This window comes from Kitasatospora sp. NPDC041917, assembly GCF_055589745.1.
Genome location: NZ_JBVJBI010000003.1, coordinates 113,274 through 169,134, shown reverse-complemented (window position 1 = coordinate 169,134; position 55,861 = coordinate 113,274). Strand labels below are relative to the sequence as shown.

Annotated in this window: 53 protein-coding genes and 2 pseudogenes (2 of these 55 only partly in view); 24 read left to right on the top strand and 31 right to left on the bottom strand. The window is 74.4% G+C overall.

All coding sequences use genetic code 11. From position 1 onward, the window contains the following. The 8 genes and pseudogenes from ACZ6EM_RS04555 to ACZ6EM_RS04520 all read right to left on the bottom strand — a co-directional run. A protein-coding gene (locus ACZ6EM_RS04555; RefSeq protein WP_465771783.1) for an AMP-binding protein crosses the window boundary here: on the bottom strand, nt 1-654 show its 5' portion. The gene continues 177 nt to the left of window position 1, outside the view; 654 of the gene's 831 nt are visible here — the first part of the coding sequence; its start codon is at nt 652-654; its stop codon lies off the left edge, out of view. Between the two features lie 14 nt (nt 655-668). Further along, nucleotides 669-902 (bottom strand): phosphopantetheine-binding protein, encoded by a 234-nt coding sequence (locus ACZ6EM_RS04550; protein ID WP_380348422.1) that lies wholly within the window; start codon nt 900-902, stop codon nt 669-671. 122 nt (nt 903-1,024) lie between these two features. Further along, nucleotides 1,025-1,642, bottom strand: a pseudogene (locus tag ACZ6EM_RS04545) (isochorismatase family protein); the annotation flags it as partial. A 105-nt stretch (nt 1,643-1,747) separates the two neighbouring features. Continuing rightward, complete coding sequence (locus ACZ6EM_RS04540; protein WP_465771659.1) at nt 1,748-3,427, bottom strand: (2,3-dihydroxybenzoyl)adenylate synthase; 1,680 nt, start codon at nt 3,425-3,427, stop codon at nt 1,748-1,750. Further along, complete coding sequence (dhbC, locus tag ACZ6EM_RS04535) at nt 3,424-4,635, bottom strand: isochorismate synthase DhbC (RefSeq protein ID WP_465771782.1); 1,212 nt, start codon at nt 4,633-4,635, stop codon at nt 3,424-3,426. The genes ACZ6EM_RS04540 and dhbC overlap by 4 nt, the downstream gene beginning before the upstream one ends. A 157-nt stretch (nt 4,636-4,792) precedes the next feature. Next, nucleotides 4,793-5,539 (bottom strand): 2,3-dihydro-2,3-dihydroxybenzoate dehydrogenase, encoded by a 747-nt coding sequence (locus tag ACZ6EM_RS04530; RefSeq protein ID WP_401050943.1) that lies wholly within the window; start codon nt 5,537-5,539, stop codon nt 4,793-4,795. Nucleotides 5,540-5,858: 319 nt separating this feature from the next. Continuing rightward, nucleotides 5,859-6,341 carry a GNAT family N-acetyltransferase gene (locus ACZ6EM_RS04525; RefSeq protein ID WP_401050940.1) on the bottom strand — a complete coding sequence of 161 codons (483 nt, stop codon included), beginning with the start codon at nt 6,339-6,341 and terminating at the stop codon, nt 5,859-5,861. A gap of 48 nt (nt 6,342-6,389) precedes the next feature. Beyond that, nucleotides 6,390-7,640, bottom strand: coding sequence for a CapA family protein (locus tag ACZ6EM_RS04520; protein WP_465771658.1), 1,251 nt, complete (start codon nt 7,638-7,640; stop codon nt 6,390-6,392). A gap of 343 nt (nt 7,641-7,983) precedes the next feature. Here ACZ6EM_RS04520 and ACZ6EM_RS04515 point away from each other — a divergent pair, with 343 nt between their 5' ends. The 4 genes from ACZ6EM_RS04515 (at nt 7,984) to ACZ6EM_RS04500 (ending at nt 12,224) form a co-directional block, all read left to right on the top strand. Further along, on the top strand, nt 7,984-8,766 hold the full coding sequence (locus tag ACZ6EM_RS04515; RefSeq protein ID WP_465771657.1) for a universal stress protein: 783 nt from the start codon (nt 7,984-7,986) through the stop codon (nt 8,764-8,766). A 146-nt stretch (nt 8,767-8,912) separates the two neighbouring features. Beyond that, nucleotides 8,913-10,232, top strand: a complete 1,320-nt coding sequence (locus ACZ6EM_RS04510) for a M48 family metalloprotease (protein WP_465771656.1) — start codon at nt 8,913-8,915, stop codon at nt 10,230-10,232. Between the two features lie 87 nt (nt 10,233-10,319). After that, nucleotides 10,320-10,742 carry a MarR family winged helix-turn-helix transcriptional regulator gene (locus tag ACZ6EM_RS04505; protein ID WP_359904334.1) on the top strand — a complete coding sequence of 141 codons (423 nt, stop codon included), beginning with the start codon at nt 10,320-10,322 and terminating at the stop codon, nt 10,740-10,742. Nucleotides 10,743-11,069: 327 nt separating this feature from the next. Then, a complete protein-coding gene (locus ACZ6EM_RS04500) occupies nt 11,070-12,224 on the top strand; it encodes a PP2C family protein-serine/threonine phosphatase (RefSeq protein WP_452177731.1) in 1,155 nt (384 codons plus the stop codon). 418 nt (nt 12,225-12,642) lie between these two features. On the opposite strand, the gene ACZ6EM_RS04495 is transcribed toward ACZ6EM_RS04500, so the two are convergent. Further along, nucleotides 12,643-13,020, bottom strand: coding sequence for a hypothetical protein (locus tag ACZ6EM_RS04495; RefSeq protein WP_465771655.1), 378 nt, complete (start codon nt 13,018-13,020; stop codon nt 12,643-12,645). Between the two features lie 523 nt (nt 13,021-13,543). Here ACZ6EM_RS04495 and ACZ6EM_RS04490 point away from each other — a divergent pair. Genes ACZ6EM_RS04490 through ACZ6EM_RS04480 form a run of 3 tightly spaced genes read left to right on the top strand, consistent with a single transcriptional unit; the run spans nt 13,544 to nt 15,589 of the window. After that, the gene (locus ACZ6EM_RS04490; RefSeq protein ID WP_465771654.1) at nt 13,544-13,876 is read left to right on the top strand and encodes a type VII secretion target; all 333 of its coding nucleotides are present in this window, start codon (nt 13,544-13,546) and stop codon (nt 13,874-13,876) included. A gap of 2 nt (nt 13,877-13,878) precedes the next feature. Then, nucleotides 13,879-15,138 carry an amidase domain-containing protein gene (locus tag ACZ6EM_RS04485; RefSeq protein WP_465771781.1) on the top strand — a complete coding sequence of 420 codons (1,260 nt, stop codon included), beginning with the start codon at nt 13,879-13,881 and terminating at the stop codon, nt 15,136-15,138. A gap of 4 nt (nt 15,139-15,142) precedes the next feature. Then, nucleotides 15,143-15,589: a hypothetical protein gene (locus ACZ6EM_RS04480; protein WP_465771653.1), complete on the top strand. Its 447-nt coding sequence runs from the start codon at nt 15,143-15,145 to the stop codon at nt 15,587-15,589. A 326-nt stretch (nt 15,590-15,915) separates the two neighbouring features. Here the strand turns inward: ACZ6EM_RS04480 and ACZ6EM_RS04475 are convergent, their stop codons facing one another. Next, the gene (locus tag ACZ6EM_RS04475; RefSeq protein ID WP_465771652.1) at nt 15,916-16,689 is read right to left on the bottom strand and encodes a GNAT family N-acetyltransferase; all 774 of its coding nucleotides are present in this window, start codon (nt 16,687-16,689) and stop codon (nt 15,916-15,918) included. Nucleotides 16,690-16,960: 271 nt separating this feature from the next. Continuing rightward, a pseudogene (locus tag ACZ6EM_RS04470) lies at nt 16,961-17,335 on the bottom strand (MerR family transcriptional regulator); the annotation flags it as partial. Nucleotides 17,336-17,439: 104 nt separating this feature from the next. Here ACZ6EM_RS04470 and ACZ6EM_RS04465 point away from each other — a divergent pair. After that, nucleotides 17,440-18,402, top strand: coding sequence for an imine reductase family protein (locus tag ACZ6EM_RS04465; protein ID WP_452177727.1), 963 nt, complete (start codon nt 17,440-17,442; stop codon nt 18,400-18,402). Here the strand turns inward: ACZ6EM_RS04465 and ACZ6EM_RS04460 are convergent. The 3 genes from ACZ6EM_RS04460 to ACZ6EM_RS04450 all read right to left on the bottom strand — a co-directional run bounded on the left by ACZ6EM_RS04460 (nt 18,356) and on the right by ACZ6EM_RS04450 (nt 21,341). Beyond that, nucleotides 18,356-19,144 (bottom strand): SDR family NAD(P)-dependent oxidoreductase, encoded by a 789-nt coding sequence (locus tag ACZ6EM_RS04460; protein ID WP_380348448.1) that lies wholly within the window; start codon nt 19,142-19,144, stop codon nt 18,356-18,358. The genes ACZ6EM_RS04465 and ACZ6EM_RS04460 overlap by 47 nt on opposite strands. A gap of 304 nt (nt 19,145-19,448) precedes the next feature. Further along, nucleotides 19,449-20,180: an MIP family channel protein gene (locus ACZ6EM_RS04455; protein ID WP_380537783.1), complete on the bottom strand. Its 732-nt coding sequence runs from the start codon at nt 20,178-20,180 to the stop codon at nt 19,449-19,451. A gap of 228 nt (nt 20,181-20,408) precedes the next feature. Further along, entirely contained in the window at nt 20,409-21,341 is a 933-nt protein-coding gene (locus tag ACZ6EM_RS04450; RefSeq protein ID WP_401045376.1) for an NADP-dependent oxidoreductase, read from the bottom strand. Nucleotides 21,342-21,655: 314 nt separating this feature from the next. Between ACZ6EM_RS04450 and ACZ6EM_RS04445 the strand changes: the two genes are divergently transcribed. From ACZ6EM_RS04445 to ACZ6EM_RS04435, 3 genes are read left to right on the top strand one after another with little or no spacing between them, the layout of a single operon-like run. After that, nucleotides 21,656-23,026 (top strand): helix-turn-helix transcriptional regulator, encoded by a 1,371-nt coding sequence (locus tag ACZ6EM_RS04445; RefSeq protein WP_452180453.1) that lies wholly within the window; start codon nt 21,656-21,658, stop codon nt 23,024-23,026. Nucleotides 23,027-23,053: 27 nt separating this feature from the next. Then, nucleotides 23,054-23,491: a protein-tyrosine phosphatase family protein gene (locus tag ACZ6EM_RS04440; RefSeq protein WP_465771650.1), complete on the top strand. Its 438-nt coding sequence runs from the start codon at nt 23,054-23,056 to the stop codon at nt 23,489-23,491. 10 nt (nt 23,492-23,501) lie between these two features. Next, the gene (locus ACZ6EM_RS04435) at nt 23,502-26,657 is read left to right on the top strand and encodes a HEAT repeat domain-containing protein (RefSeq protein ID WP_465771648.1); all 3,156 of its coding nucleotides are present in this window, start codon (nt 23,502-23,504) and stop codon (nt 26,655-26,657) included. Between the two features lie 6 nt (nt 26,658-26,663). On the opposite strand, the gene ACZ6EM_RS04430 is transcribed toward ACZ6EM_RS04435, so the two are convergent. Continuing rightward, a complete protein-coding gene (locus tag ACZ6EM_RS04430) occupies nt 26,664-27,542 on the bottom strand; it encodes an NmrA family NAD(P)-binding protein (protein WP_465771647.1) in 879 nt (292 codons plus the stop codon). A 74-nt stretch (nt 27,543-27,616) separates the two neighbouring features. Between ACZ6EM_RS04430 and ACZ6EM_RS04425 the strand changes: the two genes are divergently transcribed. Beyond that, complete coding sequence (locus tag ACZ6EM_RS04425) at nt 27,617-28,099, top strand: MarR family winged helix-turn-helix transcriptional regulator (protein ID WP_401045387.1); 483 nt, start codon at nt 27,617-27,619, stop codon at nt 28,097-28,099. 177 nt (nt 28,100-28,276) lie between these two features. Here ACZ6EM_RS04425 and ACZ6EM_RS04420 read toward each other — a convergent pair whose 3' ends face one another. From ACZ6EM_RS04420 to ACZ6EM_RS04375, 10 genes are all read right to left on the bottom strand, one after another. Continuing rightward, a complete protein-coding gene (locus ACZ6EM_RS04420; RefSeq protein WP_465771646.1) occupies nt 28,277-29,314 on the bottom strand; it encodes an urease accessory protein UreD in 1,038 nt (345 codons plus the stop codon). Beyond that, entirely contained in the window at nt 29,311-29,931 is a 621-nt protein-coding gene (ureG, locus tag ACZ6EM_RS04415; RefSeq protein ID WP_387689683.1) for an urease accessory protein UreG, read from the bottom strand. The genes ACZ6EM_RS04420 and ureG overlap by 4 nt, the downstream gene beginning before the upstream one ends. A 50-nt stretch (nt 29,932-29,981) precedes the next feature. After that, nucleotides 29,982-30,737 carry an urease accessory protein UreF gene (locus ACZ6EM_RS04410; RefSeq protein WP_465771645.1) on the bottom strand — a complete coding sequence of 252 codons (756 nt, stop codon included), beginning with the start codon at nt 30,735-30,737 and terminating at the stop codon, nt 29,982-29,984. Further along, on the bottom strand, nt 30,734-32,458 hold the full coding sequence (ureC, locus tag ACZ6EM_RS04405; protein ID WP_359904396.1) for an urease subunit alpha: 1,725 nt from the start codon (nt 32,456-32,458) through the stop codon (nt 30,734-30,736). The genes ACZ6EM_RS04410 and ureC overlap by 4 nt, the downstream gene beginning before the upstream one ends. Then, complete coding sequence (locus tag ACZ6EM_RS04400) at nt 32,458-32,895, bottom strand: urease subunit beta (protein WP_359904398.1); 438 nt, start codon at nt 32,893-32,895, stop codon at nt 32,458-32,460. Before ACZ6EM_RS04400 ends, ureC begins: the two co-directional genes overlap by 1 nt. After that, nucleotides 32,885-33,865: a sirohydrochlorin chelatase gene (locus tag ACZ6EM_RS04395; RefSeq protein WP_465771644.1), complete on the bottom strand. Its 981-nt coding sequence runs from the start codon at nt 33,863-33,865 to the stop codon at nt 32,885-32,887. The genes ACZ6EM_RS04400 and ACZ6EM_RS04395 overlap by 11 nt, the downstream gene beginning before the upstream one ends. 3 nt (nt 33,866-33,868) lie before the next feature. Continuing rightward, nucleotides 33,869-34,174 carry an urease subunit gamma gene (locus tag ACZ6EM_RS04390; RefSeq protein ID WP_188298983.1) on the bottom strand — a complete coding sequence of 102 codons (306 nt, stop codon included), beginning with the start codon at nt 34,172-34,174 and terminating at the stop codon, nt 33,869-33,871. Between the two features lie 168 nt (nt 34,175-34,342). Beyond that, entirely contained in the window at nt 34,343-35,281 is a 939-nt protein-coding gene (locus ACZ6EM_RS04385) for an urea transporter (protein ID WP_465771643.1), read from the bottom strand. A gap of 282 nt (nt 35,282-35,563) precedes the next feature. After that, nucleotides 35,564-36,271 (bottom strand): dienelactone hydrolase family protein, encoded by a 708-nt coding sequence (locus ACZ6EM_RS04380; protein ID WP_401047963.1) that lies wholly within the window; start codon nt 36,269-36,271, stop codon nt 35,564-35,566. 261 nt (nt 36,272-36,532) lie between these two features. Further along, nucleotides 36,533-37,294, bottom strand: a complete 762-nt coding sequence (locus ACZ6EM_RS04375) for an alpha/beta fold hydrolase (protein ID WP_465771642.1) — start codon at nt 37,292-37,294, stop codon at nt 36,533-36,535. Between the two features lie 123 nt (nt 37,295-37,417). Here ACZ6EM_RS04375 and ACZ6EM_RS04370 point away from each other — a divergent pair, with 123 nt between their 5' ends. Further along, on the top strand, nt 37,418-37,951 hold the full coding sequence (locus ACZ6EM_RS04370; protein ID WP_401047985.1) for a SigE family RNA polymerase sigma factor: 534 nt from the start codon (nt 37,418-37,420) through the stop codon (nt 37,949-37,951). After that, on the top strand, nt 37,948-38,910 hold the full coding sequence (locus ACZ6EM_RS04365) for a hypothetical protein (protein ID WP_465771641.1): 963 nt from the start codon (nt 37,948-37,950) through the stop codon (nt 38,908-38,910). The genes ACZ6EM_RS04370 and ACZ6EM_RS04365 overlap by 4 nt, the downstream gene beginning before the upstream one ends. A 57-nt stretch (nt 38,911-38,967) precedes the next feature. Here the strand turns inward: ACZ6EM_RS04365 and ACZ6EM_RS04360 are convergent, their stop codons facing one another. Then, entirely contained in the window at nt 38,968-40,194 is a 1,227-nt protein-coding gene (locus tag ACZ6EM_RS04360; protein ID WP_465771640.1) for a glycosyltransferase, read from the bottom strand. A gap of 245 nt (nt 40,195-40,439) precedes the next feature. Here ACZ6EM_RS04360 and ACZ6EM_RS04355 point away from each other — a divergent pair, with 245 nt between their 5' ends. Then, nucleotides 40,440-41,243 (top strand): nucleotidyltransferase domain-containing protein, encoded by an 804-nt coding sequence (locus ACZ6EM_RS04355; protein WP_452191431.1) that lies wholly within the window; start codon nt 40,440-40,442, stop codon nt 41,241-41,243. A gap of 60 nt (nt 41,244-41,303) precedes the next feature. On the opposite strand, the gene ACZ6EM_RS04350 is transcribed toward ACZ6EM_RS04355, so the two are convergent. Continuing rightward, nucleotides 41,304-41,810 carry a hypothetical protein gene (locus ACZ6EM_RS04350; RefSeq protein WP_452178070.1) on the bottom strand — a complete coding sequence of 169 codons (507 nt, stop codon included), beginning with the start codon at nt 41,808-41,810 and terminating at the stop codon, nt 41,304-41,306. 190 nt (nt 41,811-42,000) lie between these two features. Here ACZ6EM_RS04350 and ACZ6EM_RS04345 point away from each other — a divergent pair, with 190 nt between their 5' ends. From ACZ6EM_RS04345 to ACZ6EM_RS04335, 3 genes are all read left to right on the top strand, one after another. Further along, nucleotides 42,001-42,672: a DedA family protein gene (locus tag ACZ6EM_RS04345; RefSeq protein ID WP_465771639.1), complete on the top strand. Its 672-nt coding sequence runs from the start codon at nt 42,001-42,003 to the stop codon at nt 42,670-42,672. A gap of 131 nt (nt 42,673-42,803) precedes the next feature. Continuing rightward, nucleotides 42,804-43,967: a sensor histidine kinase gene (locus ACZ6EM_RS04340; RefSeq protein ID WP_452178068.1), complete on the top strand. Its 1,164-nt coding sequence runs from the start codon at nt 42,804-42,806 to the stop codon at nt 43,965-43,967. Next, a complete protein-coding gene (locus tag ACZ6EM_RS04335) occupies nt 43,958-44,602 on the top strand; it encodes a response regulator transcription factor (RefSeq protein ID WP_465771638.1) in 645 nt (214 codons plus the stop codon). Before ACZ6EM_RS04340 ends, ACZ6EM_RS04335 begins: the two co-directional genes overlap by 10 nt. Here the strand turns inward: ACZ6EM_RS04335 and ACZ6EM_RS04330 are convergent. From ACZ6EM_RS04330 to ACZ6EM_RS04315, 4 genes are all read right to left on the bottom strand, one after another. Further along, entirely contained in the window at nt 44,587-45,078 is a 492-nt protein-coding gene (locus tag ACZ6EM_RS04330) for a hypothetical protein (protein ID WP_465771637.1), read from the bottom strand. The genes ACZ6EM_RS04335 and ACZ6EM_RS04330 overlap by 16 nt on opposite strands. A gap of 70 nt (nt 45,079-45,148) precedes the next feature. Next, nucleotides 45,149-47,050: an ABC transporter ATP-binding protein gene (locus ACZ6EM_RS04325; protein WP_465771636.1), complete on the bottom strand. Its 1,902-nt coding sequence runs from the start codon at nt 47,048-47,050 to the stop codon at nt 45,149-45,151. Between the two features lie 547 nt (nt 47,051-47,597). Next, the gene (locus ACZ6EM_RS04320; protein WP_452178064.1) at nt 47,598-48,119 is read right to left on the bottom strand and encodes a YbaK/EbsC family protein; all 522 of its coding nucleotides are present in this window, start codon (nt 48,117-48,119) and stop codon (nt 47,598-47,600) included. Between the two features lie 7 nt (nt 48,120-48,126). Beyond that, nucleotides 48,127-49,848, bottom strand: a complete 1,722-nt coding sequence (locus ACZ6EM_RS04315; protein ID WP_465771635.1) for a 2-isopropylmalate synthase — start codon at nt 49,846-49,848, stop codon at nt 48,127-48,129. 186 nt (nt 49,849-50,034) lie between these two features. Here ACZ6EM_RS04315 and ACZ6EM_RS04310 point away from each other — a divergent pair, with 186 nt between their 5' ends. The 6 genes from ACZ6EM_RS04310 to ACZ6EM_RS04285 all read left to right on the top strand — a co-directional run. Then, nucleotides 50,035-50,718, top strand: coding sequence for a FadR/GntR family transcriptional regulator (locus tag ACZ6EM_RS04310; protein ID WP_452178062.1), 684 nt, complete (start codon nt 50,035-50,037; stop codon nt 50,716-50,718). A 418-nt stretch (nt 50,719-51,136) separates the two neighbouring features. After that, a complete protein-coding gene (locus ACZ6EM_RS04305; protein ID WP_465771634.1) occupies nt 51,137-54,073 on the top strand; it encodes a nitrate- and nitrite sensing domain-containing protein in 2,937 nt (978 codons plus the stop codon). Next, a complete protein-coding gene (locus ACZ6EM_RS04300) occupies nt 54,070-54,525 on the top strand; it encodes a roadblock/LC7 domain-containing protein (protein ID WP_401054652.1) in 456 nt (151 codons plus the stop codon). Before ACZ6EM_RS04305 ends, ACZ6EM_RS04300 begins: the two co-directional genes overlap by 4 nt. A 5-nt stretch (nt 54,526-54,530) precedes the next feature. Beyond that, nucleotides 54,531-55,049: a DUF742 domain-containing protein gene (locus ACZ6EM_RS04295; RefSeq protein ID WP_401054650.1), complete on the top strand. Its 519-nt coding sequence runs from the start codon at nt 54,531-54,533 to the stop codon at nt 55,047-55,049. Between the two features lie 2 nt (nt 55,050-55,051). Further along, complete coding sequence (locus ACZ6EM_RS04290; RefSeq protein ID WP_401054648.1) at nt 55,052-55,642, top strand: GTP-binding protein; 591 nt, start codon at nt 55,052-55,054, stop codon at nt 55,640-55,642. Between the two features lie 139 nt (nt 55,643-55,781). Beyond that, a protein-coding gene (locus ACZ6EM_RS04285; RefSeq protein WP_465771632.1) for an FAD-dependent monooxygenase crosses the window boundary here: on the top strand, nt 55,782-55,861 show its 5' end (the start). Its footprint extends 1,054 nt past the window's final position; 80 of the gene's 1,134 nt are visible here — the first part of the coding sequence; it begins with the start codon at nt 55,782-55,784; its stop codon lies off the right edge, out of view.

Sequence of the window (55,861 nt, the reverse complement as noted above, 5' to 3'; positions counted from 1 at the left end):
CCCGAGCGGGTGCTCCACCTGGAGCTCGCGCACCCGGCGGTCCGCCTCGGCATGGGTGAGCCGCACGGCGGTCGGGCGCCCGCCCGGGCCGTACCCGACGCAGAGCAGGTGGTGCGGGGTCAGCGCCCTGGGCGGGTCGGTCGGCAGCTCGCCGTCCGTCTCCAGCCCGGCCAACGCCCCCGGCACCCCCTCCCCCAGCACGCAGACCGGCGCGTTCTCCGCCAGCAGCCGCTCCCACCGCCCGGGCGTGTCCGCCGGGTCCAGCGGGAGGTACGCCGCGCCCGACTTCGCCACCGCCAGCAGCGCCGTCAGCAACTCCGCCGGACGCGGGAGGCCCGCCAGACCGACCACCGCGCCCGGGCGGGCCCCGCGGGCGCCCAGGGCGCGCGCCAGCCGGTTGGCCGCGGCGTTCAACTCCCGGTAGCTGACTGTCTCCCCGTCCGCGAGCACCAGCGCCGGCGCGTCCGGCGTCCGGGCCGCCTGCGCCTCGACCGGACCCACCGCGGTGGTCGCCGGGTACCGCACCGTACGCCGGGGCAGTGCGGGCAGCTCGGGCGCCGCCGACAGCACCGCCTCGCGGACCGCACCCGGAGCCGCGCCGCGGACCGCCTCGCGCACCCCCGCCGCCACCCCCGCTGCCGCCCCCGGCGCCATCACCTCCGGCACCATCACGCCGCGCCCAGCAGCTCGGCCCAGGCCTCGATCGCCGGGCGCTCCGCGAGCTGGACGAACGCCACCTCGGCGCCCGCCTCCTGCCAGCGCCCGGCCAGGGTCATCAGCCGGATGGAGTCCAGCCCCCAGTCGACCAGGTTCTCGTCCAGCGGGATCTCCGCCGGGTCCTCGCCGAGCAGATCGGCGACCTCGGCCCGGATCCGCTCCACCGTGAAGCCCACGCCCGTCACTTCCCGCTCACCCCTTCGAGTTCCGCGACAACCGCGACACCAGCGACGCCCGCGACGCCCGCGACACCCGCGACACCCTGGACATCCGAAACGCCCGGGGCGGCCGGAGCCAGCGCCCCGAGCACGGCCTTCGCCGTGGTGACCGTCCCGCAGCGCCCGGCCACCCAGGCCAGCGCGTCGCGGTGCTCCGCCGGGCCGAAGTCGGCGACCGCGTCGGCCACCACGAAGGCCTGCACGTCCCGCATCCAGGCGTCGCACGCGGTGGCCTGCACGCCGATGTGCGCGTACACGCCGGTGATCACCAGCTGGTCCCGCCCCTGCTCGCGCAGCAGCTGCTCCAACTCGGTGCGCACGAAGGCGCTGTACTTCCACTTGGTGAGCACCGTGTCCACCGGCTCCGGGGCCACGGCCTCGGCGATCGCGGTGGCCCGCGGGTCGTCCGGGATGCCCGGGCCCCAGAAGTCCTGCTGCAGCCCGCGCTCGGCCGGGCTCTGCCCGCCGAGCTGCGCCGAGTACACGACGGGGACGCCGGCGGCGCGCGCCTCCCCGGCCAACGCCGAGACGTTGTGCAGAAGTTCGGGCACCGGCGCGGCCTCGGCGTCGAAGGCGTCCAGGAAGTGGTTCTGCAGGTCGTGCACCAGCAGCACGGCGCGCGCCGGGTCCACCGTCCAGGAGACCCGGTTGGCGGGCAGCTCCTCGGCGGCGGGCATGGAATAGCGGGGAATGCGGGGCAGGCCCACGGTGGTGTTCCTTAGCTAGACGTAGCGGAGTGGGGAGAGTCAACGGGCGGTCGGCGGGCGGTCGGCAGCCGATCCGCGGGCGCTCAGCGGCCGGTCGACGGGCGCTCAGCGGCCGGTCAGCGAAGCCGCGATCGCGGCGCGCAGGTCCTTCTTGCTGACCTTCCCGATCCCGGTGGCCGGGAAGGCGGCGACGAACTCGACCCGGTCCGGCACCTTGTACTCGGCGAGCCCGCGTTGCCGCACGAACCTCTTCAACTCGACGCTCTTCGGCGGGCTTTCGCGGTGCCCGGCACGCAGCACCACGTAGGCGCAGGTGCGCTCGCCCAGGTACGGGTCGGGCATCGACACCACCGCCGCGTCGTGCACCGCGGGGTGCGCGAGCAGGTGGTTCTCGATCTCCTCGGCGGCGACCTTCTCGCCGCCCCGGTTGATCTGGTCCTTGGCCCGGCCCTCGACCACCAGGTGGCCGGTCGGGGTGCGCCGGACCAGGTCCCCGGTGCGGTAGAACCCGTCCGCGGTGAAGGAGTCGGCGTTGTGCTCGGGCGCGTTCCAGTAGCCGCGGATGGTGTACGGCCCGCGGGTGAGCAGGTGGCCGGTGGCGCCGTCGGGCAGGTCCCGGTCCTGGTCGTCCACCACCCGGACCTCGTCGTCCGGCGAGATCGGCCGGCCCTGGGTGGTGGTGATCAGCTCCTCCGGGTCGTCCAGCCGGGTGTAGTTGACCAGTCCCTCGGCCATCCCGAACACCTGCTGGAGCGTGCAGCCCAGCACCGGCCGCACCCTCCGGGCCGCCTCCTCGCTGAACTTGGCGCCGCCGACCAGCAGCACCTCCAGGCTCTCGTACCCGCGGGCGCCGCGCTCGGCGGCGTCCAGCCAGAGCAGTGCGAGCGGCGGCACCAGCCCGGTGATGGTCACGCCCTCGCGCTCGATCAGCGGGAAGGCCGTCTCCGGGGCGGGCTGCGGGCAGAGCACCACCCGGCCGCCGGCGTACAGCGTGCCGAGCGAACCCGGCGAGCTGAGCGGGAAGTTGTGTGCGGCGGGCAGCACGCACAGGTACACGCTGTCCCGGTCCTGCCCGCAGAGCTCGACCGAGCCGCGCAGCGAGTAGATGTAGTCGTCGTGGGTGCGCGGGATCAGCTTCGGCACGCCGGTGCTGCCGCCGGAGAGCTGGAGGAAGGCGACGTCCCCGGGCCCGGGCTCCCCGCCGAAGGCCTCCGGTCCTGGACGGTCGCAGGGCACGTCCGTGAGCCGGACGTGCTCGCCCGGGTCCTCGCCGGCCACCAGCACCAGCCGCAGCGCGGGGTTCTCCGCCTGTACCCGGGTGGCGAGTTCGCGGTAGTCGTGACCGCCTTCGACGGCCGGCACCACATAGGCGACCGCCCCGGTGAAGGAGCAGAAGTACCCGATCTCGGCGTACCGGTGGGCAGGCAGCGCGAAGACCGGCAGCGCGCCGATCCGGAACAGCGCGAAGACGACCTCGAAGAACTCGGCGGCGTTGGGCAGTTGGACCACCACCCGGTCCCCGGCCCGGATGCCTCGGGCGAGCAGCCCGGCGGCCATCCGGTCGGCCCGGAGGTCGAGTTCGGCGTACGTCCAGCGCCGCTCGGCGGCCGCCACCGAGTGACCGCCCGGGTCGACGACGGCGATGCGCCCGCCGTGCGCGGCGGCGCGTTCGCGCAGCATCCGCCCGAAGGTCTCGCCGCGCCAGTACCCGGCGTCCCGGTAGCGCTCGGCGAACTCGGCGGGGTACGGGGTGAAGCCCGCCCGAGCGGTCTCCAGCGGCGTCACCGGGCCACCCCCGCGGCGTCCAGGAAGGTGCGGAACTTGGCGCTGGTCTCGGCGAGTTCGGCCTCCGGCCGGGACTGCTCGACCACGCCCGCGCCGGCGTACACCCGCAGCGTCCGCTCCTGCGCCTCGGCGCAGCGGATGGTGACCACCCACTCGCCGTCGCCGGTCGCGTCCTCCCAGCCGACCATGCCGGTATAGAGGCCGCGGTCGAAGGGCTCGACCTCGCCGATCACCCGGCGTGCGACGTCGGTCGGCGTGCCGCAGACCGCCGGGGTGGGGTGCAGTGCGCAGGCCAGTTCCAGGGCGGAGACCGCGGGGTCGGCCAGCTCGCCGCGGATCGTGGTGGCCAGGTGCCACATCGCGGCCGTCCGTACCAGAGTGGGACGTTCGGGCACTTCGAGAGTGCGGCAGTACGGAGCCAGCGCCTCGCGGATGGCGTCCACCACGACGGCGTGCTCGTGCAGGTCCTTGGGCGACTCCAGCAGCGCGGCGGCGCGCCTGACGTCCTCGCCGAGGTCCTCGCTGCGCGGGACCGAGCCGGCCAGCGGGTTGGCCAGCACGGTCGTTCCCCGCCGGGAGAGCAGGAGTTCGGGGCTGGCGCCGATCAGGGTGCGGCCGCCGCCGGACGGGACGGCGAAGGTGTAACCGCCCGGGTCGCGCCGGGCCAGCCGCTGCAGGATGGCGGGCAGGTCGAGCGGCTCGGCGGCGCTCAGCTCCAGCGTCCGGGCCAGTACCACCTTGCTCAACTCCCCGCCGCGCAGCCGCTCGACGGCCGCCGCGACGCCGGCGCCGTACGCCTCCGGCGCGGGCACCGGGGCGATCCGCCAGTCGATCCGCTCGGCCGCCGGCGCGGGCAGCGCGATCAGCGGGTCGTCGCGCAGCGCCCCGGCGGTGCGGATCCGGGCGGGCACGGCGAGTTCGACCCGGCTGTCCCGGTCGAACGCCACCGCACCGACCACCAGCGGCCGTTCGACCCCGTCCCGGCCCGCCTCGGCCAGCGTCTCGGCGACCCGCACCGGCAGCGGCCGCCCGTCCTGGGGCACCCGGGCGTGCACGCCGGAGCCGAGCAGGGTGCGGGTCGGCGAGGCGAAGAACGCCTCGTCGGAGCCGGCCCGGTACTGGCCGAGCAGTCCGCTGGCCGCGCCGATGACGGCGTGGTCCGGGCCCTCGGCGAGGGCGGTCGCCGGGGCGTCGGGCCCGGCGGGTATCGGCCCGGCAGGGGCGTGGTGCACCGTGGTCACGGCGGTCTCTCCAGTCTGGGACGGTTCTACGGGGGACGAGGAGGAACGGGAGGGCGGCGAGGAGCAGGAGCGCGGGCGAGGAGGAGGGACGGGCGGGGCGCCGATCGGCACCGCCCTGCCCCGCTCAGGCGCGCAGGGTCGCGCCGCCGTCGACGTACAGGTCGTGCATGGTGATGTGCCGCGCCCGGTCGGAGGCCAGGAACACCACCGCCTCCGCGATGTCGGCGGGCGCGGCGATCCGCCCGAGCGGGATGCCGACCCGCCAGGCGCCCGGGTCGCCCTCGATCACCCGGCGTTCGGCCGCCTCGGCGTCCTCGCCCCACAGGGCGCGCTGCATCTCGGTGTCGGTCGAGCCTGGCGACACCACGTTGCACCGCACCCCGGACCGGGCGAGTTCCAGCCCCAGGCAGCGGGTGAACATGGTGGCCGCCGCCTTGGACGCCGCGTAGGCGGCCATCCCGGCCCGCGGCACCCCGGCGGCGTTGGACCCGACGGTCACGATCGCCCCGCGCCCGCGGTCCGCCATTCGACGGCCGACGGCCCGGCCGGTGTGGAAGACCCCGGTGGTGTTGACGGCGAAGGTGTCCGCCCAGTCCCCGTCGGAGAGTTCGACGACCGGTGCGGTGCGCAGGATTCCCGCGACGTTCACCAGCGTCCCGATCGGCCCGAGTTGGCGTTCGATCAACTCCACGGCGCCGTCCACGGCCTGGGCGTCGGACACGTCCAGCACGTACGGACGCACCGTCGGCAGCTCGGCCACCAGGGCGTCGAGCCCGCCACGGTTGCGGTCCACCGCCGCGACGACGGCTCCCTCGGCCACCAGCGCCCGCACCACGGCCGCGCCGATGCCCTGCCCGGCCCCGGTGACCATCGCGACGGCACCGGCGAATTCGGACTGTTGCTGCACAGGACATCCCCTCCGATCAGCAAGATTAGGCAAGCCTAACCTAACACAGCTGTTCGCCTGCATCGAGAGCCTGTACGAACGTCAACTCGCTCCCGCTGGTACCGCGGCGACCGCTCCGCACCGCGAACGCGTCCCCGAACACGAGAAAGCCGCCCGCCCCCGGGCTGGGGGCGGGCGGCCTCTGCGCCTGCGGCCTCGATGTCCCGCGGCCTCGGCGTCTGCGACAGTGGCGCCGGTCGTGCCTGTGGTGCTGGTGGCCGTGGTCGCAGAATCCGGCGGGTCCCTACGGCAGACGGCTCGCGAAGATCAGGTCGAAGCCGCGACAGCCCTCACCGTCGAGGTGTTCCGCGCGACGCAGGCCGGCGCGCAGGGCGACGCGCCGGGAGGCGAGGTTCTCCGGGCGGACACGGGCGATCAGGGGAAGGTCGGGGGCATGGGAGGACGCCCAGGCAGCGACGGTGGTGGCGGCCTCGGTCGCCACGCCACGACCCCAGGCGGCGGGAGCGAGGCGGTAGAAGAGGTTGAGGATCGGCAGACCCGCCAACGTCATCGGCTTGATGCCGCAGAAGCCCGGTACGGCCGGGGAGTCGTGCTCGCGGACCGTCCAGTAGCCGAAGCCGTGGCGCTCCCGGACCGCGTTCCAGCGGCCGTACAGCTCTTCGGCCTCGGTACGGGTCCCGAGGGCGTCCGAGGGGTTGTGGACGCAGGTGGCCGGGTCCCGGTGGACGGCGAGGACGGCGTCGATGTCGCCCTCGGCGGGGCGCAGCAGGGAAAGCCGTTCGGTCGTCGGGGCCTCGTGCCCGACCAGCGCGGGCTAACGCGGGACGGCGGGGGTGGTGGCTGCCTTCGCGGGACCCGAAGGGGCCTTCGCGGGAGCGGTGGGGGTCGTCGCCGGAGGGGTGGGGGTCGTCGCCGGAGCGGTGGGGGTCGACGGCGCCGCGCCGGGGCCGGCCGGGGCCGGGGAGAGGCCGGTGCAGCCGCGCAGGCCGTCGCGGCGCTTGAGGGCTGCCTCGGCGGTGGCGCCGCTGACCGGCTCCGGGATGCCCTTGTCGTCGATGGTGGCCGGGGTGAAGGCCTCGCCGGTCACCTTGCCGTCGGCGGTGAGGGTGAGGGTGGTGACACCGGTCTCGTTGGAGTTGGGGTAGTTGGAGGTGCCGTACCAGAGGAAGTTGCCGAAGCCGTAGCCGACGTAGGTGTTGCCGAGCATGCCCGAGCCGACCATGGTGTGCGCGTGGGTGCCGACCACCGCTGTGGCGCCCGCGCCGGCGAGCTTCTTGGCGATGGTGGTCTGCGGACCGGTCGGACAGGCCTTGCCCTCGTCGCCCCAGTGCAGGTAGACGAGCACCACCGGAGCCTGCTGCTTGGCCGCCTCCACCGCCTTGACCAGCGCCGGCACGTCCAGGGCCGAGGCGATGCCCGGCTTGTCGGCGCCGGCCCGCCACTTCTGGTTGGTGAGGTCCTCGACCTGGCTGGCGGCGACCACCGCGACCTTCACCCCGCGCACGGTGGTGACGTACGGGGCGTACGCCTCCTTGGCGTTGCGTCCGAAGCCGACCACCGGGATCGGCGAGGAGTCCTTGGCGGTGAGGGTGTCGGTGAGGCCGTCGGCGCCGAAGTCCACGGCGTGGTTGTTGGCCATCGAGACGACGTCGACGCCCGAGTCCTTGAGCACCGACAGCGCCTTGGGCGAGGTGCGGAAGGTGTACGTCTTCGGCTCCGGGGCACCGCGCCCGGTGATCGCGGTCTCCAGGTTGAGGACGGACAGGTCGGCGTCGGCGAGGGTGCGGGAGATCGGGCCGAGCGCGGGCTCGGGCTGCTGGACGGCCAGCCGGGCCTCGGTACGGCCCTCGAAGTGGACGTCCCCGGCGAAGGCGACGGTGATGGTGCCGTCGGGCCGGGGCGGGGCACTCTTGCCCGGGGCCGTGCCGGAGGGCGTGCCGTCCGGCGCCGAGGACGGCGGGACGGGGGCGGCGGAGGCCGGGGCCGGCTCGGGGTCGTCCGGCCCGCAGGCGGCGACGGCGGTCATTCCGACGAGCAGCGCGACGGCGGCCGCGACACGGCGCATGAGTGGATCCCCCCGAGGATGATGCAAGAGCGGTCAGCCTACGCCACCGAATCACCACCACCCGGACCCGAGCCAGCAACATTCCGGCCACAAAGGACACCCCCCCGGGCCGGGGTGGGCATCGACGGTCGGACATCGACCGGCGGACATCGCCGCCCGCGCATCGACGGCCCGGCATCGAGGGCCCGGCATCACCGGCCGGTCGCCGGACGCCCCCCTGGCCCGACCGTCCCCATGGCCCCGGCCGACCCGGCCACCGTGTCCCTGGCGCGGAGGCGGGCGGGGCGCGCAGCGTGGTGTGCAGGGAGCGAGTCCCGCGCCGAAGGCCGGGAGGTGTGGCGTGATGGGCAGCAATCAGATCTCCGCCGTGGGCGGCAGTCCCCCGTCCCTCACCCGGGAGCACCGGATCGTGGTCGGGATCGACGGCTCAGGGCCGTCGAAGGCGGCCCTGCGCTGGGCGGTCGGCCAGGCCGTGCTGACCGGCGCGGCGGTGCACGCGGTGGCGGCCTGGGAGTACCCCTCGCTGTACGGGTGGTTCGCGCCGATGGTGGACGACGGCTTCGAGCGGACCGCCCGCCGCACGCTGAGCGCCGAGATCAACGAGATCCTCGGCCCGGACCGCTCGGTGGAGGTCCGGGAGAGCCTGGTGCTCGGCCACGCCGCCGAGGTGCTGCTGGAGGCGGCGGAGGGGGCCGACCTGCTGGTACTGGGCAGCCGGGGCCGGGGCACCTTCGCCCGGACGCTGCTCGGCTCGGTGTCCACCCGCTGCGCCGTGCACGGCGGCTGCCCGGTGGTGATCGTCCGCGCCGACGGGACGGTGGCCGCCCCGCCGCCGGCCGCGGCCGGCCGCGAGGGCGTCGAGCAGTCGGCCCCGAGCGCCGTGCGCACCAAGGACTGGCAGCTCAGCCTGCACGTGGTCGAGGACGAGGACACCACCCGGGTGCACGCCGTGCTGAACGCCGACGGCGACGTGCTGCACAGTGACGCCCGTTCCCGCCGCAACCCGCGCGACGCCCCGGCCCCCGCCGTCGGCGACGAGTTCGCGGTCGGCCGCGCCCTGGTGGACCTCGGCCACCAACTGCTGCGCTCCGGCGTCCACGGCGCCACCGGGCCGACCGAGGAGTGAACCGCCGCCCGCGGGCGACCGCCGGGCCGCGGCGTGCGCATCGCCCGGTCGGGTACGCCATGCTGAATCCGCTGGACCACCGCTGGACATCGCCGAACCGCCGTACCGCCCCTCCCGCGACCCGACCGGAAGAGCCGCACCCCGCCATGGACACCACCCCGGCCCCCGAACCCCCGGCCGCCCAACCCCCGACCCCCGAGACCGCGACCCCCGAGACCGTGGCCTCCGAGACCGCGGCGTCCGGGACCGCGACCTCCGAGTGCGCCCAGCCCGGCGAAGCCCCCGCGTCGGACTTCACCCCCGACGAGCGCGCCCGGGGCCGCGCGCTGCGCCGCGCCCAGCTGCCGTGGGCACTGGGCGGACGACTGGCGGGCCTGGCGCTGACCCTGCTGCTCGGCCTCACCCCGGCCGGTGCCGCCCTGGTGACCGCCGTCGGCGGCTGGTTCGGCGGCTCCCGGACGGCCGGGGTACTGGCCGGCGCGGCGGCCCTGGTGGTGCTCGGCCAGGCGCTGCAACTGCCGTTCGGCGCCGGGGCGCGGACCGTCCGGGCCCGGTACGGGCTGGTGACCCAGGGCTGGGCCGGCTGGGCGCTGGACGCCGTACGCGGCCTCGCGCTCACCCTCGTCCTCGTCCTCCCGCTCGCACTGGGCCTGTTCGCGCTGACCGCCTGGTCGCCGCAGCGCTGGTGGCTGCCGGCGGCGGGCGCGGCGGCGCTGCTGACGGCCGCGCTCTCCTTCCTCCATCCGCTGCTGATCGAGCCGGTGTTCAACCGCTTCTCCCCGATGCCCCCCGGGGAGCTGCGCACCGCGCTGCTCGCACTGGCCGAGCGGGACGACATCCGGGTGCGGGACGTCCTGGTCGCGGACGCCTCCCGTCGCACCACCGCGCTCAACGCGTACGTCTCCGGGTTCGGGGCGACCCGCCGGATCGTCGCGTACGACACGCTGCTGACCACCGCGGAGCCGCGCGAGGTGGAGCTGGTGGTCGCGCACGAGCTGGGCCACGTCAAGCACCGGGACGTGCCGGTCGGCACCGCGCTGGGCGCGGTCGGCGCGGCCGTCGCGGTGGCCGTCCTCGGCCTGCTCGCCACCTGGCCGCCGCTGCTGGACGCGGCCGGGGCGACGGACGCGGCGGACCCCCGGGCGCTGCCGCTGCTGGCGGCGCTCGCGGCGCTGCTGGGCGCGCTGTCGGGGCCGCCGCAGTGCGCGGTGAGCCGCCGGATCGAGGCCAGGGCGGACCGGCACGCACTCGAACTGACCGGGGACGTCGAGCAGTTCGTGGCCATGCAGCGCAGACTGGCCGTGGCGAACGTCTCGGATGTCGACCCACCGAGGGTGCTTGAGCTACTGTTCGCCACTCACCCGAGTGCGACCAGGCGGATCGCCGCCGCCCGCGCCTGGCGGACCGCGCCGGAGCAGCGAGCGCCGGGGCGGCGGGCAGCGGGGCGGCGGGCAGCAGGGCGATGAGCGCCGGAGCGGCGAGCACCGGAGCAAAGTGCGCCCCCGGGCAAATCCGTTGTATAGTGCAACAAATATCGAGGAGATAGGAACGCCGTGCCCGGCCGCCAGTCGTCCATCGAGACCATCCAGCGCGAGCTGACCGCCTTCGCCCGCCGCGCCCGGCACAAGGCCTCCCAGCTGCACCCCGACCTCTCCCTGGTCACCTACAGCATCCTCGACCTGATCACCGAGCGCGGCGGCTGCCGGGCCGCCGACGTGGCCGCGCACTTCATGCTCGACAAGTCCACCGTCAGCCGCCAGGTCACCGCCCTGGAGAAGCTCGGCCTGCTGGCCCGCGAGACCGATCCGGACGACCAGCGCGGCCAGATCCTGCGCGCCACCGAGGCCGGCCTCACCCTGCTGCGGGACGCCAACGAGCAGCGCCGGCTCTCCTTCACCGCGCGCTTCACCGACTGGTCCGACGAGGACGTCGCCCGCTTCGCCGACTACCTGGCCCGGTACGGCCAGGAGGGCTGACCTGGGCGCCACCTGCCGGACGGCGATGCGGGACGCGGGACGCGGGACGCGGGACGCGGGACGCGGGTCGGGATGCGGGACGCGGGTCGGGATGCGGGATCGAAGCGCGGGCCGGAGATCCGGCCGGGGGAAGTCGCCCGGAACACCGGCCGGAGGGGCCGGTCGAAGGGACCGGCCGGAGAGCCGGTCGAGCCCTTCCGGGTGCGCCCCGCCGCCTCCACGGTGTACAGAGGAGGAGTGCCCCTCCGGCAGCGTCCCGATGCGCCGCACCGCTCGAACGCGACGCATCCCCCCGACCGCCGCCGCGCCTGGCTGCCCGACCGCCGGGTGCTGACGGCGCTGACCCTCGCGCTGATCGTGCTGATCACCGTGGTCGACATCCTCTCCCCGCCGGACATCCACCTCGGCCCGCTGCTGATCGTCGCCCCCGCCCTCACCGCCTCCTTCGCCGGCCCCCGGGCCACCGCCGCGGTCGCCGCGCTCGCGTTCGCCGCGCTGACCGTCATCGGCGCCGTCCGCGACAGCCTGACCAGCGCGAACATCGAGACCCAGCTGAGCGCGCAGCTGATCGTCTCGGTGCTGATCGTCGGCCTGCGGGTGCTGCGCGAGCGGCACGAGCGCGAGCTGGCCCGGGTGCGCTCGGTGTCCGAGGCCGCTCAGCGGGTGCTGCTGCGCCCGCTGCCGGAACGGATCGGACCGCTGCACCTGGCCTCCGTCTACCTGGCCGCCGAGGCCGAGGCGCAGGTCGGCGGCGACCTGTACGCGGCCGCCCGCACCGCCACCGGCACCCGGCTGCTGGTCGGCGACGTCCGCGGCAAGGGACTGTCCTCGCTCGGCGACGCGGCCCTGCTGCTCGGCGCCTTCCGCGCCGCCGCCCACCTGCACGCCGAACTGCCCGACCTGGCGGCCTACCTGGACGGCAGCGTCAGCTGGGACCTCGCCCAGCTCGCCGAACAGTCCCGACGGGACCGCCGCGACCGGCGTGAGCGACGCGAGCGGCAGGGCCTGCAAGCGTTGTCCGCCCTGCCCCTCCCCTCGCCCGAGGAGCCCCCCGAGGAGAGCGGCGAAGCCGGAGAATCCTTCATCACCGCCGTCCTGCTCGACATCCCCGACGACGGTTCCCCGGTCCGCCTGATCGACTGCGGCCACCCGCCCCCACTGCTGCTGCGCGCCGGCGGCATCACCACCCTCGCCGCGCACCACCCCTCCCCGCCGCTGGGCCTCGGCGAACTCGCGCCGGCGCGGTACGAGGCGGAGACCTTCCCGTTCCGGCCCGGCGACCGGCTGCTCATCTACACCGACGGCGTGATCGAGGCCCGCGATGCCCAGCGACGTTTCTACCCGCTCACCGAACGTGTCACCGCCTGGCGCTCCGAGCGCCCCACCGCCCTGCTCCAGAGCCTGCGCCGCGATCTGCTCGCGCACGTCGGCGGCAGGCTGGACGACGACGCGGCCATGGTGGTGGTCGAGCGGCTGCCGTGAGGGCGGGCGACCACCGGCAACGACAAGCAACGGATAACAGATGACAGATTTCGAAATCTGTCACCTGTTATCCGTCATCTGAAAGCTGTTCCCTGAAAGCTGTTACCTGAAATCCGTCGGCTGTCGGCTGTCGATCGGACCCTGCGCTACGGCTTGTACGGCAGCTGCGGCACGTCGAAGCAGTTCGTGGTCATCGACGGCACCTGGTGACCCAGCCGCCCTGCCCGCCCTGGGCCGAGTCCTGCCAACGGGCGGCGTTCAGGCACGCCCGGGTCGGCCCGGTGGGAGGCGGCTGCGGGACGAAGGAGGCGGGCAGGATCAAGCCGTGCGCGTCGTAGGGCTCGGCGCGGTTCATGAACGCCTCGACGCAGGAGCGCGTCGGCGCGACGCCGCAGGAGTCCAGCGCGTCGAACAGCCACTACGTGCCCGCCCAGCCCTCCAGCTCCCAGGCGGACAGCAGGGCGGCCCGGTCCGGGTGGTAGCGGGCCATTGCGGTCCGGAAGTCGTGGACCGCCGGATACTGCTCGTCCTCGTAGTTCAGGCTCGACGAGGTCGCCCACAGCGCGTTGCGGCAGTCCGGCGACGAGGCGTAGTCGGTGCGCACTGACTCCAACCAGTTCTGCACGTTGGTGACCTTCGCCGCCACCGTCACCCCGGCCTCGTCCAGCGCCCGGCACAGCGCCGCGTTGCCCCGGGAGTCCATCGCGTCGAACAGCAGCTGCGAGCCGTCGGCGTGCACCGCCGCGGCCACCGCCTGGAAGTTCGGCAGCGCGAAGTCCACCGTCTGGAGCAGCACCCGGTACCCCTCGGCCTCCAGCCCCGCCTTCAGCTGTCCGGCGTAACGGGTCGAGTCGGCCTTGGTTGTAGGCGACCACGGCGGCGCTGGTCGCGCCCAGTCGCTGCTTGAGGAACCGGAAGACCTCGGTGCTCTGGTAGAGCGTGCCGTTCCAGCCGACCGACCGCCCGTCGCGCGGGGCGGCGCTGCCGTAGATCCCGTAGAGGTACGGCCGGCGGTCGTACTCCGTGCCGATCGGCTGGCCGCCGACGTCCGGCACCGCCTTGCCGCTCACGTACGGGGCGCCCGCGTAGTCGAGGACGCTGCCGCTGACGAAGGCGAAGTCGTGTTCCCGGTCGGTCGGACGAGGCCCGGTTTCCGCGCCGGTGACCGGCTGCCCAGTATCCGACAGGAAGCAAGGCAACCAGCCCTGTTGAATTACTTTCTCATGACTTTCGGATGACCTTTCCCTTCCAAACCGGTCGTTACCATGGCCGCACCCATGTCGATCGGGATCGACATAGCCGGGTAGGGGGACCTGACCGTGAACCACATCCACGTCCAGACACATGCGTTGCGACAGTCGGCGAACGGCCTCACGGAGGCCGCCAAGACCTTCGGCCCCGTCGGGCACTGGCTCGACAACAGCCACGCGGCCGCCGACGCGATGTCGGCCTGGGACTCCGGTCCGGCGCTGAAGGACTGCGCCGACGCCTGGCAGGCCCACGTGAAGTCGGTCGTCGATCAACTCCATCTGTACTCCTCACAGTTGCACGAGTCGGCGCGGTCCTACGACCAGGCCGACCAGGAGTACGCCCGCCGGCTCGACGCCGCACTCGGTGACCTCGGGGGCACGGAACCGGGGCAGCAGCCGTGACGATGACCATCGCGGCGCTCAAGGCCGCCAACAGCATCGACGTCGATGCCGCCGCCGGCTCCTGGCTCGCCCTGTCCAAGCAGGCGTGGCAGGCCGTCAATGACATCCATGCCAACGGCGTCGACCCGCTCAAGGAGAACTGGAAGGACAAGGTCGGCGAGGCCGCCGGCCGCAAGCTCCAGGAGCAGGCCCAGATCCTGGAGGCCGGCGCGGACATCATGCGCGGCGTCGTCATGATCCTCGACGGGCTGAGCGCCGGCATCACCCGGGCCAAGCTCACCCTGAACTCCGCCCTGGACATGGCCCGGCAGTACGGCCTCACCGTCGACGAGACCACCGCCGCCGTTCACGGCAGCGGCGGCGCGGCGGCCTCGAACGACAACGCCGTCCAGGAGGTGAACGCGATGCTCCAGGAGGCGCTGCGCGAGGCCGCCCAGGCCGACAAGCTGGCCTCCGCCGAACTGCGCAAGCTCGCCGCCGCGACCTGCGAGACCGACCCGCGCAAGGCGCTGGACCAGCTCCAGCGCGAAGCCTCGCAGACCGAACTGTCCATGTACACCGGGGGCATCCCCAGCGGGCAGGACCCCCGGCTGGTCGCCGACTGGTGGAAGGCACTGACCGACAACCAGCACAAGGAGCTGATGCTCTCCGACCCCGTGACCCTCGCCAACCTCCCGGGCATCCCCGACGACGTGAAGGTGGGCCTGCGCGGCGGGCCCAACACCAAGTACGACCGGGTGAAGACGGTGCAGTGGGCGCTGGAGCCCTGGAACGACACCACCATCGACGTCTTCGACGACAACTGCACCAACTTCGCCTCCGAGGCGCTGCGCCAGGGCGGCGTGCACGCCAAATGGGACCAGTGGTGGGGCTGGCGCGGAGACGACACCTGGGGACGCAGCGACGACGCGGGCGGCGACTGGCTCGACCAGCGGCTCGACTATTCGAAGAGCTGGGCCGGGGCGCAGAACATGCACGACTTCATGCTGCGCCACGGCGGTCAGGAGGTCCCGCCGGGCGAAGTGAAGCCCGGGGACATCGTCTACTACGAGGAGGACTCCGACCAGGACTCCCAGGACAAGAAGGGCGTCGTCCACCACACCGCGGTGGTGACGGCGGTGACCCCGGACGGGGACATCCGCTACACCCAGCACAGCGGCGGCCAGCAGAACGCGAGCATGGGCGGCCGGATCGACAGCTTCCAGGAGCAGCGCGGGCACCAGAAGCTGCACTTCGTCCGCGTGAATCCGGACTGGTACTAGGCATATGAGTGAAGAACAGCGCTCCCCGCGGTGGCTCCGGGCGGGCGGCCCGCTGCTGCTCGCCTGCCTCGGGTGGGCGTGCGGCGTGCCGACGCTCGTCGCGGACGGCGACATCCACGGGCTCGTGAGCCGCTGCCAGGACAGCCCCGGCGCCCCGGCCCCCGTACTGCCGCTCGCCTGGGCGGGGTTGGGGCTGGCCGTCGTCTCGGTGTGCTGGGGCGGCTGGCAGCTCGTCGCCGCCGTCCGCCGCAGGACGTTCCGGATCGGCCCGGGGCACGCCCTGCTGTGCGTACTGCTGCCGCTGGCGGCGATCGGGGCGCCGTTCCAGTACGCCCTGGTGCAGACCGCCGTGCACGACACCGGGGCTCAGCGGAGCAGTTGCTTCGGGCAGGGCCCGCTCACGGACGCGGTCGATCCGGCCGCGGTGCCCCGGACACGGCTCCCGGCCTGATCGCCGCCGGGCGACCCGGCGCACGAACCCGCGCCCGAGACCGAGCCCGAGACCGAGACCGAGGCTGAGAGCGAAGCCGCCGAGGGCGGCGGGCACGACGGCCGTCGTGCCGAGGACGCGCGGGTGGTAGAGGTCGAACACGCCGAGGCTCCTCCCCGGGGGCCCGGACGGTCCCCGCTCGTGGTGCCTCAACGATGACCCCGGCCGGCCCTCCCCCGCATGTACCGAACGGCACATCCTGAGCAGCGGCGCCCCCGTACACCCCTGCCGATCGGCCCAGCTCCCCGGGTCCCGGCCCCCTCGGCTCCAGCCGCCCTCGGCGGGGCCTACGGCTGGTGCACGTAAGGGGTCGTCGTGCTCACCCAGGCGAAGCCGAGGCGCTGGAGGATGGGCCGGCTCTGGTCGCTCGCGTCGACCTGGAGGTACTGGTAGCCGAGTTCGGCCGCGAGCCGGGCCCGGTGGGCGATGAGGGCCCGGTAGATGCCCCGGCCGCGCCAGTCCGGTGCGGTGCCGCCGCCCCAGAGGCCGGCGAACCCGGTGCCCGGGACCAGCTCCATCCGGGCGCCGCTGACCGGGCGGTCGCCGGCCATCGCGACGACCATGCTGACCGTCGGGGTGCCGTGCCGCAGGTGGTCGAGCAACCGCGCGCGCAGCCCGGGGTGCTCGGAGCCGAAAGCCTGTTCGTGGGCCTCCATCAGCAGGTCCACCCCCGCCGGGTCGGTCACCGGGAGTAGCCGGACCCCCTCGGGAAGGGCGGCGTCGGTGGGCAGGTCCGCGATCCGGGCGAGCATCAGCGCCTCGTCCGGCTCCGGGGTGAAGCCGGCCGCCAGCAGCCTGGCGCCGAGGTCGGCGGGGCGGTCGTGGGAGTAGGCCTTCCACTCGAACTCCAGGCCCAGTCCGGCGAAGTGGCGCACCTGCGCGGCGATCGCCGCGTCCGCGCCGGCCTCGTCCAGGCCGGACCAGACCACGCCGTTCCAGCTGTGCTCCGGGCCCACCTGCCGGATCACCGCACCGTCGCGTTCGACGCGACAGCCGGGGTCGGGCGGCGCGTTGCGCCGGAGCCGGTCGTCGAACAGGGCGAGCACCTCGTCATGATCCATCCGCTCACTCCAGCACGGCCCGGGAGCGCGCGCCATCGAGTTTCCGTGCCGCCGACCGCGGGCGACGGTCCCCGGCGGCGGCAGCGCCCGCGGGGGACGCACCCGCGGGGGACGCACCCGCGGGGGACGCGCCCGCGGCGGTCGCACCCGCGGCGGTCGCACCCGCGGGGGACGCGCCCGCGGCGGTCGCATCCGAGGGGGACGCGCCCGCGGCGGTCGCATCCGAGGGGGAAGCATCCGCGCCCGGCGTCCGCTCCGCCGCCCCGATCCGGCCGGACCGGATCGCCTCGCCCGGCGCCCGAGCACCCATGATGGCGTCCAACAGGCCCCGGGCCCGGTCGAGTTCGTCCATCTGCCGGGTGATCCTGGCGCGCTCCCGGGCCAGGCCGGCGAGCAACTCGGGGCAGGTCGGGCCGGGCGGTCGCTGCCCGGGAAGCGGCAGGCCGTGGAGGATCTCGGCGATCGCGGTGCTGTTGAGCCCGGCCGCGAGGAGGGTGCGGATGCCCCGGACGGTGTCCACGTCCCGCTCGTCGTACTCGCGGTAGCCGCTGGGGCGGCGCTCGGGGGTGAGCAGCCCCTGTTCCTCGTAGTAGCGCAGGGCGCGCGGGGTGACGCCGGCGCGCCGGGCGAGTTCTCCGATCCGCATCGCGGACACCTCCTCGGCGGAGCGTCCGCGCCGTCCGCCGCGACGTTCCACCGTGCCTCTGCGCCTTGACTCTGCCGTCGGCGTGAAGCTCTAGCGTAGCCGCCGTGACGAACGAACGATCTTCCTCAACCACCCCTGCCCGACCCGCCGTTGCCGTGCTGGGACTGGGCCCGATGGGCCGGGCGCTCGCCGGGGCGCTGCGGGCCGCCGGACATCCGGTCACCGTGTGGAACCGCACGCCGGGCCGGGACGCCGAGCCGCTCGCCCTCGGCGCGCGGTCGGCCGCGAGCGCCGCCGAGGCGGTGGCGGACGCCCCGCTCGCGCTGCTCTGCGTCCGCGACCAGCCGGCCGCCCGGAGCGTGCTGGAGGCGGCCGGAACGGCGCTGCGCGGCCGGACCGTCGTCAACGCCACCTCGGTCTCCCCGGACGACGCGCGGGCGAACGCCGCCGACGCCGAGGCCCGGGGCTTCCGCCTCCTGGACGCCGCGGTCCTCACCCCCACCCCGACCGTCGGCCGCCCGGAGGGCACCGTCCTGCTGAGCGGCGACGCCGAGGCCTTCGCCGCCCACGAGGCCGCACTGCGGGCGCTGGGCGGCACCGTACGCCACGTGGGCGCGGACCCGGGGCGGGCGAGCGCCTTCGACGCCGCCCTGCTCGACCTGTTCTGGACCACCGTGCACGGCTACCTGCACGCCCTGGCGCTGGCCCGCGCCGAGGGCATCGGCGGAGCCGAACTCGCCCCGTACGCCCATGGCCTGCCGCGCCTGCTGCCGCCGCTGATCGACGGCTACGCGCAGCGCGCGGACGAGCGCAGGCATCCGGGCGACCGCAGCAGTCTCGCCTCCGCCGAGGCCGGTCTGGCGCACGTCGCGCACACCGCCCGGGCGCGTGGCCTGGACACGTCCGTGCTGGACGCGGCGCTCGCCCTCACCCGGACGGCGGTCGGCGCCGGGCACGGGGCGGACGGAGTGTCCGTCCTGGTCGAGCTGCTCGCCGGGAGCCGGGCGCCCGGCGGCGGCCCTACTGCGCCAGGTACCCGCCGTCCACCGGCAGCACGACCCCGGTGACGAAGGACGCGTCGTCGGAGGCGAGGAAGAGGACGGCCGCCGCGACCTCGGCCGGGTCCCCGAGCCGCCCCATCGGGTGCCGCTTCTCGATCGCCGCGAGGTACTCCGGGCCACCGGGCTCGTCGTACAGCCGGGCGACGCGCGCGGTGGTGATGGTGCCGGGGGCGACGGCGTTGACCCGGATGCCGCGGTCGGCCCATTCCACGGCGAGGTGTTTGGTGAGGCCGGAGGCGACGAACTTGGCGGGCCCGTACACCGCCTGGCCGCGCTGACCGGCCTCGCCGGAGATGGAGGACAGGCAGACGATCGAGCCGCCGGGCCGGTCCTGGGCGGTCATCGCCTCGATCGCGTACTTGCAGGTGAGGAACATGCCGCGACCATCCACCGCCATCACGTGGTCCCAGTCCTCGGCGGTGGCCTCGGTGATCTCCATCAGGGGGATGATCCCGGCGTTGGCCACCAGGACGTCCAGTCGCCCGTGCCGCTCGACGGCGGCGGCCACCATCCGGCGGGCGTCCTCGTCCCGGGCCACGTCGCCGACCACCGTGCTGACGGCGCCGGGGAATCGTTCGGCCAGCCGGTCCAGCCCGGCCGCGTCCACATCGGTGGCGACCACCGACGCGCCCTCCCGGGCGAAGCGTTCGGCGACCGCCCTCCCGATGCCGTTGGCCGCACCCGTCACCACACAGGAGCGGCCGGCCAGCCGCCCGCCCGCCGGGCTCTCCGCGTTCACAGTCACCATGGCGGGACTCTACCCAGCCGACGGGCGGGCGCCGGGGCTCTTCGGCCGGTACGCCGGATCCGGACGGTCGGCGGCGCAAAAGCGGTCCCAGAGCGGCCCCAGAGCGGCCCCGGAACGGCCCCGGAGCGGCCACAGGACGACGCGAAGCGGCGCGAAGGGAGCATGAAGGGACCGCGAAAGGACCGCGAAGAGGCCCCAGAGCGACACGGAGGGAGCACGAGGACGAGGCCGGCGGAGAACCGGAACGGCGGCGGCCGGGACCGTCGGTACGGTCCCGGCCGCCAAGCCGGCTCGACTGCGGGACCTACACCCGCGCGTCGGTGGCCAGGGCCTGCGCCACCGGCAGGTTGGGCTGCGGGTGGGTCAGCAGGTGCACGCCCGCCGCCAGCGCGCCGCCGACCAGCGGAGCGAGCAGGAACAGCCACAGCTGCGACAGCGCCCCGCCGCCCGCGAACAGCGCCGGGCCGAGGCTGCGCGCCGGGTTGACCGAGGTGCCGGTGAGCGGGATGCCGACCAGGTGGACGACCACCAGCGCGACGCCGATCGGCAGCCCGTCGAAGCCGACCGCGGCCAGCCGGTGGGTGACCGCCAGGACGACGTAGACCAGCAGGAAGGTGAGGACGACCTCGGTCAGGAACGCGCCGCCGGCGTTGATGTGCACCTGGGAGCGGTCGCCCCAGCCGTTGGTGCCGAGCTTGCCGTGGGTCTCCAGCCCCGGTATCTGCTTCGCCAGCAGCAGGACAAGCGCCGCGCCCGCGATGCCGCCGAGCACCTGCGCCACCCAGTACGACACCGCCGTGCGGCCGTCGATCCGGCGCGCCAGCAGGAAACCGAGCGTCACCGCCGGGTTGACGTGGCAGCCGGAGATCGGGCCGAGCGCGTACGCGAGCGCCAGCAGCACGAAGCCGAAGGCGAACGCGATGCCCACCGGACCGATCGCCTCCCCCGCGAGCACCGCCGCACCCACCGCCAGCAACACCAGCAGCAGGGTCCCGACGAACTCGCCGATCACCGCCCGCCTGTCCGTTCCGCCCATGCGCCTGGTCCTCCTGACCGTCAGGGCAGGCGGTCCGGTGCCGCCCACGTCCGGCCAACCCTGGTCGACCGTTCGGGGGACCGCATGTCGGCCGGACGGCTCAGCGCCGTGTTCACGGCGCGTCCGCCTGCCGAATTACTCCGAACGGATGAAACCGTACGAAAATGGCGAGCTCAATGCAAAACGGAGGTAAAACGGGCAGACGGGTACAGGACGGGCGATGAACGGCTACCGGACCGTCAGCACGATCTTTCCGCGCAGGTGCCCGGCCTCGCTGACCCGCTGCGCCTCGGCCGCCTCCGCCAGCGGGAACACCCGGTGCAGCGGCAGCCGCAGGGTGCCCGCCTCGTGCAGGGCGAGCGCGGCCGCGAACGCGCGCCGGTGGTGGGACTCCACGCCCTCGACGCCGCCGTTGAACCGGACGCCGTGCTCCTGCGCCCCCACGACGTCGGCGATCGTCAGCACCCGGTCCGCGCTGCCCGTCAGCTCGATCGACAGCGGCAGCACCCCGCCCCGCCCGGCCGCGTCCAGCGCCCGGTCCACCCCGCCCGGCGCGGCGGCCCGCACCCGCTCGGCCAGGCCCTCGCCGTACGCCACCGGGATCGCGCCGAGCTCGCGCAGGTGGTCGTGGTTCGCCTCGCTCGCGGTGCCGACCACGGTGATCCCGCGCGCCCGGGCGAACTGGAGCAGCACGGTGCCGACCCCGCCGGCCGCGCCGTGCACCAGCAGCGTCTCGCCCGACCGCACGCCCAGCAGGTCGAGGACCCGCTCGGAGGTCTCGGCCGCCGTCGGGATCGCGGCGGCCTCCTCCCAGCCCAGCCCCGCGGGCTTGTGGGCCAGCACCGCCGCGTCCACCAGCGCGTGCTCCGCGTACGCGCCGCCCATCATGCTGCCGAACACCTCGTCGCCGGGCGCGAAGCCGCTCACCCCGGCGCCGACGGCCTCGACCACGCCGGACACCTCGACACCGGGCACATAGGGGAAGACGACCGGGAAGAGCCCGGCCAGCTCGCCGGTGCGCAGCCTGCGGTCCACCGGGTTGACGCCCACGGCGCGGACCGCGACCCGCACCTGGCCGGGCCCGGGCGCGGGCAGCTCGATGTCGATCGGGCGCAGCACGTCCGCGCCGCCGAACTCGGAGAAGGCGATCGCCTTGGTCATGGAAGGTCCTTGGGTTTCAGTGGAGTTGCCGACGGCTTCGCCGACGGAGCCAGTCGGTGGCGTTGCCGGCGGCTTCGCCGACGGAGTCGTCGGCGGAGCCGGCCTGTGGAGCCGGTCGGTGGAGCCGGCCTGTGGAGCCGGCCTGTGGAGCCGGTCGGTGGAGCCGGCCTGTGGAGCCGGCCTGTGGAGCCGGTCGCTTCCGACGACTTCCATCCTGTGCCCGGAACGGCGCGGGCCCGCCCGGCCCCTTCGGACGGTTCGACCTGTCCGAACGGCCAGGCCACGACGGCGGCACCCGAACTAGGCTGGACCGCATGGACGACATGAACGGCGCGGCGGACACCGCCGGCACGGACGAGCCCTGGCGGCGGCACTGGGGCCGCCCCGAGGACGCGCTGGCCCGGGCCGTCGAGGTGCTGCGCGCTCCCCGGCCGGACATCCTCCCCCGCCTGTCCGAGGTGCTCGACACCCTCGTCCCGCACACCGCGCTCGCGCAGCTCAGCGGCGTCTGCACGTTCAACCCCACGCACGGCTACGGCCCGCCCGAGCTCACCGCGGCCATCAGTACGCGGGACCTGTCCCGGCTGGCCGAACGCGCGGCCGCGACCACCTCGGCCGGCCGGCCCTGGCAGGGCGAGGCCGAACTCGCCGGACGGACCCGGCCGGTGGTGGTCGTGGCCACCACGCCGGCCGACGACAGCGGCGCCGCGCTGGTCCTCGTCCGGGCGGGCACCGGACCCGTCGCACCCGGGGCACTCGCCGTCCTGCAACAGCTGTGGGAACTGGTGGTCGCCCACTCCGACCACCGCGCCACCGACGCCGCCCCCACCCAGACGGCCGCCTCCCGTGCCTCCGCCAACGCCCGGGCCCGCGCCATCGCCGAGTTCACCGGCACCCACAGCGCCGCGCTCACCGCGATCCTGGCGCCGCTGCGCGCACCCGGCCTGGACGACGCCACGGCCCGCCGCACCGCCACCGAGCTGGCCGTCACCGCCCTGCTCGACCTGCGCCAGGGCGCCGAACTCGACCGCACGCTCAGCGAGCAGCCCGCCGACGCCGCCTTCGCCCGCCTGGTGCGCGAACTGCGCCCACTGCTGCGCCACACCCGGGTCCACCTCGACGCCGCGCCCCCGGCGGAGGCCGGCCGCTCCATCCCGGCGGACGCCGCGCACACCGCCCGCGACGCCGTGCGGGTGGCCGTGCTGCTGATGCTGGAACAGGAGAAGCCGACCCGGCTGCACGTCAGCTGGCAGCTCACGGCCGACGGCCTGCTGCGCGCCGTGGTGCGCGGCGACGGCCTCGGCGCCCTGACCGCCGACGCCCTCACCGTCCACCGCACCGCCGACCGCATCACCGCCCTCGGCGGACACCACGGCGTCGAGGCGGTCCCCGGCTGGGGCACCACGGTGACCGTCGACCTCCCGCTGGCCCTGCCCGAACCCGCCCTCGTCACCGACCCGCTGGACGGCCTCCAGCCGCGCGAACGGGAGGTCCTCGACCAGTTGGCGCGCGGCCGCCGCAACCGGGACATCGCGGCGACGCTGCGGATCAGCGAGTCGACGGTGAAGTTCCACGTCGCCAACATCCTCGCCAAGCTCGACGTGTCCTCGCGCGGCGAGGCCGCCGCCCTGGCCCACCGCGCCGGACTGCCGCGCGGGCCGGTCGGGCTGCACGCGGCGTCCTGAACTCCCTCCCCCCGAAAGAAGACCCTCGTGACCGACCCCACCACCTGGGACCCGGCCGTCCCCGGCATCCTGCGCCTGCCCTCCGGTCGCCTCCTGCGCGGCCGCGGCCTCAGCCGCCCCCTGCCGCCCGGCCCCCGACCGGACTTCGGCCTCTACCTGTTGGGCCGCCCGCCGCACGTCGACTGGCCGAGCCGCTGGGTGCGCTGGCCCGACTTCCGCCTCCCCGCCGACCGCGCGGACGCCGCCGACGCCTTCCGCGAGGCCTGGGAGCGCGCCGCCACCGAACGCGTCGAACTCGCCTGCGCCGGCGGGCGAGGACGCACGGGCACCGCCCTCGCCTGCATCGCCGTCCTGGACGGCGTCCCGGCCGCCGAGGCCGTGCCGTACGTGCGGGAGCACTACAGCCGGCACGCCGTCGAAACGCCGTGGCAGCGCAAGTTCGTGGAGCGGCTGGACAGGGCCTAGCCTGGGCCGGGTGGGGAGCGAATCAGAGATCTCGACGGCGAACGGCATCAACGGCGGCACGGTCAACGGCGACGTGTACCAGGCCGGAACGATCAACCTGGTCAAGACCTCCGTGCCCGAGGTCACCGCCAAGTCCATGGCCGCCGCCCGCACCGCGTACGCCCGGCGGGTGCGGGAGACGTACGGCCGGCTCGACCTGGAGGTGCTCACCCCGCTCTCCGAGCAGGGCGAGCACCCGGCGGTCGAGCTGCGGGAGGTGTTCGTCACCCCGCAGGTGCGGGAGGATCCACCGCCGGTCGAGCTGCCCCGCGAACTGGTCCAACGCCTGCTCACGAACGGCGAGTTCACGGAGGAGTCGCTGCCGGACGTCCTCGGGCAGTCCACCCTGGAGCGGTTGCGGGCCGAGTACCTCAGCCGGCCGACGGAGGACGTGCTGTCCGTCCTCGCCGGGCCGCGCGGCGCACGGGTGGTCCTGCTCGGCGACCCGGGCTCCGGAAAGTCCACGCTCGCCCGGTACGTAGCCCTCACCCTGGTGCAGGACGCCGACGGCCCGCTCGCCCCGCTCGACGGACTGGTTCCGCTGGTGGTCGAGCTGCGCCAGTACGCCGATGGGCAGTGGCGCGAACGCACCTTCGAGGACTTCCTCGACCACCGCCACGCCGTCGCCGGGATGTCCCTCCCGGGCCCCGAGCTGCGCCGACTCCTCACCCGGGGAGAGGCCGTGGTCGTCTTCGACGGCCTGGACGAACTGTTCGACCCGGGCGTGCGAGCCGCCACCGCCGAACGCGTCGCCGCCTTCGCCGCCCGCTACGAGCGAACCCGGGTGGTCGTGACCTCGCGGGTGATCGGCTACCAGCGGGCCCCGCTCGGCGGCGCCGGGTTCACCCACGTCATGCTCCAGGACCTCGACCCGGACCGCGTCGCCGACTTCGCCCGCCGCTGGTACGCCATCGCCTGCCCGACGGACGCCGAGCTGGCTGGCCGGCTGGTCGACCGCATCACCGGCGCCGTGGACGCCTCCCGGCCCATCCGCGAACTCGCGGGCAACCCGCTGCTGTTGACCATCCTCGCCATCATCGGCCGCCGCCAGGCCCTGCCCCGGGACCGCCAGGGCGTCTACGAGCACGCGGTACGCGTCCTGGTCGCCCACTGGGACCGCGACACCAAGCACCTGAGCGTCCCGCTGAAGCCCGGCGCCGCCGAGGCCCTCGACCTGCTGGACGACCGCGAGCGCCTGGAACTGCTGCGCCTGCTGGCACGTCGCATGCAGGAGGGTGCCGGAGGTGTCGCCGGAAACCACATCCACGCCGAGGAGTTGGAGGCGGTGTTCCACGACTACTTCACCCAGTTCGGTCTCCCGCGCCACCAGTGCCTCGCCGCCGCCCGCGCCCTGCGTGACCAGCTGCGGGAGCGCAACTTCATCCTCGCCCGGTACGGCTGCGAGGTGTACGGCTTCGTCCACCGGGCGTTCCTGGAGTACCTCGCGGCGGCGGACATCTTCCAGCGGTACACGGTGGGACGGGAGTGGACCCCGGGGGAGCTGATCGAGGAGGTCTTCGCCCGGAGGGCGGACGACTCGGTCTGGCACGAAGTGCTGCTGCTGGTGGTCAACCAGCTGAGCGAGCCGGATGCGGGGAGGGTGGTCGACCACCTGTTGGACCGGGGGGACGAGGACTCGATGGTCCTGGCCTTCGAGTCGCTGGCCGAAGTGCGGAAGATCGGGCGGCTGCACGCACAGAGCGACCGGGCGATCGACGCCGTCACCGACGCGCTGGAATCACACGGACTCATCAGCCTCATCGATCCGCTGACCACCGCGCTGGCCACCTTGGCCGCGGCACCGGCCTGGAACGGGCGTGACCGCTTCCTTCGCTGGTTCCGGCTCCGAGGGCAGTTCGCCGCGGCGCACGTGTCGACGGCGAGACTGGCCGTCGCGCTCCACGCCACCGTGGGCGTCTCTCTCGCCCTGGCCACGTTCGGCCGGCCGGACATCCGCGGCGCCGCGACCACGGCGTTGGCTCACCGCTGGAGCCACCATCCCGCTGTCGCGCCGGCGTTGCTGGAGCTCGCGGAGCGCTCCCCGCTGGCGGAGGTGCGCACCAAGGCCATGACCGAACTGGCGAGACGGTGGCCCGGTCATCACGGCGTACTCCCCTTGGCCCTCCGGCGCGCGGTCTCGGAACCCGACGACGGCTCACGCGGAGCCTGTCTGATCCTCCTGGCCCGCCACTGGCCGACCCATCGCGACGTCCTGCCGCTCCTGCTGGACCGCGCCACCGCGGACCCCTCCCCGGAGACCCGGGCGACCGCCGTACGCCGGCTCGGTCTGCAGTGGCCGGACCATCCGGACGTCCGACGGATGTCCCAGGTCCGCGCGGACGACGGGCCCGCCCCGGTGAGTCGCGACCGCGTGCTGGACCTGCTGACGAACCACTGGCCGAAGCGTTCCGACGGCCCCGCCCGGATGACGGAACTCGCGGTCGGTGACGACGACGAGATCATCCGTGGGGTCGCACTGGAAAGTCTCGTCCGAACATGGCCCACGGCCGACGGGACCCTCACGCTGCTTCTCGACCGTGCGGCCAACGACCCCTCCGTCCTCATCCGCGCGGTGGCGACCAGCGATCTCGTACGGCGTTGGCCCAAGCGCCCCGAGGTCATCGCCCTCCTGCGGAACCTCGCGACCCGCAGCACGGACAACATCATCCGGATCCCCGCGCTCAGGGCGGTCACCGCCGTGGCCAGGGAGACACCCGACACCTTCGAACGGATGATCCGGACGGCCACCGCGGCCGAGTTCGGTCCCGCCCGGGAACTGGTGCTGGGTCTCCTGACCACACGTTACGGAGCCCGCGACGACACGATCGGGTTCCTTCGCCGTCGTGCGACGGAGGACCCGGATCCCACGGTCCGTGGCACGGCGCTCAGCTGCTACGCGCTGGTCGCCTTCGACGCGGCCGAGGGCCTCCTCCGGGCCCGAGCTGCCGACGACCCCAGCCCGGAGATCCGCGGCCAGGCGCTGACCATGCTCGCCTGGCAGTGGCCGGACAGCCCGGAGACCGCCATGGCCCTCCGGTCCGCCCTGGCGAACGACCCCGATCCCGAGGTCCGCGAGGCGGCCGAGGCCGGGCTCGGGGCCGTCGCGCACCTCACCGGCTCCTCCTGAGCCTCGTCACAGGTCCCAGGTGCGGGCTGCCGCCCACGCTTCCACGGACTGCCAGTCGATGGTGGGGTGTTCGGCGTGCAGGGCGGGGATGTCGACGTCGAGACCGGGATCCTGGAAGTAGCGGAACATCGCGGCGAGGTCCGCGGAGTGGCCGGCCACGACGGCGAGGGGCACCTCCTCGCAGCGGACGGCGCGACCGCTGGCGGCGCTGATGGCGGCGGCGATCTGCTCGCCGGTTCGCCACTGGGAGGCGATGTCGATGCGGCGGCCCGCGTAGGTGTCGGGCCGGGCGAGGACGTGGGCGGCGAAGGCGCCGATGGTGTCGGCGGCGATCACGGGCAGCGGGACGCCGGGCGGCATGGGGAGGTGGAAGACGCCGTCGCGGAGGGACTTCAGGGTCCAGTCGTTGGCGTAGTTGTCCATGAAGGCGGCCGGGCCGAGGACGGTCCAGGGCAGGCCGAGGCCGGCCAGGTGCTGCTCGATGCGGTGCTTGCTGTCGAAGTGGGGGATGCCGGTGGAGCGGTCGGCGTTGGTGGCGGAGGTGAGGACGACGTGCCGGACGGTGGTGGCGGCCCGGGCGGCGTCCAGGAGGGTGATGCCCTGGCGGATTTCGGTGTCGAGGTCGGTCCCGAACGGGGTGGACATGGCGAACAGGGCGCCGGCGCCGTCGAGGGCGGCGGCGAGGGAGGCCGGGTCGTCGAAGTCGGCGCGGACCACGTCGGCGCCGAGGGCGGCGAGTTCGGCGGCGGCGGGTGAGCCGGGCTCGCGGGTGAGGGCGCGGACGGGGCGGCCGGCGCGCAGCAGGGCGCGGGCGGTGGCGCCGCCCTGGGCGCCGGTGGCTCCGGTGACGGCGACGGGAGGCGTGGACTCGATTATCTGCGTCATGCAGGCAACATAGAGAGTCATCTCTGCGTGACGCAAACAATTATCGGGCGGCCGGTTACCCTTCCCCCATGACGATGTCCCGCGACGAGCTGATGGCCCGACTGTGGCCGGTCTCGCGCCGCTACCTGGCCTCGTACGTGCTGTTCAACCAGGCCGTCGCCGACCACCTGGGCATGCACCCGACCGACGTCCAGTGCCTCAACCTGCTCACCCTGGAGGACGGGCCGGTCACCACCGGCCGGATCGCCGACCTCACCGGGCTCACCAGCGGCTCGGCCACCCGGCTGGTCGACCGGCTGGAGAAGGCCGGGCTGGTCACCCGGCAGCGCGACGAGGCGGACCGGCGGCGGGTGCTGGTCGCGGTCCGCCCCGAGGCGCTGGAGCGCTACGGGGCGGTGTGGCGCGAGCTGTCCACCGACTGGGTGGCCGCCTTCGCCGAGGACACCGAGGTCGAACTCGACTTCCTGCTACGGCACATGAACCGCACGGTCGAGCTGAGCCACCGGCAGATCGCCCGGCTCGCGGCGATGGATCCGGGCGGCTCGGACGGGCCCTGAGCCCGCTCGGACGAATCCCCCGGGCAGGCCGGGCGGGTCCCCCGCCGGGTCAGGACGACGCCGGCGACGGCAGGGAACCGAGGGCGAGTACGTCGGCGCGGCCGGCGCGGTGGGCGGTCCCACCGGCGGCGGCCGGCGAGACCGGGTTGCCGCCGGCGGTGCCGCCGTCGAGCGGTGCTACGTCTTCCGCAGCTGCGGCGCCGGCACCCCGATCAGCAGTTGCCGCACCCCGTCCCAGGCCGCGCGCAGGGCGGCCGCGACGGCCCGGGTGTCGGAGCCGAGCAGCCGAAGCCAGGCGCCGCTGTCCTGCGGCAGCACACTGACCCCGTACAACAACTCACCGCGACCCTGACCGCAGTCGGCCACGGCCTCGTGCAGGGCGTCCGCGATCCGGCCCGCCGGGGCGAGCGGGCTGAGGACGTACAGGCTGGACATCACGTCGTGCCCGGCCAGCACCGCCGGCCCGGCGACCCCGCCGCCCCCGGTCGGCGAGGGCTCCAGCCGCACGGTGTCCAGTGCCACCAACTCGCCGTCCGGACGCCGCACTTCGAGGTCGGACGCGAACACCCGGTAGGCGTTGCGCTCGCCCCGGGCGAGCCGTCCGGCCAGGACGGTCTCACCGGCCAGCACCGTCGCGTCCGGGTCGACGGTGAGGACGGTCCGCTGGTAGAGGCGCGAGTCGACGAAGGGGATCACCGGCTCGGGCAGGTACTCGACGTAGGCCCGCGGGCCCGCCGCCAGGTGGACCAGCTGCGTCGCGTAGTCGTACTCCATCCGGTAGACCTTGGTGGCCGCCTGGGTGGTCAGGTGGACCGCCGTGTCGGCGCCGCAGCGCAGGTCGGTGCGGAGCCGGTCGGCCTGGAGGATGCCGCCGCCGGTGGACATCAGGAAGGTGACGGCGAGGTCGGGGCGGGCCGGGTCGAAGTACAGCGGGCGCATGATCTGCAACGGCGACTTCTGGTAGTGGCCGGTGAGTTCGGTGCGCCCGCCGACCTGCTCGAAGGCCAGCTCCAGCAGCCCGACCTTGCCGGGACGCCCGACCGCGAGGGTGTCGGGCGTCCCGGCGTGGCGCCGGACCTCGTACGGGACGCGGGCCGGCTCGTAGTGCCGAGGGTCGAGCCGGGGCGGCTTCGCGGCCGGAGCAGCCGCACCGACCGCACCGACCTGAACGGCCCGAACGGCCTGAACGGCCCGGGCAGCCGACGAGGCTGTCACGCCGGGACCTTGCGGAAGGTCTCCAGGAAGGCCGCGATCTCCTCCAGCCCCTCCCCCGTCAGGCAGTTGGTGAGCACCACCGGCCCGCCCTCGCGCACCCGGTGGGCGTCGGACTCCATCACCCCGAGGTCGGCGCGGACGTACTGGGCGATGTCGATCTTGTTGATGACCAGCAGGTCCGACTCGGTGATGCCCGGGCCGCGCTTGCGGGGCATCTTCTCGCCCTCGGCGGTGTCGAGGACGAAGAGGAAGAGGTCCACCAGCACCGGGCTGAAGGTCAGGGTGAGGTTGTCGCCGCCGGACTCGAACAGCAGGGTGTCGACGTCCGGGAAGCGCTCCAGCATCTCGGCGCCGGCCGCGAGGTTCATCGTCGGGTCGTCCCGGACGGCCGTGTGCGGGCAGGCGCCGGTCTCCACGCCGACCACCCGCTCCGGGTCCAGCAGCCCGGCCAGGGTGCGCCGCACGTGCTGGGCGTCCTCCTGGGTGTAGATGTCGTTGGTGATGACCGCCGGGCGGTGGCCGCGGGCGATCAGCACCGGGACGAGCGCCTCGATCAGCGCCGTCTTGCCGGAGCCCACCGGCCCGCCGATGCCCACGCGGAGCACGTTCTCGGTCAACTCTCCTCCTTGGATTGTTAGTTCTGGTGGCACACGTACGCATCGAGTGGTCAGCTCATGAACAGCCGGGCCTCCGCCCGTTCGTGCCGCCCGGACATGGCGTCCGCGACCGGCACGCAGCCGCCGAGGTCCGCCAAGTCCCTTGCCAGCGCGGCGGAGACGACCTCCCGGATCACCGGGGAGGCCGCCCGCAGCACCACCTGCGCCTTGCGGTGGTCGGTCAGCCGCAGCCTGAGCGCCGCACCGACGAAGCTGGCGCAGAACGCGAACAGGTCGCTGGTGACGGCCTGTTCGACCGGAACGCCGGCCGAGGCGTACGCCACCCCGGCAGCCACCGCCTGGCAGCCGGGGGCCCGCTTCCGCGCGACCAGTGCGGCGTACCGCTCCAGCGCCTCGCCGCCCAACGACTCCCGGGCGATGTCCAGGAGTTGGCGTCCGGTCCGGGTGGCGGCCAGGCGCAGTTCGCGGTTGAGCCGGGTGGCGTGCAGCCGCTGGTCGGTCTCGGCGAGCAGCTCCCAGTCGCCCGCCGTGGCCGCCCGGTGGGCCAGGACCAGCGCCGTGGCGTCGGACGGTCCGACGCCGTGCCGCAGCAGGTCGGCGAGCAGCGCGGGCAGGGTGTCCGGGGTGACGGCCTTGGCCTGGGCGTAGCCCTCCAGCCCGTGCGACAGGGTGTAGAAGCCGCTGGGGAAGGCCGAGTCGGTCAGTTGGAGGCAGACCAGCAGCGCGTCCAGGCCGTCCCCCGACACGCCGGCGTCGGCAGCGACACCAACAACACCACCGGCGTCGGCGACATCGGTTCCGCTCACGCGAGGTAGAACAGGTGGTTGAGCGGCAGTTCGCGGGCCGGCTCGATGGTGGCGGGCTCGCCGTCCAGGGTGACCTTGTACGTCTCCGGGTCGACCGCGATCTTCGGCAGCGCGTCGTTGCGCACCATGTGCTGCTTGCCGACCGAACGGCACCGCCGGACCGGCAGCACCCGGCTCTCCAGGCCGAGTCGGGCCGGAACCCCGAGGTCGACGGCGGCCTGCGACATGAAGGACACCCGGGTGGCCTGCCTGGTCCGGCCGTACTGGCCGAACATCGGGCGGTAGTAGACCGGCTGCGGGGTGGGCAGCGAGGCGTTCGGGTCGCCCATCAGCGCCCAGTTGATCACGCCGCCCTTGATGACCATCTTCGGCTTGGCGGCGAAGGAGTTGATCGGCCAGAGCACGATGTCGGCGAGCTTTCCGGGCTCCAGCGAGCCGATGTGGTCGGCGGTGCCGGAGGCGACGGCCGGGTTGATGGTGAGCTTGGCGAGGTAGCGCAGCACGCGGGCGTTGTCGTTGCGCTCGCTGTCGCCGGCCAGCTTGCCGCGCTGGTCCTTGCAGTGGTGGGCGGTCTGGAAGGCGCGGGTGAAGGACTCGCCGATCCGGCCCATCGCCTGCGAGTCGGAGGAGAAGATCGAGATGACGCCCTCGTCGTGCAGCACGGTCTCGGCGGCGATGGTCTCGGCGCGGACCCGGGAGTCGGCGAAGGAGACGTCCTCGGGGATGCTGTGGCTGAGGTGGTGGCAGACCATCACCATGTCCAGCAGCTCGTCCACGGAGTTGACGGTGTAGGGCAGCGTGGGGTTGGTGGAGGACGGCAGCACGTTGGGCTCGCCGGCGATCCGCATGATGTCGGGGGCGTGGCCGCCGCCCGCGCCCTCGGTGTGGAAGGTGTGGATGGTGCGGCCGTCGATCGCGGACAGGGTGTCCTCGAAGTAGCCGGACTCGTTGAGGGTGTCGGTGTGGATGGCCACCTGCACGTCGTACTCGTCGGCGACGCTCAGCGCGCTGTCGATCGCGGCCGGGGTACTGCCCCAGTCCTCGTGCACCTTGAGGCCGCACACCCCCGCCTCGACCTGCTCGCGCAGGGCTCCGGGCAGCGAGCCGTTGCCCTTGCCGAGCAGTCCGACGTTGACGGGCAGGTCCTCGACCGCCTGGTACATCCGGTGGATGTTCCACGGGCCGGGGGTGCAGGTGGTGCCGTTGGTGCCGTCGGACGGGCCGGTGCCGCCGCCGATCAGGGTGGTGATGCCGTTGCTCAGCGCCTCCTGCACCTGCTGCGGGGCGATGAAGTGGATGTGGGTGTCGATGCCGCCGGCGGTGGCGATCAGGTGCTCGCCGGAGATCACCTCGGTGCCGGGGCCGATCACCAGCCGCGGGTGCACGCCGCTCTGGGTGTGCGGGTTGCCGGCCTTTCCGACGGCGACGATCAGGCCGTCCTTGACGCCGATGTCGCCCTTGACCACGCCGAGCACCGCGTCCATGACGACCACGTTGGTGATGACCAGGTCGAGCGCCCCCTGGAGCGAGGTCGCGGCCGGGTCCTGGGCCATCCCGTCGCGGATGCCCTTGCCGCCGCCGTAGACGGCCTCGTCGCCGTAGTGGCCCTGGTTGAAGTCCTGCTCGACCTCGACCAGGAGGTTGGTGTCGGCGAGGTGGAAGCGGTCGCCGACGGTGGGGCCGAAGAGGTCGGTGTACTGCCTGCGGGAGAGGATGGCCATCAGCGGTCGCCTTCCTGGTGGGTCTCCGTGCGGAAGTCCCGGGGCCGGTCTTCCTTGTGGTCGAGGTTGGTGCCCTTGAAGCCGAGGGCGATGGCCCGGTCGACGGCGCGGGCGCGGGTGGCGGGGGCGGTGATGCCGCCGTCCACGAGGTTGGCGAAGCCGACCAGGCGGCGGTGGCCGCCGAACTCGGCGAGCGTGACGTCCTTGGTGTCTCCCGGCTCGAACCGGACGGCGGTGCCGGCCGGGATGTCCAGGTGCTTGCCGAAGGCGGCGTTGCGGTCGAAGTCGAGGGCGCGGTTGGCCTCGAAGAAGTGGTAGTGGGAGCCCACCTGGATCGCCCGGTCGCCGGTGTTGCTGACCGTGACGGTGGCCTTGGCGCGGCCGGCGTTGATCTCCACCGGGTCCTCGCCGTACAGGTATGCGGCGCTACCGGACATGGTCGGCCTTCCTTTCTGCCGGGTCAGTGGGGGTGTGTTCGGGTCCCCGGGGGTGGCCGGGGCGGTCGTGCGCATGGTGCTGGTGGTTCTGATGCTGGTGCTGGTTCCCGTGCTGCTGCTGGTGGTGCTGGTGATGGTGCTGATGGCTCTGCTCGTCCGGCCCGTGGCTGTGCGCGTAGCCGTGCCCGTGCTCGGCGTCGAGGCCGGCCGGGATGCCGTCCTCCCCGTGCCCGAGCAGGTGCAGCGCCGCCGCCGTCCGGGCCGCGACCACCCCGGCGACGGCGGACGGCCGCAGCAGCGGACCGCCGTCCCGTACGCCGGGCAGCGGGGTGCGCAGGGCCGGCCCGAAGGAGGCCGGAACGGCCGTCACCTCGCGTGCGCCGAGAAGGCGGCAGCGTTCGGCGCCCTCGGCCGGGTCGGGGTCGCCGCCGTCGAGGGCGACCTCGACCCACCGGTGCCGGCCGTACTGGCGGGCGAGGCGGGCGATCCGGAACAGCTCGGCGTCCTCGAACGGGCCGGCCGCCGGCGCGGTGACCAGCACCGCGCCGTCGGGGGCGGCGCCGGCGGCTGCGCGCAGCCAGCCGATCAGGTGGTCGGCGGCGGCGAAGGGGGCGGTCAGCGCGAGCCGTCCGCGGCCTTCCCCGGCGGCCAGCCAGCGCAGCGCCCGGGCGGTGTCGGCGACCAGTCCGGGGTCGCGGCCGAGCGTCATCGGCACGACGCACACCGGTCCGTCGCCCGCCGCGGCGAGCGCCGACCGTACGGCCTCGATGAGCGGACGGCCCGCGGGGGCGACGGCGTGCACGGTGGCGCACCCGGCGGTCGGGGGCCGGGTGGTGGAAGGCACCGTGGACGGGTGCCGGGCGGCGGCCGGCCCGGTGGACCCGCCGGCCACCAGGGCGGCGAGGTCCCGTCCGCCGTCGCTCTCGTGCCCACCGGCCAGCACCACGGTGGCGGCCTGAATCCGGGTCATCGCTCAGGCACCCACCGGGTCGTGGCAGGAGACCAGCTTGGTCCCGTCCAGGAACGCCGCCTCGACCTGGAGCAGCGGGAGCATCTCGCGCACGCCGGGCATGACGTCCTCGCCGCCGACGACCTGCTTGCCGATCTCCATGCACTCGGCGACGGTCCGGCCGTCCCGGGCGCCCTCCATGATCGCCTCGCTGATCAACGCGCAGGCCTCGCTGTAGTTCAGCTTGACGCCGCGGTCCCGGCGTTTGCGGGCCAGGTCGGCGACGACGTAGATGTACAGCTTGTCCATCTCACGCGGCGAGAGATTCACGGGTATCACTCTTCCTTTCCGGGAATCCGATGAATGGCAGGGAGTGCTCGCGGCAATCGACCTGCCGAGAGTTCAAATAAAGCGAAGAGAAGCGAGAGAAACGAGGGAAACGAGAGCGGCGGGGAAAGTGGGGAAAGTGAGGGGATTGCGGGGACGTCGGGCGCGGAATCAGACCCGGCGCAGGCGCGGGACGGCCGGGACCGCCGCCAGGAACAGCATCGTGGTCAGCACGAACGGCCAGGTGAAGGCATGGCCGCCGAAGGGCGCGGAGACCGCGCCGAGCGCCGGGGTCAGCACCGTCGCGCCGGCCGCACCGAGCAGGGCGTAGGCCGCGCTCCAGGCGTCGGGCGCCAGGAACACCCCGCACAGCGCGAGGGCGACCAGCACCCCGCTGTACCCGAGCAGGCCCTGCCCTACGGCCTCGCCGGGGGCGCCGAACGCCCAGGCCGTGAGCAGCCCGGTGGCGCTTCCCGCGCAGGCCATCAGGCCCGCGAGCCGACTCGCCGCGAACAGCCCGGCCAGGAACAGCAGGCCGGCGTACCACTGCGGCACGAGGAAGATCTGACCGATGTTCGCGAAGAACCCGTGCCAGAGCCGGTCCCAGCCCAGCCCGGTCGGCCCCTCCGCCGGAACGGGCAGGGCGGCGGGCGCTCCCGCCCCGCGCCACAGCCGCCGGAGGCCGGGGGCGGCCGCCGTGACGGCGGTCGCGACCAGGCAGAACGGCGCGGTCAGCGCGGGCAGCCGCCAGGTGGCGAGCAGCGCCCCGAGTCCCGCCGCGACCACCACGGCGACGGCGGCCCCGAGGACCGCCACCGCGACCGTCGCGGGGCGCCCGGCGCCCAGGAGGACGGCGCAACCCAGCGCCACCAGGCACCCGTTGTACCCGTGCAGCCCCGCCCCGACGGCCTCCCGGTCGAGCCCGAGCCCGTACGCCACGGCGGTGGAGACGGCACTGCCCAGCAGCCCGTAGAGGCCGTACTGCCAGTCGGCGGCGAACAGTGCGGCCACGAAGAAGAGTCCGCAGACGACGGACGGCATGAAATCGACCTGCGCGACGCCGCGCAGCACTTCCGCGAACCACCTGCCGGATATCGGACGAGTCGCCACCGAGGCGCTCTCCCCACCCTGTTGCAAATCCATGCTGCGCACCAATTTTCCGGTACGGCCGGCCTGCCTGAAAGTCGGCCCCGGCGATTCCTCCGGAACCGTACTCCTACGGTTTGCGAAGTCCAGGGGGCACGGGCTGTTATGCCAAATCCACGGAGGGTGACCATCGGGCCACTGAGCTGCAACAATCTGTTGAAGTCAGTGCGGGTCGCGTTCGTTGCAGGGAGAAATCCTTTGCGAAGTTTTACCGACGGTTGGCATCGACGCCGCCGGGGTCCGCGCTCACTCCACCCGGCCCAGATGCCGCACCAGGAACCTTTCGGAGGACATCAGTTGGAGCTCCGGCACCCCCACATGGCCCCCGAGATTGGCGTGCAGCGTCTTCTCCCGCGAACCGAGCGCGCCGAACAGGGCCAGCGCCCCCTCACGCAGGACCAGCTCGTCGTCCCACTGGACGAGGAACTCCACCGGCACCCCGACCCGCTCCGCCGCCTCCGTCTGCGAGGCGTGCCCCGTCAGCCCGAACACCGCGACGGCGACCCGCGGTTCGGCCGCCGCCAGCGGGATGCCGATCACGCTCCCCAGCGACAGCCCCCAGTACCCCACCGGCCCGAGGCCCTCCGCCCGCCCGCCCAACGCGTCCAGCACGGCCACCCATTCCGGCACCGCCCGCTCCGCGAGCGCCGCCGTGTGCCGCGCCACCCACGCACTGATCGGCCGCCCTGCGGCGATCAACTCCCCGATCTCGGTGGCGAACCGCTCGTCCTGCGCACTGCGCGGCCGCTCCCCGTGCCCCGGCGCGTCCAGCGCCACCGCCGCGCACCCGAGCTCCCGCACGCACCGGCGGGCCCGGTCCACCAGCCCCGGCACCAGCTTGTGCTGCCCGCCGCCGTGCCCCAGCAGTACCAGCGGCCGCCCGCCGAGGGACGATCCGTCCGGCTGCCAGAGCACCCCGGGCGCGCCGTCGAGGGTGAAGCGGCGCTGCGTCACGCCGTCAACGCTGGATTCCGAGGTGAAGTGCACCCCGCCATCATGGCTCCCGACACACGTTCGAGTCCCGACTTTTCCGCGTTGCCGCCGGAGCGGACCGCCACCGGCGGCTGAGCGGTGGCCCGCACGCCGCGGCACGGCCGGGGCGGGAGGCCGCCCCACCGGGCCCGGCCGGTGGGCGGCGCCGAAGGGCACCGGAGGTCGGGCGGGCCGACTTTCCGCTCCGGGCTCGCCGCACCGGGATTCCGGTGCCCGTGAGCGCTACTGCGCGGCCGGGGCGGGCTCGCCGAGGAAGGCGAGGAGGAGGGCGGTGGTCTCGGCCGGGCGCTCCAGGCTGGGGAGGTGGCCGGCCCAGGGGAGTTCCTGGTGGCGGGCGTCGGGGAGGAGGGCGGGGAGGGTGGCGGCGATGTCGCGGAAGTCCTGGAAGTCGTGGGCGCCGGCCACGGCCAGGGTGGGGGCGGTGATCCGGCCGAGGTCGACGTCCTCGCGGTCGGAGCCGAACTTCGCCTCCAGCTGGACGTCGAAGGCGTGACGCTGCATCCGGCGGACGTGCGCGCGCGTCTGCTCGTCGGCCTCCGGGCCGAGCCAGGACTCGACGTTCAGCTCGACGGCCGCGTCGATCTCCCCGGCCTCGATCAGCTCGTCCTCCCGGCCGCCGAAGGCGCGCAGGGTGTCGCTGGGCCGGTGCCCGGGGATGCCCGCGCCGAGCAGGGCCAGCCTGGTGACCGCCTCGGGGCGCAGCGCGGCCGCCGTCAGGGCGATCCGGCCGCCGTGGGAGGCGCCGACCAGGGCGGCGGTCCCGATGCCCAGGTGGTCGAGCAGGGCCAGGACGTCCCCGGTGTCGCTGTACGGGCCGTCCGCGAGCGGCGTGTCGCCGAAGCCGCGGAAGTCGCAGCGGACCACCCGGTACCCGGCGTCGATCAGCGGCTGCCACTGCGCGTCCCACATCCGCCGGTCGCACACCGAGGAGTGCAGCAGCACCACGGCGGGCCCACTGCCTGCTACGTCATGAGAAATGATCATCCGGCGGATAGTAGTGCCCTTGCCGCCGTTACCCAAGCAGTTTGAAGCCGCCGCACCCACCCGGTAAGCGCTTCCGGCCTCCCCGGGGCTCTGGACGGGTGAAGGAGGTGATCGGAGGTGCTCATGCGAGAAGCGAAGAGCGATCGGGACGACGGGTTCCAGGCGTTCATCGTCGCGGCCTGGCCGCGCCTGGTCCGGACGGCGTACCTGCTGGCCGGCGAGCAGTACGCGGCCGAGGACCTGGTGCAGTCCGCCGCCGAGAAGGCCTGCGCGGCCTGGTCGAAGGTGCGCCGGGCCGACGATCCGTACGCCTACGTGCGGCGGATCCTGGTCAACCAGCACGCCCGGCGGTGGCGCCGCCGGGCGCCGGAGCTGCTGGTGGACGCGGTGCCGGACACGGCGGGGGCGGAGGACGGCTTCGCCCGCTCCGACCAGCGCGGGGCCCTGCTGGCCGCGCTGGCCACCCTGCCGCCGCGCCAGCGCGAGGCGGTGGTGCTGCGGCACTGGGAGGACCTGAGCGACAGCCAGACGGCGGCGGCCATGGGCTGCTCGGTGGGTGCGGTGCGCAGCCACGCGGCGAAGGGCATCGCACGGCTGCGGCAGGTCACGGCGCTGGTGGAACTCAAGGACACGACACGGATCGGAGGAGTGGCATGAACCGGGAGCCGGACGGGGTGGGTACGGACGCGGACGACGGCGAGGACCTGTGGGTCGGGTTCGGCCTCGCCGAGGCGGCGGCCGGCGCGAGGATCGGCCCGGCGCCGGTGGCGGACATCGTGGCGGGCGGCCGCCGGCTGCGGCACCGCCGCCGTACGGTGGTCGGCGCGGCGGTGCTGGCCTCGGTGGTGGCCCTGACCGGGGGTGCGCTGACGCAGCTGAGCCCGGGCGGGGCGCCCGCCCGCGGGATCGGTGCCGCGGGCGTCGGCGCCGCGCTCTCCCCGGCGCCCGGCCCCACGCCGGAGCGCACTCCCGGGTGGGGCTCCCCCATCCCGCTGGACGGGACCGCCCCGGCCTTTCGGAACCCGCTCGCCCCGGTCCGGGTGCTGCTGGGCCAGGGCCTGACCCCGGACGGCAAGCAGTGGCAGCTGTGGGAGGCGCTGTGGCCGCAGGCTCCGCAGTGGCAGGCGTTCGAGCAGGCGACGGCGGTGTGGGAGGAACGCAGCCGGTACGACCCGACGGTCCCCGAGCCGACGCCGGAGTACGTCCGGCAGTACTGGCAGCCGGACTCCGACGTCACCAACGTCTACTTCACGGTGGACGGGGTGCGGCAGTCCCACGACTCCGAGGGCACCCAGGCGGCCCCGGGCAAGGTCGACCCGCGCAGCCGGACCGATTTCGGCGGCGGCCTGGTCGGCCACCGGGGCAAGGGCGACACCGTGGCCCCGCTCGACGTGGTGCTGCTCTCCCTCGGTCCGGACGTCGGCCGGGTGGTGGTGACCTGGGCGGACGGCAGCACCACCGAGCCGGCGTTCGTCACCGTGGCCGACTCCCCCGTCCGCGCGATGGTGGTGGCCCGCCCGGGGACGATGCGGGCGAAGTCCTGGCAGTTCTTCGACAAGGACGGCAACACGCTCCCGGACGCCGGAGCCCGGTACCTGACGGAGCCTCCCTCCTGAGACGGACGGCGGGAGTGGGAAGTCGGCCGGGCCGACTTCCCACTCCTCGCCCACCCCTCAGCCGAGCAGCAGCTGCGCGGCCACCGTCGCGCCGTCCGTGCGGATGCCGGCGGCGACGGCGGCGGCGCGCTCACGGGTGGCGGGGGCGAGGACGTGGCGGAGGGCCGCGGTGAGGGATCCGGCGGTCGGGGTCGGGCCGTCGTGGGCGACGCCGATGCCCAGCTCCGCCACCCGCGAGGCCCAGTAGGGCTGGTCCACGATCTGCGGGACCAGCACCTGCGGCACGCCGGCCCGGGCGGCCGTGGTGGTGGTGCCCGCGCCGCCGTGGTGGACGACGGCCGCGAGCTTCGGAAACAGCGCCTGCTGGTTGACCTCGCCGACCGCGAAGCAGTCCTCGGCCCCGTCCACCTCGGCCAGTCGGGCCCAGCCGCGGCCGAGCAGTACCCGCCGGCCCTGCGCCCGGACCGCCTCGACGGCGACCCGGGCCGCCTCCACCGGGTCGCGCAGCGGCATGCTGCCGAAGCCGACGTACACCGGCGGCTCGCCGGCCGCCAGGAAGGCCGACAGGTCGGCGGGCAGCGGGCGTTCGTCCGGCAGGATCCACGCGCCGGTCTGCACCGTCTCGGGCCAGGCCGCGCCGGCCGCGCCCCCGCCCGGGCCCGGCCACGGGTCGAGCAGCGGGTCGGTGGCCAGCCACGGCCGTCCGGTGAGGACGTGGTCCCGGACGTTGTCGGCCACGGGCAGTCCGACGGCCGCCCGGTGGGTGTTGACCGCCGCGCCGAACAGCGCGTTCATCGTCCCGATGTTGAGCTCCCACAGCTCCCGGGGGTCGGTCACCTCCGGCGGGTACGGCAGCATCGGGTACTCGAACGGCCGGTGGTGCGGGGAGGGCAGCATGGTCGGCTGGAGGGCGACGCAGGTGAAGCGGGCACCCAACTGCTCGGCCGCCGCCTGGGCTCCGGCCACCGCCGGGAACAGGCCGGTGGCCACGACCGCACCTCCCGGCTCGGCCGCCCCGAGCACCGCCGCGTGGAACTGCTCGACCAACCGGGCCGCGCGCTCGGGGAGTTCCGAGGGCGCCGGGGGCGGCCCGCTGACCAGCGAACGCACCGACTGCCCTACCGGCACCAGTTCGACCCCGGCCTCGGCCAGCCGGGCCGCGAACTCCTCGTCCGGCGGCGCGCACACCCGCGCCTCGGCACCCAGTTCCCGCAGCCGCAGCGCCAGCGCGGCCATCGGCTCGACGTCCCCGCGCGACCCGTACGTCGACAACACCACTCGCACGTCGTGACTCCCCGTTCCCTCGGATTGCGTCCTTGAGCCGGTGATTCTGCGGCAGCACCGGGGCCTTGTGGCAAGGCCCCCCGTGCGCTATACGTTGAGAGTGGCGAGGAGTGGGTACGCCTCCGGCCACCTCCGGCCACCTCCGGCCACCTCCGGCCACCTCCGCGACGCCGAACCGCCACGACGCACCGGGCGGGCGCCGCAATTCCCCGGGCGGGCGCCGAAGCGCCTGGCAGACTCTCCCCATGCGCACCGTCATTGAGAACATGGCCTCTCAACTCACCCGTGTGCCGGGCGTGGTGGGGGTGATGCTCGGCGGGAGCCGGGCCCGGGGCGAGGAACGGCCGGAGTCGGACTGGGACCTCGGGGTGTACTACCGGGGCGCCCTCGACCTCGACGCGCTGCGGGCGCTCGCCGGGCCGGAGGTCGAGGTGGCCGGGCCGGGCGGCTGGGGCCCGTGGGTGAACGGCGGGGCGTGGCTGCGGGTCGAGGGTGTCGCCGTGGACTGGATCCTGCGGGACCTCGACCGGGTCGGGCGGGTGTGGGCGGACTGCCGCCGGGGCCACTTCGAGGTGGGAACGCAGGCCGGCCACCCGCTCGGCTTCTGGTCGCCCTGCTACCCGGGCGAGGTCGCCCTCGGACTGCCGCTGGCCGACCCCACCGGGGAGTTGACGCGGCTCAAGGAGCAGGCCGCCGACTATCCGGAGCCGCTGCGCGACGCCCTCACCGCGGCCACCTGGGAGGCCGGCTTCCTGCTCGACACCGCCGCGAAGAGCGCCGCCCGCGCCGATGCCCTGCACGTCTCGCTCTGCCTGTCGCGCGCCGTCGGCATCCTGGTCCAGGCCCTCCACGCCCACCACCGCCGCTGGTGCCTCAACGAGAAGGGCGCCCTGGCCGTGGCGGAGCAACTGCCGGACACTCCGGCGGACTTCGGCACGACGGCACGCGGCCTGCTCGCCGCGCCCGGCGGATCGGCGGCCGAGCTGACGGCCACGGTCGCCCGGGCACGGGAGCTGACCCGGGAGACCGTGGCCGCACTGGGCCGCTGAGCCGCCGGCCGGCCCGCTGGGCCGGCCCGCCGAGCCACCCCCGGGCTCCCGGCGGGGCGGTCAGTCCCGGTACCAGGAGACGGTGAACCCGTGGTCGGCGGCCGACGCCACCTCGACGGCCGCCGCCCGCAGCTCCCGCTCCCAGTCCTGCCGCGCCCCGGACGCCCGGTCGCCGAGGCAGTCCGGGCAGCAGACCTGGTCGGCCAGCGCCACGAACCGCTGTTCCGCCGCGTTCGCGGCCCCGCCGCTCGCCCGCCAGAGCTCGCTGACGGCGTCCCCCGACGTGATCTCCTCCGACATCAGCCGGGCCGCCGTGCGGTGCAGCAGGCAGCGCCCGACGAAGTCGTCGTCCGGCACCGGCAGGCCGAGTTCGGCCATCGCCTGCCACAGCAGCCCGCCGAGCTCGGCCGAGCGCTCGCCGCGGCCCCGACGCCCCGCCAGGTCGCACAGCGCGGCCGACTGCGCACCGACTCCCGCCGCCAGCAGGTCGGCGGCGGCCATCGGCAGGTCCTCGGGGTGGACGAGCCCGGTGGTGTACCGCCAGGCCAGGGTGAAGGCGTCGTTCATGGCGACATCCTGACAAGACGACCGCGGCCGTCGCCACCCGGTATCCGCGGCCCTGCGGGAAACCGCAGGGTGGCGTGCTGCGGGAAACCGCAGGAGGGTCGCCGGAAATCCTCATACCGCCACTGACCTGCGGTTTCTAGCGTGGAGCCAGCCGGGGACGAGCAGTCCCCCGACCACCTTGGAGCCCCGCATGCCGCACACCGTCCTCGCCATCGCCCAACAGCCCGCCGACGGGTTCGCCGGCTGGGCGGCCGACCTGGTCGACACCATGGGCGGCCCCGGGGCCGGCCTGGCGATCGCGCTGGAGAACCTCTTCCCGCCGCTGCCCAGCGAGGTGATCCTGCCGCTGACGGGCTTCGCCGCCGGGCAGGGCGTGATCAGCCTCGCGTCCGCGCTGACCTGGACCACCCTCGGTTCGGTCGCCGGGGCCGTCGTCCTCTACTGGCTGGGCGCCCTGTTCGGCCGGGAGCGGATGCACGCGATCTGGGCCCGGCTGCCGCTGGTCAAGGCCTCCGACCTGGAGCGCACCGAGGCCTGGTTCGCCCGGCACGGAACGAAGGCGGTGCTGCTGGGCCGGATGGTGCCGATCTTCCGCAGTCTGATCTCGGTACCGGCCGGGGTCGAGCGGATGCCGCTGCCCGCGTTCGTCATGCTGACCACGATCGGCAGCCTGGTGTGGAACAGCGTGCTGGTGATGGCCGGCTTCCTGCTCGGGGACCGCTGGGACGTGGTGGAGACGTACGTCGGGCTGCTCTCCAAGGCGGTCCTGGTCGTGGTCGTGCTGGCCGTGGCCGGGTACGTCGTGATGCGCGTCCGCAGCCGCGGCGGCGAGAGCGCCGCCCAGCACCGCCGCACCCGGTGACCGCCCCGGCCGGCGGCGCGGGCCCGGGCGACACGGCGGACCGGGCCGGCCCCGCACACCCCACCCCGGCCTGCGCCGCGGACATCGGCGCCGCACACATCGGCGCCACCGGCCCCGTAAGCTCGAACCCCGTGCAGGGGGATGGAGCAGACACCACGTCATGGCCGCGCCGCGCCGCCGGAGTTCTGCTCGGCTGCCCGAGCGCCGCCCTCGCCGCGCTGTACCTGCTGCTGGCCGGCGCCGTCCTCGGCCCGTTCCTGCTCTGGCCGCGCACCCGCCCGTACGCGGCGCCGGGCCTGCTGTCCGGGGTGCGCCGGCTGGCCGCCCTGGAGCGGGCCCGGCGCAGGGCGTTCTTCGGCGACCGCTTCCCCCGCCACTACCGGGCGGACGACCGCAGGCTGCTGCGCTACCTGGTGGTGCGCAGCGGTGGCGGGCTGGTCGCCGGGGTGGTGCTGGGGCTGCTGGTCTTCGGGCTGGCGCTGGCCGTGCTGCTGGTCGGCGGGGTGCTGCGCGGCTCGCTGGGCTGGGAGGAGCTGGCGACCCAGGTGCTGCTCGGCGGGGTGCTGCTCTTCCTGGCCGTACAGGGCCTGTTCTCGCTGGCCGCGCTGGACGCCCGGACCGCCCGGGAGTGCTTCGGGCCGTCCGAGGCCGAGCTGCTGCGCCGCCGGATCGCCGAACTCGCGGACAGCCGGGCCGCGGTGGTGCGGGCGGTGGACACCGAGCGGCGCCGGATCGAGCGGGATCTGCACGACGGCGTGCAGCAGCGGGTGGTGGCGCTGGCGATGCTGCTCGGCCGGGTGCGGCGCGGCCTGGACCGCCACCAGGGCCCGGAGCGGACGGAGGCGCTGCTGCGCCAGGCGCACCGGGAGGCGCAGGAGGTGCTGACCGAGCTGCGCGAGGTGGCCTGGCGGGCGTACCCGTCGGCGCTGGACACCCTGGGGCTGGAGGAGGCGCTGGGCGGGGTGGCCGAGCGGTGCGCCATCCCGCTGCGGCTGCGCTACGAGGTGGCCGGCCCGCTCCCCGAACCGGTGCGGACCGCGGCCTACTTCGTGGTGTCGGAGTGCGTCACCAACGCCGCCAAGCACTCCGCCGCCTCGGCGGTCTCGGCCCGGGTCGAGCGGGCCACCGGCCTGCTCACGGTGCGGGTGGAGGACGACGGCGCGGGCGGCGCGGACCCTACCGGCAGCGGCCTGACCGGCCTGCGCGGGCGGGTGGCCGCGCTGGACGGTACCCTCCACGTCCACAGCCCCGCCGGGGGCCCGACCGTCATCACCGCGGAGCTGCCATGCGCGTGACCCTCGCCGAGGACTCGACCCTGCTGCGGGAGGGCCTGGTCCGCCTGCTCACCGAGGAGGGGCACGAGGTGCTGGCCGCGGTGGGCGACGCGACGGCGCTGACCGCGGCGGTGGCGGAGCAGCCGCCGGACGTCGTGGTGGTGGACATCCGGATGCCGCCGACCCACACCGACGAGGGGCTGCGGGCGGCGGTGGAGATCCGCGAGCGGTGGCCGCGGGTCGGGGTCCTGGTGCTCTCCCAGCACATCGAACGCGGTTACGCGGCCCGGCTGTTGGACGCCGGAGCGGAGCGGGTCGGCTATCTGCTGAAGGACCGGGTGGCCGAGGTCGAGGAGTTCCTGGACGCCCTGGTGCGGGTCGCGGCGGGCGGCGCGGTGATCGACCCGGAGGTGGTCCGCCGGCTGGTGGTGCACTCCACCCGCACCGACCCGCTGGCCCGGCTCACCCCGCGGGAGCGCAGCGTCCTGGAGGCGCTCGCCGAGGGCTGGACCAACACCGCCATCGCGCAGCGGCTGCACGTCTCGCTGAGCGCGGTGGAGAAGAACCTCAACGCCGTCTTCGACAAGCTGGACCTGCCCCGCACCACGGACCACAACCGCCGCATCCTGGCCGTCCTGCACTACCTCGGCGTGTAGGGCCGGTCTCCTGGATCCTTGCCGGGCCCGACGGCACGGACCCAGACGGGGAACGGCGGGATGACCGCTTCCGCCCCCTCCGCCCCGTCCTCGTCCGTGATCCTGGTGATGCCGGGCTCCGCGTCGGCGAGGTAGTCCGCGACGATCGGCCCGAGGTCCGCCACCGGTTCGTACGCGCCGCCGAACGGCAGGTCGTCCGGGCCGACCGAGCCGGTCGAGCAGCGCAGCTGCCCGGCCTGGTCGTCGTGCCAGACGTAGAACGTGGCCGGCCCGTCGTGGCCCAGCGCCCGGACCCGGTCCCGGAGCAGGGCGGCGGTCCGCTCGAAGGCGGCCACCACCTCCGGGACCCTCAGCGCCCGCCGGTCCTCGACCTCGGCGGTCAGCCACCAGGTGTTGGTCTCCCACTCCACCGGGTGGTCGTCCGGCTCCGGCGCCAGCGGCTCGTCGGCCGGCTCGGCGATCCACGTCAACAGCATGGAGGCAGTACTTCCCATCCGGATTGCCCGTCCGGACTCCCCGCCCGGCCGGTACTCCGGCGTCCGGGCCTCAGGGGTCCTGTGGCGCCCGCACGCGGATCGCGCCGTTCGGGCGCGTGGCCGCACGACCGTCCGGACCGGCGCCCCGCCCCCCGTCCGGACCACCGCCCCCACCGTCCGTACCCCGACCATCCGCGTCCCGCCCCTCGAGGGTGAGCACCTGGTCGGCCAGCGGCAGGAGGGCCCGGTCATGGGTGATCAGGAGGGTGGTGCGCCCGGTCATCAGGCGGCGCAGCGCGGGGACGAGCTGCTCGACGGTGTGCGGGTCCAGGCCGCTGGTGGGTTCGTCCAGGATCACGACGGGGGTGTCGCGCAGGAACGCCCGGGCGATGGCGACGCGCCGGCTCTGACCGCCGGAGAGCTGGAATCCGTCGGCGCCGATCACCGTGCGGTAGCCCTCCGGGAGCGCCGTGACGAAGCCGTGGACCCCGGCGATGCGGGCGGCGCGTTCGATGTCGTCGGGGTGGGCGTCCGGACGGCCGTACGCGATGTTGTCGGCGATGCTCGCGTGGAACAGCGGGGCCTCCTGGGGCAGCAGCGTGACCGCTCGGCGCAGTGAGGCGAGGGTGAGGTCGCGCAGGTCCTGCCCGTCGAGGCGGACGGTGCCGGCCTGCGGGTCGAGGAAGCGGACCAGGAGCTTGGCGAGGGTCGACTTGCCGCTGCCGCTGGGCCCGCGGACGGCCAGGGTCTCGCCGGGGCGCAGGTCGAGGTCCACGTCGGCCAGGACGGGCGGTCCCGGGATGCCAGTGGCGCCCGAGTAGGCGGCGTGGACGCCCTGGAGGGTGACCCGGCCCTGGACCGGGCCGGTGTCCCCGGCCGTGGGGCGTTCCCGCACCGGGCTGCGGATCTCGTGCAGCTCCAGGACGCGTTCGCCCGAGGCGCCGGCCGCGCCGGCCAACGGGATGAGGGCGGCGAGCTGCTGGACGGGCTCGAACAGCTGGGCCATGAAGGCGGCGAAGGCGAGCAGGCCGCCGAGGCTGAGCTGTCCGTGGATGACCTGCAGGGCGCCGACACCCACTACGGCCAGACCGGCGAGCAGCTGCAGCACGTTGAGGAAGGGCTGGTACAGGCCGCTGACCCGGGCGGCGGCGAGTTCGGCGTCGAGCAGGCCCCGGCCCTCCCGGTGGACCCGTTCGACCTCCCGGCTCTCCTGGCCGCAGGTCCGGGTGACCACGGCGTTGCGCAGGGATTCCTCCAGCAGCGCGGTCACTCCGCCCGCGCGGCGCTGGACCTGTCGCTCCCGGCGCCGGATGACGCGTCCGAACAGGCTGGTGGAGAGGATGAACAGCGGTGCGGCCAGCAGCGCGGCCAGGGTGAGCTGCCAGCTCAGGTAGAACGCGGCGCCGGTGAACAGCAGCAGGCTGGCGACGGCCACCGCGCCCTCGACCAGCCCGGTGGCCACCATCCGCTCGATCTCGGCGATGTCGAAGGTGAGCCGCGCCACCAGGTCGCCGCGCCAGCGGCTCTCCAGCGTGTCGGGGGGCAGGGTGTGCAGGTGGGCGAGGGTGTCGGTGCGCAGGCGCAGCATGTAGCGCTCGGCGATCCAGGTGCTGGTGTACATGCCGGCGAAGGTCAACAGCCCGGCGGCGACGGCCGCACCGAGCATCAGGGCGGCGAGCGGCCAGAAATCGGCGAAGTGCCGGGGGACGAGCACGTCGTCGATGAGGTCCTTGAACAGCCAGACCGAGACGACCTCGCCGAAGGCGCCGACGACGAGCAGGGCCGCGCTCACCGGGAGCCAGCGCGCGTCGGGGCGCACCCACGGCCAGAACCGGCGAATGAGCTCCCGCAGCGGGATGACCGGCGATTCCGCCACCGGTCCCTGGTACTCGGCCTCGTCGGCCCCGTTGACCTTGTCGACCGCGTCGGCCTTGCCGACCGCCCGGTCACCCGGGGGCGTCACATCGCGCATGGGCAGGACCCGTTGCTCTCGGAGATGGTCGTTCCGGGATCCGGAAACGAGGTTCCGGGATCCGGAGCCGTCGTCCCCGGGTGGGGACGCATCATCCTCCGTGCGGAGGCGGCGCCGATCCCAGGGCGAGGGGCCGACGGTGACACCGTCGGCCCCTCGGGGTGACGCTAGTCGGAACTGCTGTGCGCGGTCCTAGCCGTAAGCACCGTCACCAGCAACCGAAACGACGGCGTCCACGGCGGTCGAAGTCACGACCGTAACCACGGCCCAGTCCCAGACCCAGGCCCAGGCCCCGACCTCGACCCCGGTCTCCAAAGTCACGACCGTAACCACGGTCTCTGTCTCCTCCACGACCGAAGTAACTCATCACGGCTTCTCTCTCTCGTCGTGTCGGCCCTCCGCGCACCCACGACCCGCACCGACGGCGCGAATTGCGGGGAACTGGAGGCCGTTACCGGTGGTCGAACCCTTCCGGCGGCCTGTCGGCGACGCCCGGATCGATTCGCCCCACTCCTCCAGTATCCGCCCACCGGGCGTATGCGCAGCTTCAGAGCCGGTCGGATTGTGCGGTTGCCGGATCCTGCGCCTGTTCGACGACCACTGTGACCGGTGTCCCGCCCGTCACGTTCAGCAACTCCCGGTACGTCATCGGGACGACGGTGTGCGGGTGTCCGGCGGCGGCCCAGAGCACCTCGTACGCGTCGAGCGCCGTGTCGACCACGGTGCGCAGCGGCGCCGGGTGGCCGGTCGGGGCGACGCCGCCGATGGCCTGGCCGGTGGCCTCGCGGACCTGGGCGGCGGTGGCTCGTTCGATCGGGCCGGAGCCCAACTGCCGTGCCAGGTAGGCGGTGTCGACCCGGTGGGCGCCGCTGGTCATCACCAGCAGTGGCGCGCCGTCACAAAGGAACACCAGGCTGTTCGCGATGGCGCCGACCTCGCAGCCCAGCGCGGCGGCGGCCTCGGCGGCGGTGCGGGCGGAGTCGGGCAGGACGCGGATCTCGCCGGGGACGCCGGCCACCGCCAGTGCCTCGGCGACGGCCTGACTGCGTGTGGGGAGTGAGGAGGTCATCGGCCCATCATGCCTTCCGCGCCGAGCGGCGCGAGGCGGCGCTCAGCACCGCCCGTACGCCCGCGGTGAGCACCGAGGCGTCCCGCCCGACACCCCACACGACCCCGCCGCCGGGCCCGCCGACCCGCGCCTCCACGTAGGCGACGGCGTCCCGCCCGGAGCCCACCGCGTGCTCGCCGAAGGAGAGGATCTCCGCCCCCACGGCGTCGGCCACCGCGTCCAGCGGCCCGGCGCCGGTGCCCCGACGGCCGTCGACCTCGGCCCAGTCGTCCCCGACCCGCCACCGCCGGCCGGCCCCCGCGTCCAGGTACTCGGCCCGGAACAGCCCGTACAGCTCCTCCGCCGTCATCTCCCGTCCGCTGTCGTCGGTGGCCGCCTGCACCACCCGGGCGAAGTCGATCTGCAGCCGCCGAGGCAGTTCCAGCCCTTCCGCGGCCTGCAGCAGGTGGGCGATCCCGCCCTTGCCCGACTGGCTGTTGACCCGGATCACCGCCTCGTAGTCCCGCCCCAGGTCGGCCGGGTCGATCGGCAGGTACGGCACCGACCAGGGCGCCTCCCGCCGCGGGACGCCCAGTGCGGCGGCGGTCTCGGCGTGCCGGGCGAAGCCCTTGCGGATGGCGTCCTGGTGGGTGCCGGAGAAGGCGGTGTGCACCAGGTCGCCCGCGTAGGGGTGCCGCTCGTGGACGGGCAGCCGGTTGCAGTGCTCGACGGTGCGCCGGATCGCGTCGATGTCGGAGAGGTCCAGCATCGGGTCGACACCCTGGGTGTGCAGGTTGAGCGCCAGGGTGACGAGATCGACGTTGCCGGTCCGCTCGCCGTTGCCGAACAGGCAGCCCTCGACCCGCTGGGCGCCCGCGAGGACGGCGAGTTCCGCGCAGGCGACGCCGGTGCCGCGGTCGTTGTGCGGGTGGACGGAGAGGATCACCGCCTCGCGCCGTTCCAGGTGGCGGTCCATGTACTCGATCTGGTCGGCGTACACGTTGGGGGTGGCGATCTCGACGGTGGCCGGCAGGTTGTGGATCACCGGCCGCTCGGGCGAGGCGTCCCAGAGCCGGGTGAGCCCGTTGCACACCTCCAGCGCGTAGTCCGGCTCGGTCAGGTTGAACACTTCGGGCGAGAACTGGAACCGCAGGCCGTCCCGGCCCTCCCCCAGCCTGGCCATCAGCGTCGCGGCCGAGGTGATCAGCGCCCGGAGCCCGGCGCGCTCCTTGCCGAGGACGACCTCCCGCCACTGCGGCGCGGTGGCGGTGTAGAGGTGGACGACCACCCGGGGCAGGCCCGCGACGGCTTCGAAGGTGCGCTCGATCAGGTCGGCCCGGGCCGCCGTGAAGACCACGACGGTGACGTCCTCGGGCACGGCTCCGGGGGTGGTGGCCAGTTGGCGGACGAAGTCGAAGTCGGTGCGGCTGGCGGACGGGTAGCCGACCTCGATCTCCTTGAAGCCCATGGCCAGGAACAGGTCGAACATCCGCTGCTTGCGCGCCGGGTCCATCGGCTCGGCCAGTGCCTGGTTGCCGTCGCGCAGGTCGACGGGCACCCAGAGCGGGGCCCGCTCGATGCGACGGCCGGGCCAGCGGCGCAGCAGGGCGGGCACGTGCACCCGCTCGTGGGCGGGGCGGTAGCGGTGGGAGGGCATGGTGCCGCCGCGCTGGGGGTTCCAGGCGGGGGCGGCGGCCGGGACGGGCCCGGCGGGGGCGTGCAGGGTGGGGAAGCGTACGGGCGGTCGCATGACGGGGTTCCTCGCTCGGGGCGGACACCGGAGACCGGCAGGACGGCGCGCCGCAGCGGGGTGCCGGTCCGGTCACGCCCCGCTGCGGCCACCAAGAAGAAGGCCCCCCGGGGGGAGCGTCCACGGCTGCATGGCGGGTAGAGTAACCACGACCGAAGTCCTCAGACAACCTGACAGGTGAACCCGATGGCCGCGCTCCGCCCCTCCCCCCTCGCCGAACAGGCCGCCGCCCGGCTGGAGGAGCAGATCCGGGCCGGGCAGTGGCCGGTGGGCGGGAAGCTGCCGGGCGAGGTGGCGCTCGCCGAGGAGCTGGGCGTCGGCCGCTCGACCGTCCGGGAGGCCCTGCGCACCCTCGCGGCGGCGGGGATGGTGCGCAGCCGCCAGGGCTCCGGGGTGTACGTCACCGCCGACCGGCCCACCGGGGACTGGGCCTCCCGACTGCGCCGCGCGGAGCTGGCGCACGTCTACGAGGTGCGGACGGTGGTCGAGGTGCAGGCGGCCCGACTGGCGGCCGACCGCCGCACCGGGGCGGACCTCGCCGCGCTCGACGCCGCGCTGGCGGCCCGCCGGGCGGCGGGCGGGGCGGACGACGCCGCCTTCGTGGACGCCGACATCGCGCTGCACACGGCCGTGGTGGCCGCCGCGCACAATCCCGTCCTGGACGACCTGTTCGCCCAGTTCGCCCCGGTCCTGCGTGAGCAGCTGGTCGCCCTGGTCGGCCTGTTCGGCCTGCGCGCGGAGGATCCGGACCACGGCTACGACGCCCACGCGGACCTCGTCCGGGCCCTGCACGACGGCGATCCGGAGGCGGCCGGGCGGGTGCTGGCGGCGGAGCTGGAGGCCACCCGCTCCCGCCTGCTGGCGCCCTGACGGGGCACCCGGGGGCCGCACGACGGGGCGTCACACAGTTTTCACACCCCGGCCACCCGCCGGCCGGGCGCCGCGCCGACACTGTGTCGAGCAGGCCCGGAACCACCCCCTCCGCATACGCACCGTCAACGGGCGAGTGACCCTGTGTTCACCGCGTGTGCAAGCACGGCCCAGGCAGCGAACGGTTTTTCACTCCAATCACACGGTATGACTAGTATCGCTTCGTCAAAAAACCGTGCCCGGACGGCCCGCCCCTCACCGGCCGGCCGCCAGTCCCAAGGAGTCAGCTCTGCGCGCGCGTGCGAATCGGCGGCCCCCGACGCCGAAGGGCCCCCGCAGGCGTCCACGCCTGTCCCTGCGGACGGCGCTGCTCGTCCTGGCCGTCGTCCCCAGCATCGCCCTGGCCGCCCTCTGGGCCGTGACCAGCGGTGAGACCATCGCCGACTTCCAGCGACTGGCCGACCAGGCCACCGTCGCGCAGAAGGCCGGCCAACCGTCCAACATCGTCTACTACAACCTCCAGGAGGAGCGCCGGCTCAGCGCCGAGGCGCTCGCCCGGCCCGGCTCCAACGCCGACCAGCTGCGCCGCCAGCGCCAGCTGACCGACGACGCGGTGCGGCAGTTCCAGACCCTCTCCGGGGCGACCGCCGACAACGCCCCCGCCGAGGTCCGCTCCGCCGTCGCCGAGGCCCGCCAGGCCATGGGCAAGCTGGCCGAACAGCGTGCCGCCGTCGACCGCGCCACCACCGACCAGCAGAGCGTCTTCGCCTACTACACCGACCTGATCAGCGTCGACCTGCGGCTGTTCACCACGCTCAGCCGGGTCGACACCGGCGAGGTCACCTGGCTCTCCAAGACCCTGGTCAACTCCTTCTGGGCCAAGGAGATGATCTCCCGCGAGGACGCCGTCCTGGCCCGCGGCTGGCCCACCGGGCGGCTGTCCGCCACCGACTACCAGCAGGTCCAGCAGCTGATCGGCGCGCAGGACCACCTGCTCAACGTCCAGGTCCTGCCGTACATCCCGGACGCCGAAGCACCGGCCTGGCGCGACCTGGTCAACAGCCCGTCCTGGCAGGCCAAGGCCGCCGTCGAGCAGGCCCTGCTCAAGCCCACCGCCGCCGACGCCGCCGGCACCGTCAGGCTCCCGGCCACCCAGGACCAGTGGCGCCAGGCCCTCGACGGGCTCAACCCGCCACTGGTCAAGGCCATCGAGGACCGCACCAACGGCATCATCGAGGTCGCCAAGAGCGCCATCATCGGCATGCTCACCCGGGTCGTGCTGACCACCGTCATCGGCCTGATCACGGTCGTCGCGGTCGTCATCGCCTCCTGGCGCCTGAGCCGCTCGCTGCGCCGCCGCATCAAGGACCTGCACACCCAGGCCGAGGAGATGCGGCGCACCCTGCCCGAGGTGGTCGAGCGCCTCGGCCGCGGCGAGCAGGTGGACGTCGAGGCCGAGACCCGCACCATCACGGCCGGCCCGCACGGCAACGGCACCGACGAGCTGGCCCGGCTCGGCCAGGCGCTCAACCTGGCCCGCTCCGCCGCCCTGGAGTCCGCCGTCGGCCAGGCCGAGCAGCACCGCGGCTTCGAGCGGCTGCTCCAGCGCATCGCCCGCCGCACCCAGCTGCTGATCGGCCGCCAGCTGCGCAAGCTGGACGAACTGGAGCGCAAGCACGACGACCCGGAGGTCCTGGAGGGCCTCTTCGACCTCGACCACCTCACCGCCCGCCTGCGCCGGTACGAGGAGAACCTCGTCATCATGGCCGGCGGCCAGCCGCAGCGGCGCTGGCGCAAGCCCGTCCCGCTGCTGGACGTGCTGCGCGCCGCGCAGGGCGAGGTGCAGGACTACCGCCGGATCTCGATCGACATCGAGGGCGACCCGTGGCTGTCCGAACGGGCCGTCGGCCCGGTGGCGCACGTGCTCGCCGAGCTGATGGAGAACGCCACCACCTTCTCCAAGCCGCCCACGCCGGTCGAGGTGCGCGCCGCCGTGGTCGGCCGTGGGCTCGCGATCGAGATCGAGGACCGGGGCCTGGGCATGGACCCGGAGCAGTACGACGCCGCCAACGAGCTGATGAGCCGCCCGCCGCGCACCGACGTGCTGGCCCGGGCCGACGACATCCGCCTCGGCTTCCACGTGGTCTCCCGGCTGGCCGCCCTGCACGGGCTGAGGATCGAGTTCCGCCCGTCCGCCTTCGGCGGCACCCGGGCGGTCGTGCTCGTCCCGGACGAGCTGGTCATCGAGGGCGACACCGGGCTGCCGGACGGCGCCGGCGGCACGGCCACCGAGCCCATCCCGCTGGTGCGCCGCTCGCGCCGGGCCGTGCGCTCGGCCTCCGACGAGACGCCCGCCCCGGTGCCGGCCGGTCCGCCGGTCGCGCCGGTGGACTCCTTCGGCCAGGACTCCTTCGGCCAGGGCGGCTTCGTCCCGCAGGCCGCTCCGGTGCCGCTGCCGCTGCCGCTCTCCTCGACGGGCGTCGGGGCGGACACCGGGGCGAGTGTCGATACGGGCGCGGAGACGACCGCCGGGACGACCGCCGAGGCCGAGCCGGAAGCCACCGTTCACGAGATCCCGCTGCCGGAGGCGCCGTTCCCGCAGGGACAGCCGTTCCCGCACGGGCAGCCGTTCCCGCACGGGCAGCCCTACCAGCCCGAACAGCCCTTCCCGCAGGAGCAGCCCTACCAGCCGTACGGGTCCGGGCAGCCCTTCGAGTCCAGGCAGGCCTTCGGCTCCGAGCCGTCCCACTCCTCCGGGCCGTCGGTCCGGCCGGAGCAGCCGATCGAGCACAGCTCCCCGGCCGATCCGGCACCCGCCCTGGACGTCCCGGCCTACCCGGACATCGCCTACGCCAGGGTCACCGAGGCCGAGGCCCCGTACGCCGACGAGCAGTACCGCCCGGCCGACCACTACCGGCTGGCCGAGCGCCGGCAGCGCCGCGAGTACCGGACCTCGGTGCCGTTCAGCCCGGCCGAGGGCGACCAGGCCCCGCTGCCGCAGCGCGTCCGGCAGGCCAGCCTGGCGGCCGAGCTGCGGGTGCCCCCGCCGGAGCGGTCGCCGTGGGTCGAGCGGCCCGCCGCCGGGACCGCCGCCCCGCCCGCGGGCCCGGTCGAGCGCACCGACTGCCCGGTGCGGCGCTCGGGTGCGGCGATCGGCGCCTTCCAGCGCCAGTCCCGCGCCGCCCGGGCCCAGGACAGTGGCGAGCACCCGTTGCCCACCGCCCCGCCGGCCCCCTCCCCCGCACCCGCACCCGCACCCGCACCCGCCGGCCACCCGGCTCCCGCGCCCGCCCCGTCCCCCTGGGCCCTTCCGGCCGCGGACACCCGAACCACACGAACGGATGACCAGTCATGAACCGCACGATCGCCACCCACCAGGACCTGGACTGGCTGCTGGACGGACTCGTCGACTCGGTGCCCGGGACCAGGAACGCCGTCCTGCTCTCCGACGACGGTCTCGTGGTCAGCCACTCCGGCACCATCGAGCGGGCCGACGCCGAGCGGCTGGCCGCCGTCGCCACCGGCCAGCAGAGCCTGGCCCGCGGGGTCGGGGCGCTGTTCGACGGCGGCCCGGTGCACCAGGTGATCGTCGAGCTCGCCGAGTGCTGGCTGTTCGTCATCGCCGCCGCCCAGGGCACCCACCTGGCCGTGGTCGCCTCGCAGGAGGTGGACGCCGAGGTGATGTCCGTCGCGATGCACACCCTGGTGCAGCAGGTCGGCCAGAAGCTCACCACCCCGGTCCGCGGCGAGGGCGCCCCCGCCGCCCCGGCGTCCTTCGACGCCTTCGCCTCCCGGAACCGGGGCTGACCCGGATGGAACCGTACGGGAACGACGCCTGGGGGGACGGCCTCGACGACGGCCGGCAGGCCGGCCCGCAGTCCGGCGGGGACGACGGCCGGCGGCGCGGCGCGGTGCCGCACTGGAGCGAGCTGGAGGAGGACGACGCGGAGGACGGGACGGGCAGCATGGTGCGCCCGTACACGATCACCCGCGGCCGGACCGCGCCCGAGCGCGACGACCTCACCCTCATCACCGTGCTCACCACGGTCGAGGCGGAGGCCGACGCGGCCCTGGCGCGGGGCAGCCGCGCCGGTGCTCGCGGCCTGCAGCCCGAACACCGGCTGATCCTCGAACGCTGCCGGCGCCCCATCGCCGTCGCCGAGGTGTCGGCGGGCCTGGACCTCCCGGTCTCGGTCACCAAGATCCTGCTGGGCGACCTGGTCTCCCAGGGCCTGCTGAAGGCCCGGGCACCGCTCTCGGTGGCCCGGGCCGCCGGGGGCGTGGACCTCGGCCTGCTCACGGCCGTACGCGAAGGACTCCGGAGACTCTGAACATGGCCACACCCCACTCCGCCATCGACGCCCCCACCGCCCCGGCCGCCGTCAAGATCCTGATCGCGGGCGGCTTCGGCGTGGGCAAGACCACCCTGGTCGGCTCGGTCAGCGAGGTCACCCCGCTGCGCACCGAGGAGTACCTGACCCGGGCCAGCGTCGGCATCGACGACCTGGCCGGCGTCGACCAGAAGACCACCACCACCGTCGCGCTCGACTTCGGGCGGATCACGGTCAGCCCCGAACTGGTCGTCTACCTGTTCGGCACGCCCGGCCAGGAACGCTTCTGGTTCATGTGGAACGACCTGGTCAACGGCGCCCTCGGCGGGATCGTCATCGCCGACACCCGCCGGCTGGAGACCAGCTTCGCCTCCATCGACTTCTTCGAGAGCCGGGGCATCCCGTTCGTGGTCGCGATCAACTGCTTCCACAACACCAACACCCGCACCCCCGACGAGATCCGGGCCGCGCTCGACCTCGACCCGCAGGTGCCGATGCTGCTCGGGGACGTGCGCGAGCGCGCCTTCGGCCGGGACCTGCTGCTCGCCCTGGTCGACCACCTGATGGACCTCGCCGCCACGCGCGCCGGCTGAACCGGTCCCGGCCGAGCCGTACTCGGCCGAACCCTCATGCGGCCGACCGGCGTCGGCCGCATCCCCGCAGCCGACCGGCACCGGCCGGCTCCGGCCGAGCCCCCACACCTCCTGCGAACTTCCCTTCGGAGCGACCCTCATGACCAGACCCCTGCACGTCCTCGTCAACGGTGGCGGCATCGGCGGCCTCACCCTCGCCACCGCCCTCGCCCAGCGCGG

Excerpts from the sequence above, each read along its gene's own strand:
- ACZ6EM_RS04530 (WP_401050943.1), bottom strand. The coding sequence starts at position 5,539 with ATGGTCACCGGGGCCGGGCAGGGCATCGGCGCGGCCGTGGTGCGGGCG.
- ACZ6EM_RS04520 (WP_465771658.1), bottom strand. The coding sequence starts at position 7,640 with ATGCGCCGTGTCGCGGCCGCCGTCGCGCTGCTCGTCGGAATGACCGCC.
- ACZ6EM_RS04515 (WP_465771657.1), top strand. The coding sequence starts at position 7,984 with ATGGGCAGCAATCAGATCTCCGCCGTGGGCGGCAGTCCCCCGTCCCTC.
- ACZ6EM_RS04510 (WP_465771656.1), top strand. The coding sequence starts at position 8,913 with ATGGACACCACCCCGGCCCCCGAACCCCCGGCCGCCCAACCCCCGACC.
- ACZ6EM_RS04485 (WP_465771781.1), top strand. The coding sequence starts at position 13,879 with ATGACCATCGCGGCGCTCAAGGCCGCCAACAGCATCGACGTCGATGCC.
- ACZ6EM_RS04480 (WP_465771653.1), top strand. The coding sequence starts at position 15,143 with ATGAGTGAAGAACAGCGCTCCCCGCGGTGGCTCCGGGCGGGCGGCCCG.
- ACZ6EM_RS04475 (WP_465771652.1), bottom strand. The coding sequence starts at position 16,689 with ATGGATCATGACGAGGTGCTCGCCCTGTTCGACGACCGGCTCCGGCGC.
- ACZ6EM_RS04460 (WP_380348448.1), bottom strand. The coding sequence starts at position 19,144 with ATGGTGACTGTGAACGCGGAGAGCCCGGCGGGCGGGCGGCTGGCCGGC.
- ACZ6EM_RS04455 (WP_380537783.1), bottom strand. The coding sequence starts at position 20,180 with ATGGGCGGAACGGACAGGCGGGCGGTGATCGGCGAGTTCGTCGGGACC.
- ACZ6EM_RS04450 (WP_401045376.1), bottom strand. The coding sequence starts at position 21,341 with ATGACCAAGGCGATCGCCTTCTCCGAGTTCGGCGGCGCGGACGTGCTG.
- ACZ6EM_RS04445 (WP_452180453.1), top strand. The coding sequence starts at position 21,656 with ATGGACGACATGAACGGCGCGGCGGACACCGCCGGCACGGACGAGCCC.
- ACZ6EM_RS04430 (WP_465771647.1), bottom strand. The coding sequence starts at position 27,542 with ATGACGCAGATAATCGAGTCCACGCCTCCCGTCGCCGTCACCGGAGCC.
- ACZ6EM_RS04425 (WP_401045387.1), top strand. The coding sequence starts at position 27,617 with ATGTCCCGCGACGAGCTGATGGCCCGACTGTGGCCGGTCTCGCGCCGC.
- ureC (WP_359904396.1), bottom strand. The coding sequence starts at position 32,458 with ATGGCCATCCTCTCCCGCAGGCAGTACACCGACCTCTTCGGCCCCACC.
- ACZ6EM_RS04400 (WP_359904398.1), bottom strand. The coding sequence starts at position 32,895 with ATGTCCGGTAGCGCCGCATACCTGTACGGCGAGGACCCGGTGGAGATC.
- ACZ6EM_RS04395 (WP_465771644.1), bottom strand. The coding sequence starts at position 33,865 with ATGACCCGGATTCAGGCCGCCACCGTGGTGCTGGCCGGTGGGCACGAG.
- ACZ6EM_RS04375 (WP_465771642.1), bottom strand. The coding sequence starts at position 37,294 with ATGATCATTTCTCATGACGTAGCAGGCAGTGGGCCCGCCGTGGTGCTG.
- ACZ6EM_RS04370 (WP_401047985.1), top strand. The coding sequence starts at position 37,418 with ATGCGAGAAGCGAAGAGCGATCGGGACGACGGGTTCCAGGCGTTCATC.
- ACZ6EM_RS04365 (WP_465771641.1), top strand. The coding sequence starts at position 37,948 with ATGAACCGGGAGCCGGACGGGGTGGGTACGGACGCGGACGACGGCGAG.
- ACZ6EM_RS04355 (WP_452191431.1), top strand. The coding sequence starts at position 40,440 with ATGCGCACCGTCATTGAGAACATGGCCTCTCAACTCACCCGTGTGCCG.
- ACZ6EM_RS04350 (WP_452178070.1), bottom strand. The coding sequence starts at position 41,810 with ATGAACGACGCCTTCACCCTGGCCTGGCGGTACACCACCGGGCTCGTC.
- ACZ6EM_RS04345 (WP_465771639.1), top strand. The coding sequence starts at position 42,001 with ATGCCGCACACCGTCCTCGCCATCGCCCAACAGCCCGCCGACGGGTTC.
- ACZ6EM_RS04335 (WP_465771638.1), top strand. The coding sequence starts at position 43,958 with ATGCGCGTGACCCTCGCCGAGGACTCGACCCTGCTGCGGGAGGGCCTG.
- ACZ6EM_RS04330 (WP_465771637.1), bottom strand. The coding sequence starts at position 45,078 with ATGCTGTTGACGTGGATCGCCGAGCCGGCCGACGAGCCGCTGGCGCCG.
- ACZ6EM_RS04325 (WP_465771636.1), bottom strand. The coding sequence starts at position 47,050 with ATGCGCGATGTGACGCCCCCGGGTGACCGGGCGGTCGGCAAGGCCGAC.
- ACZ6EM_RS04320 (WP_452178064.1), bottom strand. The coding sequence starts at position 48,119 with ATGACCTCCTCACTCCCCACACGCAGTCAGGCCGTCGCCGAGGCACTG.
- ACZ6EM_RS04315 (WP_465771635.1), bottom strand. The coding sequence starts at position 49,848 with ATGCGACCGCCCGTACGCTTCCCCACCCTGCACGCCCCCGCCGGGCCC.
- ACZ6EM_RS04310 (WP_452178062.1), top strand. The coding sequence starts at position 50,035 with ATGGCCGCGCTCCGCCCCTCCCCCCTCGCCGAACAGGCCGCCGCCCGG.
- ACZ6EM_RS04300 (WP_401054652.1), top strand. The coding sequence starts at position 54,070 with ATGAACCGCACGATCGCCACCCACCAGGACCTGGACTGGCTGCTGGAC.
- ACZ6EM_RS04295 (WP_401054650.1), top strand. The coding sequence starts at position 54,531 with ATGGAACCGTACGGGAACGACGCCTGGGGGGACGGCCTCGACGACGGC.
- ACZ6EM_RS04290 (WP_401054648.1), top strand. The coding sequence starts at position 55,052 with ATGGCCACACCCCACTCCGCCATCGACGCCCCCACCGCCCCGGCCGCC.